Annotated in this window: 32 protein-coding genes, 3 tRNA genes, 2 pseudogenes and 1 riboswitch; of the genes and pseudogenes, 14 read left to right on the top strand and 23 right to left on the bottom strand. The window is 39.3% G+C overall.

What is annotated here, in order from left to right:
- Nucleotides 1–45: 45 nt before the first annotated feature.
- The 4 genes from HMPREF9007_RS14270 to nspC all read right to left on the bottom strand — a co-directional run bounded on the left by HMPREF9007_RS14270 (nucleotide 46) and on the right by nspC (nucleotide 1,600).
- Nucleotides 46–129, bottom strand: a tRNA-Leu gene (locus HMPREF9007_RS14270).
- Between the two features lie 24 nt (nucleotides 130–153).
- Nucleotides 154–235, bottom strand: a tRNA-Leu gene (locus HMPREF9007_RS14275).
- Nucleotides 236–269: 34 nt separating this feature from the next.
- Nucleotides 270–342, bottom strand: a tRNA-Gly gene (locus HMPREF9007_RS14280).
- A gap of 118 nt (nucleotides 343–460) precedes the next feature.
- Nucleotides 461–1,600, bottom strand: coding sequence for a carboxynorspermidine decarboxylase (gene nspC / locus HMPREF9007_RS14285; protein ID WP_008761352.1), 1,140 nt, complete (start codon nucleotides 1,598–1,600; stop codon nucleotides 461–463).
- Nucleotides 1,601–1,776: 176 nt separating this feature from the next.
- On the opposite strand from nspC, the gene HMPREF9007_RS14290 reads away from it, so the two are divergent.
- Complete coding sequence (locus HMPREF9007_RS14290) at nucleotides 1,777–2,331, top strand: NAD(P)H-dependent oxidoreductase (RefSeq protein ID WP_008761351.1); 555 nt, start codon at nucleotides 1,777–1,779, stop codon at nucleotides 2,329–2,331.
- Between the two features lie 90 nt (nucleotides 2,332–2,421).
- Here HMPREF9007_RS14290 and HMPREF9007_RS14295 read toward each other — a convergent pair whose 3' ends face one another.
- The 10 genes from HMPREF9007_RS14295 to HMPREF9007_RS14340 form a co-directional block, all read right to left on the bottom strand.
- Nucleotides 2,422–5,667 (bottom strand): efflux RND transporter permease subunit, encoded by a 3,246-nt coding sequence (locus HMPREF9007_RS14295; RefSeq protein ID WP_008761350.1) that lies wholly within the window; start codon nucleotides 5,665–5,667, stop codon nucleotides 2,422–2,424.
- Nucleotides 5,668–5,698: 31 nt separating this feature from the next.
- The gene (locus HMPREF9007_RS14300) at nucleotides 5,699–7,198 is read right to left on the bottom strand and encodes a TolC family protein (protein WP_008761349.1); all 1,500 of its coding nucleotides are present in this window, start codon (nucleotides 7,196–7,198) and stop codon (nucleotides 5,699–5,701) included.
- Nucleotides 7,195–10,302: an efflux RND transporter permease subunit gene (locus HMPREF9007_RS14305; protein WP_008761348.1), complete on the bottom strand. Its 3,108-nt coding sequence runs from the start codon at nucleotides 10,300–10,302 to the stop codon at nucleotides 7,195–7,197. Before HMPREF9007_RS14305 ends, HMPREF9007_RS14300 begins: the two co-directional genes overlap by 4 nt.
- Before the next feature lie 26 nt (nucleotides 10,303–10,328).
- Nucleotides 10,329–11,417 carry an efflux RND transporter periplasmic adaptor subunit gene (locus HMPREF9007_RS14310; RefSeq protein WP_008761347.1) on the bottom strand — a complete coding sequence of 363 codons (1,089 nt, stop codon included), beginning with the start codon at nucleotides 11,415–11,417 and terminating at the stop codon, nucleotides 10,329–10,331.
- Between the two features lie 141 nt (nucleotides 11,418–11,558).
- Entirely contained in the window at nucleotides 11,559–13,175 is a 1,617-nt protein-coding gene (locus HMPREF9007_RS14315) for an O-antigen ligase family protein (RefSeq protein WP_008761346.1), read from the bottom strand.
- Between the two features lie 9 nt (nucleotides 13,176–13,184).
- The gene (gene lepB, locus HMPREF9007_RS14320) at nucleotides 13,185–14,060 is read right to left on the bottom strand and encodes a signal peptidase I (protein WP_032850353.1); all 876 of its coding nucleotides are present in this window, start codon (nucleotides 14,058–14,060) and stop codon (nucleotides 13,185–13,187) included.
- A complete protein-coding gene (locus HMPREF9007_RS14325; protein WP_008761344.1) occupies nucleotides 14,053–15,933 on the bottom strand; it encodes a DUF5127 domain-containing protein in 1,881 nt (626 codons plus the stop codon). The genes lepB and HMPREF9007_RS14325 overlap by 8 nt, the downstream gene beginning before the upstream one ends.
- A complete protein-coding gene (locus HMPREF9007_RS14330; protein WP_008761343.1) occupies nucleotides 15,924–17,855 on the bottom strand; it encodes a hypothetical protein in 1,932 nt (643 codons plus the stop codon). Before HMPREF9007_RS14330 ends, HMPREF9007_RS14325 begins: the two co-directional genes overlap by 10 nt.
- Nucleotides 17,856–18,564: 709 nt before the next feature.
- Nucleotides 18,565–19,446 carry a DUF1573 domain-containing protein gene (locus HMPREF9007_RS14335; protein ID WP_008761342.1) on the bottom strand — a complete coding sequence of 294 codons (882 nt, stop codon included), beginning with the start codon at nucleotides 19,444–19,446 and terminating at the stop codon, nucleotides 18,565–18,567.
- Nucleotides 19,447–19,454: 8 nt separating this feature from the next.
- Nucleotides 19,455–20,363: a 6-bladed beta-propeller gene (locus HMPREF9007_RS14340; protein ID WP_008761341.1), complete on the bottom strand. Its 909-nt coding sequence runs from the start codon at nucleotides 20,361–20,363 to the stop codon at nucleotides 19,455–19,457.
- A 517-nt stretch (nucleotides 20,364–20,880) separates the two neighbouring features.
- Here HMPREF9007_RS14340 and HMPREF9007_RS14345 point away from each other — a divergent pair.
- From HMPREF9007_RS14345 to HMPREF9007_RS14360, 4 genes and pseudogenes are all read left to right on the top strand, one after another.
- Nucleotides 20,881–21,808 (top strand): annotated as a pseudogene (locus tag HMPREF9007_RS14345) (IS1595 family transposase).
- Between the two features lie 99 nt (nucleotides 21,809–21,907).
- The gene (locus HMPREF9007_RS14350) at nucleotides 21,908–23,185 is read left to right on the top strand and encodes a hypothetical protein (protein ID WP_277754657.1); all 1,278 of its coding nucleotides are present in this window, start codon (nucleotides 21,908–21,910) and stop codon (nucleotides 23,183–23,185) included.
- A 66-nt stretch (nucleotides 23,186–23,251) separates the two neighbouring features.
- Nucleotides 23,252–23,434 (top strand): hypothetical protein, encoded by a 183-nt coding sequence (locus HMPREF9007_RS14355; protein WP_008761339.1) that lies wholly within the window; start codon nucleotides 23,252–23,254, stop codon nucleotides 23,432–23,434.
- Between the two features lie 58 nt (nucleotides 23,435–23,492).
- Nucleotides 23,493–24,710: an IS256 family transposase gene (locus tag HMPREF9007_RS14360; RefSeq protein WP_008761338.1), complete on the top strand. Its 1,218-nt coding sequence runs from the start codon at nucleotides 23,493–23,495 to the stop codon at nucleotides 24,708–24,710.
- A gap of 189 nt (nucleotides 24,711–24,899) precedes the next feature.
- Here the strand turns inward: HMPREF9007_RS14360 and HMPREF9007_RS0124965 are convergent, their stop codons facing one another.
- The 7 genes from HMPREF9007_RS0124965 to HMPREF9007_RS14380 form a co-directional block, all read right to left on the bottom strand.
- Nucleotides 24,900–25,124, bottom strand: a complete 225-nt coding sequence (locus HMPREF9007_RS0124965; protein WP_008761337.1) for a hypothetical protein — start codon at nucleotides 25,122–25,124, stop codon at nucleotides 24,900–24,902.
- 197 nt (nucleotides 25,125–25,321) lie between these two features.
- Nucleotides 25,322–25,588 carry a 6-bladed beta-propeller gene (locus HMPREF9007_RS0124960; protein WP_277754667.1) on the bottom strand — a complete coding sequence of 89 codons (267 nt, stop codon included), beginning with the start codon at nucleotides 25,586–25,588 and terminating at the stop codon, nucleotides 25,322–25,324.
- 70 nt (nucleotides 25,589–25,658) lie between these two features.
- The gene (locus HMPREF9007_RS14365) at nucleotides 25,659–26,624 is read right to left on the bottom strand and encodes a hypothetical protein (RefSeq protein ID WP_277754656.1); all 966 of its coding nucleotides are present in this window, start codon (nucleotides 26,622–26,624) and stop codon (nucleotides 25,659–25,661) included.
- A gap of 55 nt (nucleotides 26,625–26,679) precedes the next feature.
- The gene (locus HMPREF9007_RS14370; RefSeq protein ID WP_032850349.1) at nucleotides 26,680–26,991 is read right to left on the bottom strand and encodes an NVEALA domain-containing protein; all 312 of its coding nucleotides are present in this window, start codon (nucleotides 26,989–26,991) and stop codon (nucleotides 26,680–26,682) included.
- 395 nt (nucleotides 26,992–27,386) lie between these two features.
- Nucleotides 27,387–28,442: a BF3164 family lipoprotein gene (locus tag HMPREF9007_RS14375; protein WP_008761334.1), complete on the bottom strand. Its 1,056-nt coding sequence runs from the start codon at nucleotides 28,440–28,442 to the stop codon at nucleotides 27,387–27,389.
- Entirely contained in the window at nucleotides 28,426–28,659 is a 234-nt protein-coding gene (locus tag HMPREF9007_RS26115) for an NVEALA domain-containing protein (protein WP_128567824.1), read from the bottom strand. Before HMPREF9007_RS26115 ends, HMPREF9007_RS14375 begins: the two co-directional genes overlap by 17 nt.
- 160 nt (nucleotides 28,660–28,819) lie before the next feature.
- Entirely contained in the window at nucleotides 28,820–29,962 is a 1,143-nt protein-coding gene (locus HMPREF9007_RS14380) for a hypothetical protein (RefSeq protein ID WP_008761333.1), read from the bottom strand.
- 481 nt (nucleotides 29,963–30,443) lie between these two features.
- Between HMPREF9007_RS14380 and HMPREF9007_RS14385 the strand changes: the two genes are divergently transcribed.
- The 3 genes from HMPREF9007_RS14385 (at nucleotide 30,444) to HMPREF9007_RS14390 (ending at nucleotide 32,825) form a co-directional block, all read left to right on the top strand.
- Nucleotides 30,444–31,595: an ATP-binding protein gene (locus tag HMPREF9007_RS14385; RefSeq protein WP_008761332.1), complete on the top strand. Its 1,152-nt coding sequence runs from the start codon at nucleotides 30,444–30,446 to the stop codon at nucleotides 31,593–31,595.
- Nucleotides 31,596–31,773: 178 nt separating this feature from the next.
- A complete protein-coding gene (locus tag HMPREF9007_RS27655) occupies nucleotides 31,774–32,025 on the top strand; it encodes a hypothetical protein (protein WP_277754655.1) in 252 nt (83 codons plus the stop codon).
- Nucleotides 31,953–32,825, top strand: coding sequence for a TolB-like 6-bladed beta-propeller domain-containing protein (locus HMPREF9007_RS14390; protein WP_277754666.1), 873 nt, complete (start codon nucleotides 31,953–31,955; stop codon nucleotides 32,823–32,825). The genes HMPREF9007_RS27655 and HMPREF9007_RS14390 overlap by 73 nt, the downstream gene beginning before the upstream one ends.
- Nucleotides 32,826–32,914: 89 nt before the next feature.
- On the opposite strand, the gene HMPREF9007_RS14395 is transcribed toward HMPREF9007_RS14390, so the two are convergent.
- Both HMPREF9007_RS14395 and HMPREF9007_RS14400 read right to left on the bottom strand, forming a co-directional pair.
- On the bottom strand, nucleotides 32,915–33,610 hold the full coding sequence (locus tag HMPREF9007_RS14395; protein WP_008761331.1) for a hypothetical protein: 696 nt from the start codon (nucleotides 33,608–33,610) through the stop codon (nucleotides 32,915–32,917).
- 23 nt (nucleotides 33,611–33,633) lie between these two features.
- Complete coding sequence (locus tag HMPREF9007_RS14400) at nucleotides 33,634–36,000, bottom strand: UvrD-helicase domain-containing protein (RefSeq protein WP_008761330.1); 2,367 nt, start codon at nucleotides 35,998–36,000, stop codon at nucleotides 33,634–33,636.
- Nucleotides 36,001–36,147: 147 nt separating this feature from the next.
- Here HMPREF9007_RS14400 and HMPREF9007_RS14405 point away from each other — a divergent pair, with 147 nt between their 5' ends.
- The 6 genes and pseudogenes from HMPREF9007_RS14405 to HMPREF9007_RS14430 all read left to right on the top strand — a co-directional run bounded on the left by HMPREF9007_RS14405 (nucleotide 36,148) and on the right by HMPREF9007_RS14430 (nucleotide 42,556).
- On the top strand, nucleotides 36,148–37,890 hold the full coding sequence (locus HMPREF9007_RS14405) for an RHS repeat protein (protein ID WP_008761329.1): 1,743 nt from the start codon (nucleotides 36,148–36,150) through the stop codon (nucleotides 37,888–37,890).
- Nucleotides 37,891–37,966: 76 nt separating this feature from the next.
- On the top strand, nucleotides 37,967–38,584 hold the full coding sequence (locus HMPREF9007_RS14410; protein ID WP_008761328.1) for a superoxide dismutase: 618 nt from the start codon (nucleotides 37,967–37,969) through the stop codon (nucleotides 38,582–38,584).
- 155 nt (nucleotides 38,585–38,739) lie between these two features.
- A pseudogene (locus HMPREF9007_RS14415) lies at nucleotides 38,740–40,723 on the top strand (HAMP domain-containing sensor histidine kinase).
- 56 nt (nucleotides 40,724–40,779) lie between these two features.
- Nucleotides 40,780–40,874, top strand: a riboswitch (TPP riboswitch).
- A gap of 61 nt (nucleotides 40,875–40,935) precedes the next feature.
- Nucleotides 40,936–41,136, top strand: coding sequence for a sulfur carrier protein ThiS (thiS, locus tag HMPREF9007_RS14420; RefSeq protein ID WP_008761327.1), 201 nt, complete (start codon nucleotides 40,936–40,938; stop codon nucleotides 41,134–41,136).
- 4 nt (nucleotides 41,137–41,140) lie between these two features.
- On the top strand, nucleotides 41,141–41,770 hold the full coding sequence (locus HMPREF9007_RS14425; protein ID WP_008761326.1) for a thiamine phosphate synthase: 630 nt from the start codon (nucleotides 41,141–41,143) through the stop codon (nucleotides 41,768–41,770).
- A gap of 12 nt (nucleotides 41,771–41,782) precedes the next feature.
- Nucleotides 41,783–42,556: a thiazole synthase gene (locus HMPREF9007_RS14430; protein ID WP_008761325.1), complete on the top strand. Its 774-nt coding sequence runs from the start codon at nucleotides 41,783–41,785 to the stop codon at nucleotides 42,554–42,556.
- Nucleotides 42,557–42,566 lie beyond the last annotated feature (10 nt).

Genomic DNA, 42,566 nt, shown 5'->3' with positions numbered 1-42,566 from the left:
ATGCTCTACCAACTGAGCTATTTCCGCAAATAACTTTAATGACTGTGAAGAGAAGGAGACTCGAACTCCCACGACATAACTGTCACTACCCCCTCAAAGTAGCGCGTCTACCAATTCCGCCACCTCTCCAGAATTTTAAAGTTAAAATCTTTGTGCCCAGAACAGGACTCGAACCTGCATGCCTCTCGACACACGCACCTGAAACGTGCGCGTCTACCAATTCCGCCACCTGGGCAAAGATTATATTTCCAACATTTCAAAGAAACATGAGCGGAAAACGAGACTCGAACTCGCGACCCTAACCTTGGCAAGGTTATGCTCTACCAACTGAGCTATTTCCGCATTTTTTCGTTTGCGGTTGCAAAGGTAGGGATTTTCCGTAATTCTGCAAACATTCTGCATCTTTTTTTCACAAGAATCTGCACACTTTGTTTCCGCAAACAAACAATTGTTTTGATTATCAACTCATTCGGTCCCGATAGTCTTCATAAGAAAATTGCTTGTATATTTCCGCTTTCCCTTCTTTTGTCCACAAAGCGATGGCGGGATGATGGATTCCGTTAAACATATTTGTCTTGACCATAGTATAGTGAATCATATCTTCGAACACAATCCGCTCTCCGATCTGCAACTCATGATCGAAACTCCATAATCCCATATAATCACCACTCAAACAAGAATTACCTCCCAAACGATAAATAAATTCTCCTTCATTCCCCATCTCCGCACCACGAACGGCAGGCTGATAAGGCATTTCCAGACAATCGGGCATGTGGCAGGTGAAACTCACATTCAGAATAGCCGTCTTGATACCGCGACTCTCAACGATATCTACCACTTCCGAAGTCAGGACTCCTGTCTGCCATGTAAAAGCAGAACCGGGTTCAAGGATGATCTGCAAATGAGGATATCGTGCTTTCAGGTCTTGCAATAATTTAATCAGATGTTCTGTATCATAATCTTTTCGGGTCATCAGATGCCCGCCTCCCAGATTCAGCCATTTAATTTGCGGGAACCAGCGGGAGAATTTCTCTTCCAGATGCTGCAAAGTACGTTCCAGCTCGAAAGAAGAAGATTCGCAGTGACAATGACAATGGAAACCTTCGATTCCTTTGGGCAAGGTATCCGGTAATAAGTCGGCGGTCATTCCGAAACGGGTACCGGGTGCGCACGGATTATAAAGTTCTGTTTCTACTTCCGAATATTCGGGATTCACACGGATACCGCAGGAGATTCCGCTTCCTTCGGCCACTGTCATCGGATAGAAACGACGGAACTGTGCCATTGAATTAAAAGTGATGTGGCTGCTGCAACGCATGATTTCCGGAAAATCCTGTTCCGTATACGCAGGAGAATAAGTATGGGCTTTACTTCCAAATTCTTCCAATGCCAGACGCGCTTCATACACAGAACTTGCTGTGGAATGCTCCACGTATTCGCGGAATATCGGAAATGAACGCCACATGGCGAATGACTTGAAGGCGAGAATAATCTCTACTCCTGCCCTGTCGGCTACGCTTTTTATCAGACACAGGTTCTTTCGCAAGAGTTCTTCCTCCATAATATAGCAAGGAGAAGGAAATTGGGTGAAATCTATCATATATAAATTTATTATCTAAAATAACGCCTTACGGACGTGCCTGCAAAAATACAAATTCAAAAGCAAAGAGAGATTCTTTTATTTTTAATTAAGATATTGAGTTTCGAAAACTTTTTCTTATTTTTAGACCTTTATATTATAGATGTAGTTGTTTCATCCTAAATACCCGATTGATTATGAATAAAGATTTAAGAAAAGTGGTGATTCTCCTGGCGCATCCCAATATGAAGGAATCACAAGCAAACAAAGCACTGATTGATGCTGTGAGTGATATTGAAGGCGTAGCAGTATTCAATCTTTACGACCAGCAAGGCGCTTCTTTTGATGTTGACGAATGGAGCAAAATCATTTCCGATGCTTCCGCCCTCATTTATCAATTTCCCTTTCATTGGATGGCTGCGCCATCATTGCTCAAAAAATGGCAGGACGAAGTATTCACCTTCCTTTCCAAGACTCCGGCAGTAGCCGGGAAACCATTGACAGTAGTAACCACCACAGGTTCCGAATATGAAGCATACCGTAGCGGAGGCAGAAACCGCTTCACAGTGGATGAGCTTTTACGTCCTTATCAGGTTAGTGCCATTCATTCGGGGATGTCGTGGCAAACGCCTGTTGTTGTTTACGGAATGGGAACCGCAGATGCGGGAAAGAACATCGCTGAGGGAGCCAACTTGTATAAGCAACGGGTAGAAATGCTGATCGGCAGCAGCAATGCAGGAAATAACTGGTGAATTATCTCCTATACCTTATTTCGATTAGCTATTAGCAAAAACAAATTAGCTATTAGCTAATCGAAATATGCTAATAGCTAATTTATTTCTTCAAGGCTTCTTCACCATCATCTTCTTTTTATTCAAAGTCAGTACCGGCAAGAAAATAAACACGCCGATCACGGACATTACCAATCCACCGATAGTACCTGCAGCCAAAGGAAACCAGAAACCTTCTTTCTCTGCTCCCACCATAAAGGGGATAAAGCCAAGGATGGTAGAAACAACCGTCAGAAAAATGGGGATCACTTTCGTATTCCATGCCTTCACGTAAGCACGAAGAGGAGAAAGGCAGGGAAAGCGTTTTCGAATCGCATTGTACTCATTTAAAATATAAATACTGGCATTCACTGTGATACCGCAGAGCAGAATGAACGAAGCGAAACCACCCTGGTCAAAGTTCAACTTGAACCAGTAGAACGTCAGAAACACACCGATATAAGAGATCGGAATGACAAAGATGATCGCTAACGGCTGTTTCAACGAATTGAACAGAATGCTTGTAATAAAGAAAATGATAGCAATCACAATCAGGAGCAAGCGATACTGTTTGTTGGCACCTCCACCCCATGACCAGTTATTACTTTCCGCTTCCGCCTTATATCCCATCGGGAGAAGTTCATTAAACTCTTCCAGGTCTTTTTTCAGCAACTTATTTCCCTGTTCCGACGCACCGATATACTCATATTGCAGGCATAAGCGGTATTGTTGATTCTCCTTCGCCACTTCCTGCGGCATCTGTCCCTTCTCTACCTTAGCCAGTTCCGCCAGTTTATACTCTTTATCGCCTACACGGAAAGGATAATACTGCATGGCCCATATATCCCGCTGATCCGACTGGCGGGAAGAGAGTTTGATTTTTTCCGTTCCATCTTCGGTAACAACGGAACCGATTTCCTGATTCCGCCCATATATGGGACGAATAGCAGCAAACAGTTCTCCGGCTCCGATCCCCGCTCCGATCATCCGTTGTTTATCCAGCTCAAAATAAAACTCCTGATAATCATCCTTCCACCACGAGAAATTGGAACCGACCGTAACTTCCCTGATACGGCGATGAGACAATAAGACCTCTTTCAGTTTTGTAGCCCAGCTATAAAGTTCATCATAATTATATCCGTACATTTTCACCCGGAATGATCCCGCGTTCTCGCGTACACTATTACTGAATCCCTGATCCTGTAATCCATAGATACTCCAATCTCCTCCCCCCAACTGGAGAGCTTTACTGATCATGTTAGCTTTCAGCGTATATGGGAACCCGCTTTTCTGATTTTCCTTTGTGAAACGAATGCTGATAGATGCCCTGCGGGCGCTTTCTACCGATGTCTGAAACTGCTTGATCTCCTTGAACTCGCTCAGATAAGTTTCCATTCGCTTGATCAGTGTATTCATCTGTTCAAGCGTACTGCCGTTCGGTAAATTGGCGTTGGCATAAAGCACCACCTCCTCATTCCGGGTAAAGTAGCTCCCTTCATACACCTTTTGCACAAACAGCCTCAGACTTCCTCCCAACGCTTTATCCACTATCGGTTTCACCTTTTCCTTATAGGTAGGAGTCCCCAGTGTCTTATTATAAATCTCTGCCCATTTGCCATCCCCATCCATCTTTTCCGGCAACAGAAAGACCGGTAATCCGAATGCCAGCAACAGCAACAGACAAACCGCTACTCTCCAGCGGCAAAGCCTCTGTATCAGCCACCTGTAGAAATGACTGAAATAGACCGGCCCCCTTCGCATCTTCGAACGCAGCCATCCTAAGAAACGGGTATTCCCCATTTTCCATTTTCTCTTCACTCCGGTCAGAGAAGACTTCCTGCGTCGTTTCAACCCGATTTTGTCAATCAAAGAAGGTACAAAGAACAGAGCAACCAATAATGAAACTCCCAGATTAATCATCACCACTGCGGCAAAATCCTGCAGATTCAGACGAATCCTCTCGTCCAGAAAGAAGATGATGACCAACGCTCCCATTGTTGTCAGTGTAGCCGCCAATACAGACATGAACGCCTTCCGGTTTTTACATCGAAGATAATGATCACTCATCACAATCGTATTATCAATCACCAGGTTCAGTGAAACCGTGATACCCGCCAAAGAATATAACTGCATTTCCAGTCCGAAGACATAGTAAAAGATAACGGCTATTGCCATATTCACGGTCAGACTGGTGACAATCAAAAACAGATATTTGGGGCTGAAAGTAATCAGCAGTACAAACAAGAGCAGGATAGCCACCGTCACTCCCGTACGCAAATAAATCTTGTTCAGCTCGTCATGTATAAACTCTGTAGTATCATAACTGGTATGAATCTCGTATCCCGCCGGAAGCGACAGCCTGATATCATCCATACACGCCTGTACTTTTTTGCTCAGTTCCAGCTGATTAGCTGCCTCTTCAGCGACAACAGACAGATAAATCGAATTCAACCCATTGATCCGGTAATAACTCTGAGGCTGCTCTTCCATACGGACGACCTTCACCAGTTCGTCCAAGCGGATGATTCTCCCATCCTTCACTTTCACCTGTATCTGCCCGGCGTCAAACTCCCGGTTATCATGTTCGGGCATCAGCACCAACCGAATCCACTCCTTGCCCGAAGCCGCCTGTTCCACATCATAAGTCCCCAGAAACTCTTTCTGATAATGCAGACCGACTGCCTGACTAATTTCATCCGTACTCACCCCCAACGCACGCAACTGCTCATAATCATACTCCAGACGCCATTCCATCGGTGTGGCTCCGCTGACGTTTATCTTATAGATTCCCGGAAGCTGCGCAAGGCGTGTCTTTATATGTTCCTCCGCATACTTCTGAATCAGACTGGGAGTGGCAGGCGCATTAATCGTGAATGCGATAAAAGGTCCCTGACTTTTCTGCTCCGGACTTGCCATCTGAATGTACGGGTAACTAACTCCCGCCGGCAATTCCGGCCAAGTCTGACGAATGATGGTCGAAGCCTCAAAACGTGCGACAGCCGCATCTGCATGCTTGTCCAGACTCACATTTATACTTCCCCAGCCATTGCCGGAAGTCGAAGATATGCTTTGTATTCCCTTAACACGGGCAAGCATCGCCTCCAGTTTGCTGGTAGCCGTCATCTCCACGACACGCGCCGAAGTCCCTCCCATGCCGAACCACACAGAAAATCCGGGTAAGGTCCGTGACGGATTCAGCTTCACCGGCAGCAACGGAACAAGTGCCAGCCCGACCAACGCCACGCTGATAAAAGCGACAATGAGCGTAAAAGCGGAAGCCTTTGATGACTTCTTAATTTCAGAACCTATATCTTGCATGATTCATTTGTCTATATCTCAAAAGAAATTACTATCTGATCAGTCTCCCTCCATTAAAGTCGAAACGATCCGAAAGAGAAAGCTTCGTAGCAAAATCGAATAAAGTCAGACGACGTATTTTATAATAATTCAGCCAGTAGTTCTGCAAGGCAGAAATGTAGTTGCGCTGCGCCTCCTGCTGCCTGTTGAGCGAAAGCGTCAGACTATTAATATCCGCTTTACCGATAATAAAACGTTGCCTTGTCTCATTATAAGCCAGTATCGCCAGGTCCAGCGCTTCTTCCGCACTGGCAATCAACTGCTGCTGGATATTAAAATCACTCACCGTCATGATTACTTCCTCCTCAATACTGATCTCATCCTGACGTGCCGAAATCTTCACTACATTCAGATTATTCCGTGCCATGTTGTATTTGCCCTTACGAACGCCCCAGTCCAGCAGCGGAATCGATACGCTGACCGCTACCAAGTCCTGCTGCATCGGTTTATGATACACATCTCCGAAGTTTTCCGCCACCTGGTTGAAACCGATACTGGCATTCACGCTGGCATTGAAACGGGATTCCTTCTTTGTTCTGTCCACATTCCGCTCCGCTTCCAGTACATTCTGCTTCAGTTCCAGCAACTGCGGATTATTGCTCCTTCCCCATCTCAAAGCCTCATCCACCGGAATCTCCATCATACTTGGGCGTGAAGGAAGCTCCAGTTCGATCTGGGTATTCTTATCCAGATTCAGAAAAGATGCCAGTGAGAACATTGCCCGTTTCAAGGCGCTTGCCCTATTCTGCAATGTATTCTGTGCATTCACTTTATCCAGCTTTAAAGTCAGCAGGTCCGCCTGTGAAATAGCGGCGATCCGGTGCCGTTGCTGTCCGATGCGGTACAAAGTATCCGTAGATGCGAGGTTCTCCTTTGCCAGTTTGTATTCCGCCTGCGCCATCGCCAGCGAAAAGAAATAATTCGTCGCCGTTTCCGAAACCTTTTCCACATTATAAAGAAATTCCTTTTTCACACGCTCGTATTTCAGCGGTTCGATCTTCCGGTCCCATTTGAAAGGATTATACCCGACCAGGCTCTGCGAATAACCGAGCCGTATCGGGACGCTGGTAAACTGCGTCGCACTATTATCCCCGAAATTACGCATATAGGCAAGGTTCGACTCCAGATAGAACGTACCTCCGGTCAGGTCCAGATTTTGACGGACACTTAATCCTCCATAGGCATAATATGACTGTTGCGTACGGTAGACATCCAGGTCCTGTCCCGAATCATAACGTTTCGTGATATCCCGGTTATATTGTGCCGGGGTAAGGTCCATTGTCAGACTCGGCAAACGGTTTGCCCGGTACGTCCGGTATTCCCAATAACCGGACAGATACATATTTTGTGTGCGGAATGACTCCAGCGAACTGTCGTTAGCTAAAGCGATAGTCTGGTTCAAGTCCAGCACCAGACGTTTCTGGGCATATACTGAAGAGAAACATATCCCCGATGCTGCCATCAATACAAAAAGAACGGATGATTTCTTCATAATTCAACATGTTTTTCATTTGGTTTGTGATTCCCGCTTTTTCCCCGATAGATAAACCAGTAAAGCAGCGGTATGATAAAGAGGCTGACCGCCGTACCGATGGACATCGTGCCTATCATGGCGATAGACAACGGCTTTTGCAGTTCCGATCCCATATCCGAGGAGAACAGCAACGGCACCATGGCAAAGATGGTCGTCAGCGAAGTCATGATAATCGGACGCAGACGCCTGCGGCCTGCTTCATGAATAGCTTCCAGCAAAGGAACGCCTGCCTTGCGCAGTTCATTGATCGCATCCAGTTTCAGGATAGAGTCATTGATTACAATACCACAGGTCACAATCAGACCGATGGCAGACATCAGATTCAGCGTATGCCCGCATATCCAGAGCAAGAGTAAAGCAAATGCCACATCAATCGGGATTTCCGCCAGTACCAGCAACGGCTGCAGAAAACTCTCGAACTGTGCGGCAAGAATGAAATACATCAGCAGCAGTGAGATCAACAGGATCACGACCAGTTCATCCAGCATCTCCTTGTTGGAGAAGATACTGCCGGAGAAGCCCGTATCCCAGTCCCCTGTTTCCTCCGCCACCTGTTTCACTTCACGCATCAGCCGGTTCGCATCCTGCACGCCGTAAAAGTCGAACGGGACATACTCGCCATTACGTCCGGAAGTAATACTTTTCAAGTCTTCGGCGGGAGCTACGTTGATCAATTCCCGAAGCGGGATAAAATCGACATTCCCACGGTTGTCCGGTTGCGTCTGCACCAGTGTTTCCTGCAACACCTCGTTCACAGTCTTTTCATCCCCGGCAATGTTGATCGGCAAATATTGCTGATAAGAGTGCAGCATCGTCACACTGTTTTCCCGGAAAGCCGTTTTCAGTACCCGATACAGTTCGTTGTAGGAAACACGGTAGAGCAAGAGTTTCTCTTTACTGATACTCAGATTCAACTGGTTTTCGAAGGCGATACCTGTCGGATTGATTCCGGTTTTTCGTCCCAGTTCCTGTTCCACGCTGCGGATTGCTTCCGCTTTGGGGGCTTCCGCTTTATTACGGGTGTAAAATTCCGCCACCACATCCGGTTCACCCGTCACAAAGAGTTTCTCAAAGACCGTTTCCGGCGGAGAGAAAGAGATGACAGAGAGTGGATAACGTTCCTTCAGTTTCCGGTATACCGTCTGTTCCAAAGGAGCAATAGCGTCGGAAGTCTCCGTACGGAAATAAAGTTCCGCTTCGGAAGAAGACAGTTCCCGTTCCCGATTGAGGATGAAGTCCTGTCTGCCGATAGAGGCTGTTTGCTCCAGTACTTCATCTTTCAGTTCCTTGAAAAGTTCATCCACCCGTCGTTTGTTTTCATCCACATGGATATTCTCATTCCATTCTATCCGGGCGATCAGTTCATTCTCCTCGATATCGGGCATCCGTTCTTTGTCTATAAAGAAAAAGAAGAATATGCAAAGCGGAATGGAAATCACACAGAACAGTACACTGAACGTTTTATGGCGGAATACCCAGTCGACACCCGCATCATAGAATCGGTCTAGCGTGTGGTCCTTGATCGGGTTATTAATTTTGAATGAAAGCCACTTCCATTTCCGGGTGCGGACACCTGTCCGGTAAACCAGCAGATAAAGTACGGGAAGCAGCATGATACCGGTGAGATAAGACACCATTAGTCCTACAGTGACAGAAAAAGCCTGATCAAAGAAAATAGCGCCTGCAATACCGCTCATAAAAATCAGTGGGGCAAAGACAGCAATAGTCGTCAGAGAAGAACTCAGCATGGGGGTGACCACTTCACTGGTTCCCGTCACACAGGCACGGCGCAAGGAGTATCCCCGTTCACGGTATTGCGATATATTCTCGGTCACAATAATCGAACTGTCAATCATCATTCCCAATGCCAGGATCAATCCGGCAAGTGAAATGATATTGAGAGACATATTGCAAAGGTAGAAAAAGACAAAGCTGATCACGATGGACACCACCATACTGAGTCCAATGACCAGCGGAGACTTTACATCTCCCAGAAACAGAACCGCTACCAGACAAATAAAGAGAAAACCAAGGGAGAGATTCTGTTGCAGATTAGAGATGGTGTAATCCAGCAGTTCCGTCTGATTACGGCTGATGCTGAAATCGATCTCCGGGTATACTAACTGAAAATAGGTCATCGTGCCTACCAGCGCCTGCTTCATCTTATCCATGTTCTCATCCGCCTGTTTGATGACGGCAAGGCTCACCGCCCGTTTGCCATTGGATAGGGATACTCCTTTTTCCTTTACAGGTACGACGCTTACTTTGCAGAAGTCTTTTAACTGTACGATGCGGTCATCCTTACGCAGATAAATATTTTCCACATCCTCCGCCGTACGCAGCAATGTCGAGAATTTAATATTGTATTCATAATACCCGTCTCGCACTGTCATGCTGCCCGGTTCCACATTATTAGAAGATAAAGCCGATTCGATATCTCCAATGGAGAGTCCCATCATGGCGAGCTTGTCCTTGTCGGGCACTATTTGTACCTGCCGTTCCAAAATTCCGGTCACATCCACCATGGCAACTTCTTCAAGCTGCTCTATCCTGCGCTTAATGACAGACTCGGCAAACTCACACAATTCAAGGAAGGAGTGCTGTTCCGTAGCTCCGTAAGCACTGTCATTCTTCAGTGTCAGATTCAGATAGAATACAGGAATATCCGTTGCACTCGCTTTGATTACCTTCGGGCGTTCCGCTTCTTTCGGAAGATAGTTCATGGCGGCATCTATCTTCTCATTTACCTCGATAAAGGCAAGGTCCGTATTCGTTCCATATTCAAATGACAAGCGGATAATGCCCGCCCCGTCTCTCGATTCACTATGGATATCCTTCAGGGTAGAGACCTGAATCAACTGCCCCCGCAAAGGTTTGACAATCGTGTTTTCCAATTCCCGGGCAGAGGTATTGGCAGACGCCACCTGTACCGTAATCTCAGGAATAGCGATATTGGGAAGCAGCGATATAGGTAGCGTAGAGTACGTCACCAGTCCGATGATGAAACAGGCGGTAAAGGCCATCAATACGGCAATAGGGCGCTGAATTAAGAATTTTATCATAGATTCATTATTTAATTCTTAATTCTTCATTTAACATAGACTTCCGCCTCATGCGCCAGATTCAGATTTCCGGTGACAATCACCGTATCTCCTTCCAGTAGACCATCCTCAATGCCTTTCTGCGACTTGTCGGAGACGACACATTCTGTCGCATTCTCCAGTCCCGTATTCACATAATTCCACATTGCCTTGCCGTCTTTCAGGGTAAATACCACTTGTTTGCCGGAACGCAATACAACGGCACTCTTCGGAATAACCAGCCGCTCTCCCAGCGAACGGCGGACACTTACCCTTACATTCATTCCGCTGAACAGTTTTCCTCCCGCATTTACCAATGCTTTCACTTTCACCATGCCGTTGGCATCCACCAATGGATTTATCTCTGATACACTGCCTTCAAACGCATCTCCTCCGGCATAAGGAGTAATTACCACTTTATCTCCCATCCTGATAAAAGCAAGTTCATTTTCCAGTACCGTGAAATCAGCTTCCATTCCTTTGGAATCGATAATAGTACAGAATGCTTCAGCAGTATTTGCCGGATTATAAGGCTTCGAAAATAAATTGGCTACCACACCGTCAAAAGGAGCAATCAACGTAGCATGCTCCATCTCTCTTTTCGCCAGTTCATACTGGGATTTCGACTGTTCATACCCGCTTTTTACTTTGGCGATTTTCATTGTTTCGGCAGGGACTTTACTAAAGTCGTCAGGAGAATATCCCTGCCCGATCAGTACGTCTTTCAATTCCAGTTCGGCTTTCAGTAAAGCATCTTCCGACTGGGATAATTTCTGTTCCAAGCGGAATTTATCCAAATCAGCCAGTTTCTGCCCTTTCTGTACACGGTCACCATTCTTCACATAGATATGAGCGATGACTTCACCGGTTTCAAAACGCAGATCGGCTTTGCCACGGGCACTGATTTTGCCGTTACTCACCAGTTCGTGATGAAAATCACGCTTCTTCAATATCTGAACAGCTACTTCATTCTTCGTATCCGGAAGGACTGTGGAGACGCCTTTCTCCGATTCATCTGCAGTATTCTTCTTGTCGGAACAAGAGAGCGTCATCATACATGCAAGGCACAATAAAATCCATGTAGAATTATTTTTCATCGTATTTATTGGTTTGTTTATTCTAAATTATCTCACATATAATATCTCATATATTGTATGTAAGTTTGCATCATGTTTGCCAAATTTAGACAAAAATATCTATTAATCAAGTTTGTACAGTTATTTTTTTTCTTCACCCATTTATTTTAGCAGTTTCACTTCTTCTCTCATCTCCCTTATTGCAGTCGATTGTACCTTTGGTTCCTTCGTCAATACAATCTGAACCGCCTGTTTTAATTTCTCCGGGTGTTGATATTCCGGTTCCGCATAAAGCTTTGCCAACAAGTAATATGGATAAATTCGTCCCGGAAGCCGATGAGTAGATCGTATGAAATACTCTTCAGCCTTTTCATATTTTCCTATAGCCTGATAATTCTTTCCTATTATATTCAGAATCATAGGATCACAACTATGTGCCATTGCCTCTTTCAAAATTGCTGTAGAACTATTATATTCTTTCAACTTATGTAAAGAATGTCCATATTCAAACAAAAATGCTCCCCTATCATTCAATTCCGGATAAATTTTCTCATACCCTTCTTTAGCTAAACGAAATGCGCCTATATTATAGTGCATTTTATACCTAAACCATTCTTCACAAGCATTATACTGATTATATTTCCAATAGTAACTTCCCAATAAAGCAATCATTATAATAAAGAACAATATTTGTAACCGTGAAGAACCCACTACACAAGCAGCCAATAAAAAATAGAATGCTATAGCAAATCCGGGTATTTGCATTGGATAAGATGAAAATGCAAATACTAAAACAGAAATCAAACCAGCGCATGCACTTAGTCTTTTCTCTGTTATTCCTATCCAAAGGCAAAAAACAATAATCAATAACACAACCAATAAAAATAAGGCTCCATATTCTACAGCTATTTGCAGATATTCATTAAAAGCGTATTCAGGACTTCCAGCTACTAATTCTTCTGTAGATGTAAACTCTTTTTGGGAGAAATATTTTTCCTGAGCCATTCCATAAGCCGATGCAAAGTTTCCAGTACCATGCCCAAGGAGAGGTTTTTCCACAATAGCCATAACACTCACTTTCCAAATTAACAGACGTCCATTAGCCGAATCTACTTTTAATTGAAAAAGAGCATAACCAACTATTATCAATACCATTCCCCCGGCAATAATAGCCGGAAATACTCTTTTCTTATATTTTCTACCTATCTTCCTTAAACTAGTTCCCCATGAACGATATGTAGCATATACCCATATCCCAGAAATCGCAACAGCCATCCATGCCGAACGACTCATACCTGCCGGTAAAACACAAAGAATTAATAGCAAGACTCCCAAAGCCATACAATATTTACCTTGCTCGATCCAAGTACGTTTCTTCACCTTTTTTAGATTCAACCATTCACTCAAACAAATAGGAAATACCATTGCTAAGTATCCGGAATAAGGCCCCGGATTGTAGAAAGAACCTGTTAGCGCATATAATGAATGATTGGATACAGTTAAACCATATATTTGTCTTAACCCCCAAACAGCCTCAGCCCCACCTAAAATAATAAGAGACCAAACGACTGATAAATAAAATATATTTTTCTTACAATCTAAGCACAAAGACATAAGAGTACATATCACAAAGACAATAGACATATGCCCCAAATATAGCTTCTGATATGCCATATCTCCGACCGCAATAGTATAAGATGAAACAGTCACAACACTTAAAAGTGCAATGACTCCAAACAGCATTAATAAATGAACGATATATTTATTCTGTAATAACATCTTCTATCTTTATTTGATCTGCATTAAAATCCGTTCCCAACGTATCTGATCGGTATATTTTTCTTTTGAGTTCCAAATACGGGTAGCTTTACCTACAATATATTCTTCCGGCAGCATCCCCCAATATCTGGAATCCTGCGAATTCGCCATATTATCCCCCGATACAAAATAATAGTTCTTTTCAAAACGATACTGATGAATAAGACTATCACCAATAAACACCTGTCCCTGTTTTAGTTCTATTTTTTTCTTTTGCTCCCATGCGATCAGTTGTCTGTATAAAAGATAAGTAGTATGGTTCATTATTACAATCTGATCCTTTTGTGGTATGGGCAATGGCCCGAACTCTCGAATATTCCATCCTAGGCTTTGATCATAAGGAAATGTTCCTACTACGATTCCTTGTTTTTCCGGTTGCTGTAGTCCGGCAAGATATTGCTGAGCTTCATAATTTCCCAACTGTTCGCAACATCCACGCACTTTATAAAATCCTCCTCTGATTTCCAATGTATCCCCAGGCAAAGCTACACAACGTTTCACATAATACTGCATTACGTTCATCCGGATGCTATCCCACCGATTCATCTGATAAGGAAAATTAAAAACCAGTACATCATTCCTTTTTAAATGCCCCAATCCCGGCATCCGGTAAATAGTAACATCTTTGTTATCCAAAGCAGCAAACACATTAAACAATCTGGCTCCTTTTATCATTTTATTAACCAATATTCTATCTCCATCTTTAAGTGCAGGTCCCATAGAATCTGATGGAATTTTAAACGATGTGAAACAGAATAACTGAACCAAGAACAAAATTACTATCATGCAGAATATCATGAATATTAAATTCTCTATTATTGCTAGAAATTTCTTCACTTTATTCATATGCATCCTTTAGTTGAATCAATTTATAATAAGCCATCAATCCCAGCACACATTTCACACGTTTGTCATTTGCATCTAATAACTCAATAGAAGGAAGAACTTCACCTTTCATCTTTTCTTCCAGATAATTTGCCCACAAACACAAATGACTCCAATGCAATTCAGCATAACTGAAATCTTGTTCTGCCTCCACAATAGCAACCATCATCATCAACATATTTGCAGCAGCCACTTCAGCACAATTATCCACTTTTATTTGTTTGCTTGCAACCGGATATAATCCAATATCGTAAGGCGGATATTTTCTTTTCCAATGTTCATCTTCACAATATTCAAATATTGGATTTAATAAACTTTTCATCCAATCAACACGATTAAAAAATAACAAAGCAGGAAAATTCCTATAAGCATCTCTAACATTACCCAAAGTATCTCCGAAGCAGAATGACTTATTATCCGAAGATAACACAAACCTATGGGAAGAAATAAAATTACGATATGAAGGAAGAATCTGTTCTGCAAATGTCTTATCGCCCACTTGAAATGCTTTATTATTCCACAGATTATCCAATTTATTACATTCTTCCTTAAGTTTCTGATACCTGTTTCCGACAGCCTTCATTAATTCTTTAACCTCTCCTTTTCCATTGTCATTCCAAAGAGGTTGTAAAAGCTCACCAACATAATGTATCCTCTGCCCTTCTCCGTATCCTATTAACAATATGCCTTTATTTCCATTTTCTGCACACAACTTTTGAGACAGAACAACATGACTATCATCGCATGAAAACGATGTTCCATCCGCCGTCATACCTAAATTTAAACTATCAGACTTGACAAACCGCCACTCTTGTTCAACCCAACTATCAATCTTCCTCCTACCAAACATCCATTCCATATCCACATCGAACAAAATTTCCACTGTATGCTCCTTTTTATCTTCTGCATGAACTTGATAGGAAAGGAAACCGACAGGCCATCCTGTCATATTCCACTTCTCTGACAAAGAAGGTGAAACAAAATCAATCTGAAGTTCTACATCCCCACATTGAAATACATAATGAGTTTGAGTAGCTTGTACATCTATTTGCTTCAATAGGGCCATATCTGCTTCACTATAAGTTTTATTTTCAATATACAGACCAAAATCTAACAACGCAGGGCCTCCTGTGTTACGTCCATAAGCTGCCAAAACATTTGTTCCATTACCAATATGAGCAATAGCTTCATCTGTTAAACGTCCACATTTCGTTTGATATGTTATTCCTTTTTCAAATAAGAAATCTCCATTCCAAAAAAGTTTTATCTGATCATCGCAAATATAACAGACGTAAATTTTATGCCCTTCCAAAGCATCTTTATTATCAATCTTAATATGCCTGCGGACATATATATTTTCCGCCCCCCAAGCGGTACGAATTTTAGAATTTCCTTTTACAGGTCCAAAAGCAGCATTTCCTTCTTCCCAAAAAGAATCATCATATTCCTTTTGCTCCCACCCTTTTCCAGGAAACAAATAAGAATATTTCCCCGACCAACTGACACTGTCATTTGCAAGAGAAGCTATAGGGGATATACGTAAAGAATCTCCTCCCATAAAACGATAGGTCCTACCATCCACCTGCAAAATCCCTGTCACTGGAAATATCTTTCCAGACTTCAATCGTAGGTAATGTTTATTCAATGTATCTCCTGCCATTTTTATAGAGAATTCCGGCGTAATGGCCAGTAACGTATGCTCATCAGGAATAATGGCAATAGAAGATACAACCTCCTTCTTCGAATGGAAACAAGCAGATAGCAAGACAATTATTCCTAATAAGATGATTGTCTTCCACAACACAACTAGTTTAATTTTAAGTCTTATTTCCATAGTTGCTCTCCTTTTTCATAAACAAAGACTCTCTCATCTACGCCGCGCGTATGGTTACGTAAGAACAAAAGTGCATTCTGGGGAATCCCTCTGTATACTAATGAATCAACTGTAGCTTTAACTCTTCCGGCGGATTTCCAATATCGGTCACAATAATACAACTCGTAGATATCACCAGGACGAATATAATTATCCCTGTTGCGCGGAGTATATACAATACGGTCTATCTGCACCTTTCTACCCAAATCAAGTCCTGCCCATCCCCCGGAAAATTTAAAATAATCAAAAGAAGTCCACGTTTTTCCATCAAACACATTTGTATATTCATGCGTCCCATCATGTTGATAGCATCCGGGAGTCCCTATAATTTTCCCAGACAATGGAAGAGTATCATTTTTTTCATAAAATGCGACTTCAGCCACATTACATAATCCTCCGGGAGGACCTACATATCTGATATAACGATATTCTTTATTTGAAGAACTTCTTACTGTCGTATTCAAACGATCAGGTTTACACTGTATGATAAACAAGGTATCACTTACTGCAAAATTCGATTGATTACTGCTTTCAAAAACACCCCCTATCATTCGGTCACGGAACATATTCTCTCCGTCTATATTACATTTAGCATACAATACCACGTCTTGTGTATCTCCTTCGACAGAGAAATAATGCTGCTCATTCTTCTGTTTATCCACATAAAAAGGATCAGTCAAAAAGTTCAAAGTACCATTCTCATAAGTAGCCACCCTCATAAGCGTACCATTTCGAACATTTCGAAAAGCCAGATGCAGTGCGTCATATTCAGTCCAATCAATGGGTATCCAGTTATCTCTATTAGCAACACATAAATAAGCTATTCTCCCATTACTTTTATTCTTATAAAGTTTTTCCAATGGAATAACCAGTTCCTTTTCAAAAGAGTAAGCATATTCATAAGTAACATCCTTAAATTTCGGTAAACTCCAAAATGGATATACCTTTTCATCATATTGCGCCATTCGCTCATATAATTCTTTGTTTATATCAAAAGCATATCTATACACTTTGGGACTATCATCCCAACGATACCACCAGTTTTGGCGAAGCATGCTCAAATTCTCCGGGAAATTAGCCATATATGTTTCGCCATATTTATTCCATGTTACCAACCAAAAATGCCCGGCATTAACATAGCTACGTACAGGAACAAAATCAATAGCACAAGGAATTCCCAAAGCCCGAAATAGATATACCGCAAAGTCAGTCACTTCACGACACGTTCCTGATAAGTATTGTACATACTCAGGTCCGATATGCCCAAAAGAATAAGGAGTCGTTGAAGTATAATAATGCCACTTATCAGGCAATTTATTTATTAAATAATTAGCAGCTACAACCGGATCTTCGATATCTAACGAATCAGATATCCTTAATGAATCCAACAGCTTATTATATTTCTCATAATACATTTCACGCCAATAGTCTAAAGACTCATCACCGATACGATAAGGCAATATATACTTACAAAACATATTGTATGATATGTTCTTTCCCCAAGGTTGTTCACGCCAAACTTTAAAAGCCCATTCTATATTATTACATAAATAAGCAGAATCGACTTCCAGCAAATCATATTTTTTATCTAACTGTTCAATTGGACCAAATGCTTTTTTTACGGAATCTACTACTTCTTCAGGAGTTTTTCCATGACTGTCCTTCAGCCATGCATAATACCCTTTGTATTTTTCCAATTGTTCTCCATCTGTATAAGAGTGATATGGCATATTTTCTATTAAAAAACATGCAGCCTTATATTTCAGGCTATCAGTAGCATCCTGCTGATAATAATAAAGTACTTTCTCAAGCTCTGTACGATTACCTTTTGCCATACGCAAAGCAAGTTCCAAAGAAGATATGGGCCCTTCCTTGAAAAACATATTGTTTACGATTAACCATCCCAATCCTAAAAATCAATATCATCGTAACAACACTTTGAATATACTTCCAACACTTTACCATATATCTTCTACACTACTCATTTCACATTTCCAATTATACTCAACCAAAAAAGTACATCCTTTGTATAGTAATGTACCACAATCGTTTTGTTAAAGTTAGTCCAAACAATCGACCTTTTATTTAAATCCTATAGCCTAATCTCTACTATATTAGTTGGTTACTTGAATTACATAAGATACAGCTTAAAGTTATATTACATTGCTACTAACCATAGCCTTTCTCACATTAGAAATTATAAACTCAACTCCTATCTAAGATCCGTAACGCATAATTAGATATAGGAAAGTTCTCCATTAAGCATTTCCGCAATAGAATCACCATGTTTACCGCAAGAAGATAAATATCGAAAACTATGATATTGGAATCAATACCCATAATAATCAGGTCCATGTAAATCTATTGTAATGACTTTATCTCCTTCTATTCGTATTCTAAACATATAACTAAATGAAATAGTAGCAAGTAGTAGTATCTCTCTTTTTAGTTCTTTCACCTACAAAAAAAATTATAATAAAATCATTTTCACTGTTTTTACTTATTATGATAAAACACAAAGAATAATAGACAGGATACTAACTTTATTTTCAAAAGATATCATTTTTATAGTTAGTAATTTCTATTGCATCATTACTTTACTTCTCCATTAATTCGCAAAATAATTGGAGAAGATTTTACATTACAATAAACAGCGACAGTTTTTCTAAAGTACCCTTTATTTTCAGGTATTATCTGCACTACAATTTCTGTTTTTTCATTTGCTTCTATAGGCTTTTTACTCCATTCCGGGATAGTACAACCACATGATGAATCGACATTCGTTAGCACCAAAGGGACGTTACCCGTATTTTGAAGATAAAATTTAACTACATTTATTTCACCCAACTTCAATTCTCTCAACTCTAATATTTGTTCTTCTATTTCTATTGACGTCATTGGAATCTTACTACTTGACTCAACTAAATTGGCTTTCTCTTCTCCTTTTATTATCTGTTTATACAACTCCCAATTTGAGGAGTTATTTACAGGATTCCCTATAAGAACAACCTTATTGTTCTTGTCTAATAAAAATGTCTGAAACCTACTATCGGCTGAGAAATTATTAAGTTTATTAAGTTTGTTATCAACGTCAATATATGAAGGATACCTAAAATTATTCTTTTTAAAAAGAGCCTGTATATCTTCAAAACTCTTAGGTTGAAAGTAAAATAGAAAACTGACTAAATCTCCCATTTCATCTTCAACCTCCTCAATTAGTCTATTCCATTTGTATAATTGCGACTTACATCCCATACAACCTATAGAATCTATGTAAACTAATATCTTATAAGAAGCTAAATTCGATGATACATATGTAGTATCTTTATCTATAGACATACATAAAACATCCTTTGGGAAAATTATTTCTTTACCATTCCACTTTTCTACTATATTTCTCATTTCAACAGGCGAGGTATTACTCATGCATGAATAAAACATCACTAAAACTAACGTTATTAATATATTTTTCATGTTTATCGCTAATTATCTTTAAATTCATGCAAAATTAAGAATGGGTTATCTTCTTCAGCATTATAATCTCTAATCTGCTCAATCATTCCGGATGGATAATTGATTGCTTCCATCTTATTCTCAGCTATTTTATCCTTAAACATCTGTATCGTCTTATTATTCCAAATTTGAATTACAAAATTTCCAGAACTTGAAATGAATGAAGAAAGGTCAGGATTACAAGATTGTGTATAATTACTAATTAATACACCCTCATTTTCTTTTTTATCCCATAAAACAGCATTTGACAAATCCTTTTCCGCTATAAAATCATACAAAATATATCTCTTGTTCTCAAAATAGTTAACTATGCCAGTATTATATTTTTTCTTTTCTGCAATTCTCACAATAGTCTTTCCATAATTATATTCATCCTTCTCCAACTCTCCCTGTAATTCATATGGACTTATATTTTCTTTACTTTTTGCAATTATATAAGGGGCTATTGTATCATTTCTAAAGGAAAAAATAGTATCCGTAAATAAAGCACCAAAATGGAACTCTCCATCAATATAAGTAAAAGGATGTGTGCCAATATTAACCATAAAGTGGTTTGTATATTCTCCTGAATATCGCCTTAAATATTCCATAATAGAATAATCTTTTTTATTCACAACAAAATACATATTATTACCTTCCCAATTTGTGCCTGAATAACAAAATAAATTATTTCCTATCACCTTTGTTTTTGTAACAAGATTTAAATGCAAATTATTGTGTCTAATTTTATCAATAAAAACTCCCTCTTTATCATACTGAATTATTGTAGAACTTAACCCATCAACTATATTAATTAGACCTTTTTCCTCATCAATAAAAAACGAACTAATATTTAAATATTCTTCCGGACCTTCTCCTCTCGCCCCTATTTTATTCAAAGGTAACTATATACAATCTTACAGCTTAACTCTTGTTAAAATATAAAATATTTTTATTGTAGAATAAGTTTTTATATAGATATATAATTAAAAAAGAAGTTAGGGGATTTTGAGGGCAAAAACAAATTAATCAATGTACTCTATTCTGTAGAGTACTATCCACGCTAAACCTTTGTCAGTCATTTGTGGATATTCAGCTATTTTGTACTCAATATATTTTCTTTTCATAAAAATGCACATTTATTAATTGATGTGGTGTAATGTGATTTTTGGAAAGTGAAAATCCTCCTAACTTCTTATTTTGCAAACATACGAAATTTATAAAAGTAATCAATCATTTTAGTAAAGATAAGTAACCTCCATTAACTCCCCTTTGACAACTTTGACAATTAATCACATTCCCCTTACATACCTTTGTATTATTAAGACTTAAATATCTAATAATCAATTAATTATAATATTTAAATCTATTGATTTATAAATAAAATATTAATAATAAAAATGCAAAGGAGGAAATATGATTGATGTATCTAAATTTAACTCTCTAATTGAATTACTTGAAGCTTTTCCAGATGAAGAATCTTGTATCGTTTACTTAGAAAAATTACGTTGGAGAAATGGCAAAGTCAAATCTCCATTTGAATAAAAAATCGAAAGTCTATTATTTACCTAATCATAGGTATATGTGCAAGAATACTCAGAAAATATTCAATGTTAAAGTAGGAACAATATTTCATGGTACTAAATTACCACTAAAAAAATGGTTCATGGCAATATGGTTAGTATTAGCTCATAAAAAAGGTATATCCTCATTACAGTTGTCAAGAGATTTGAAGATAACTCAGAAAACAGCTTGGTATATATTACAAAAGATAAGAACTTATTTTATTTGTAGAAATAGAGGTAGGCTTAGTGGTGAAGTTGAATGCGATGAAACTTTTGTCGGTGGCAAAAATAAAAATAGACATTGGGATAAAAAGGTAAAAAACGCTCAAGGTAGAAGCTTTAAAGATAAAACTCCTGTTTTTGGAATGTTGCAAAGAAAAGGAGATGCTATCACCCGAGTTGTAGAAAATACATCTCAAAAAGAATTGACTCCCAAAATATTAGAATTTGTAAAAAGAGACTATACTGTATTATATACAGATGAATGGTTAGGATATAATGCAGTAGATAAGATGTTTTATCATTATAGTGTAGACCATGGTAAAGGTAAATATGTTGATGGAAGAATTTATACCAATACAATTGAAGGATTTTGGTCTATATTCAAAAGAGGTATTATAGGTATCTATCACCATATAAGCAAAAAGCATCTACAATTATATGCTAATGAATTTACCTTTAGATACAATACAAGAAAAATAAAGGATTCGAGTAAATTCAAATTACTATTGCGTAACTCCTATTTTAAAATAACTTATCTCGATATTATAGCTGCATAAATTTTATGCAAATCGTTTTTTGTAAATTTAACATCTTTGTATTGTTTGTAATTATTATATTTGAACCCTATTATGTATAATTTAAATTTTATGTATGTTATGAAGAAACTATTATTGATACTATTCACTATTTTATTATGCTTTAATGCATTTAGTCAAAATTCAACTTATACTTATGAAAAATATGGTGTTATTAATCAATATACCAATAATATGGTATTAGAAGTTAATGATATTTTAAGATTTTCCAAACATAAATTGAAAAATGAAAATTGTTTTATTATTAATATCAATGATTTATCTTCTTCTAGTAAAAAATCTACTGGATTTATTTTAACTATAGCTTTAAAAGGTTATGATGAATTGAATGAACAGTATGTTTATATTGGTGATGCTATTGAAGCTATAAATGAGTTAGTTTATATAGGGAAATGCTTAGTTAAATCTAAGAATAAATTGGATATATATCTTAATAATCAAGGTTATAATTATGAAGAAATTTATTATAACAATGACTTATCCTTTAGTGTGAATTTTTATAATATGAGAACAGACGAAAAAGGATATATACCACAAATACCAAATAAATTTATAAGAATATATCCAATAAGAAATAAAACCGAGCAAGAAAAAAGGGAAAAGGCTTTAAAAGAAAAGCAAAAACAGGAATATGAAAAAAGAGAAATTGAAGAAATTAAATTAATCTTAGATGAAGTAAATATTGAGAAAAAAATTTCAAATATAAAAAATGATATGATAAAATCTTATCTACAAAAAACAAAGGATATAATATTAAATACTCCAATAGAACAATTAATTGAAGAGAATAAAGTGAAGAAGAAAAATGCTTTTTTAAATTATAATTTTGAATTACGCATAGATAGCAATAAAAATGTAAATATCTTTAAAGATAAATGTAGTTATGAATTTCCCTATTATAATTATAATAGAAATAAACCATTCGGTGATTATAAAGAGAAAAAGTTAAGCACTTTTGAACTTTCACTTAAAGATAAATGTAGGAATAAATATTATCTAAATAATTTTAATTGTTGCAAGATTGGCAATAATATATTTATAGAAGATTGTGGGTTTTCTTATAAATTCATATTTGAAACAGATATAATTGGAGTAAAGGCAAAAGGAGATAATCTTAAATATTATTCAAATGAAAATAGAATATCCCAATTTGAAGAAGTACATGATTGGTGTTCCAAAAATATTACACAAAATGGATTTTATTTTATTCATTATATTCTTATAGATGGAGAATTGGTTTGTAGAACTTTAGATTTAAATAAAACCCAAAAGAAAAATTTAAAGCAATATTTGAAAATAGGTCTATTATATAAATTGAACAATTATATAAACAATTAACACCCATTCACATCTCTTTATTAGACTTTGCATAAGGGATTTTTACCTTTGTAGAAAAAGAAAAATATGAAAAGAAAAGAAGTAAAAGAAAATACTAATAAGTATTTAACTAATGAAGAGGTAAGAAAAGTCTTAAATCATCATAATTGGACTAAAGAACAAAGTTTTGAATATCTCAAAAGTATTGGAGGAGAGGAGGAAGCTAAAAGTCTTATTGATGAATTATATCCTCAAAAAGAGAAGAATTAATCCTTCTCTTTTTGAGGGCGTAATCTGAACTCTGTCCCCAAACAATTATCTTTGTATTATGGATAGAAACAGTGAAGAGTATCAGCAGATGCGTGACAAAGCGTTATCTCAACTGCGTAGTGGCGAATCGCTCACGGGCAAAGACGGAGCCTTTGGTCCGTTGCTAAAAGAGTTTTTAGAGGCCGCTTTAGATGGCGAGATGTCCTCCCACCTTGATGATTCAGAGCGTCTTAAAGGCAATAAGCGGAATGGTCGTGGCAGCAAACGTGTCAAAACCATGGCCGGCGAGATTGATATCGTGACTCCTCAAGATCGTCACAGCAGCTTTAGTCCTGAGATCCTTAAAAAGCGCGAGACGATTCTTGCGGACAACATGTCTTCCAAGATTATCAGTCTGTATGGTATGGGTTTGAGCCTTAGGGATATTTCCTCCCATATCGAGGAGATGTATGATGTTGAGATCTCCCACAACACCCTAAGTGAGATTATTGAACGCATAGTTCCCAAGGTGAAGGAGTGGCAAAGCCGCCCCCTGGAATCAATGTATACCATTGTGTGGCTTGACGCAATGCACTACAAGGTGAAGGATGGTGGTCGTACCGAAAGTCGAGCTGTCTATAATGTTCTGGCAGTCAATAAAGATGGCCATAAAGAACTGATAGGCATGTATGTATCAGAAAGCGAAGGGGCTAATTTCTGGCTGAGTGTCTTGACCGACCTGAAAGCACGTGGCATGAAAGATGTTCTGATCGCTTGCATTGACAATCTCACGGGATTTGCTGAAGCAATCAGCACTATTTTTCCTGAGGTAATCATCCAGAACTGCGTCATACATCAGATTCGCAATTCATTGAAATACATAGCCTCAAAAGATCAAAAAGAGTTTATGGCAGATTTGAAAACAGTCTATCAAGCCCCTAATAAAGATTTAGCAGAGCTCAACCTTGATAAACTACAAGATAAATGGGGTAAAAAATACCCTGTTGTCTTGGAATCATGGCGACGAAACTGGGATAATCTATCGGCCTATTTTGCTTATGATGAGCATATCCGAAGACTGATTTACACAACTAACGCCGTCGAGGGCTTCCACCGTCAAGTACGAAAGGTGACCAAAACCAAGGGTGTCTTTCCCAATGACATGGCATTGATGAAGTTGATCTACCTGGCTGTGATGAACATCTCCAAGAAATGGACGCAACCGCTCCAGAATTGGGCGTTAACTGCCGGGCAACTACGAATCAAGTTTGGAGAGAGAATGCCTCTGGCGATATAACCCATTTCCCCTTTTTTGCTTTTCAAACGCAAAGAAAAGGTAGTTCCCGGATGTGAGCAAGGGTATATAAACGGCTCATTCTTCGCCGCCCTTGCACACATCCAAAAACTACCTTAAGAAGCATTTGTAAATCCAAAAAGAAAAAATTATATTTGTTGTGATTTAAAAGAAATAGAAACCAGACAGAGTTTAAATTACACTCCCCTCTTTTTGATATTTTTTATTTTGTTGCTTTCTGAAAATATTCTCAAAAAGTCGTTGCTTTAAAACTTCTTGAGGTTCTGTTTCATTAAGCCAAATACCATCAATATTTTTTAAGATAACTTTATACGCTATATCTTTACATTTAGTACATTGATAATATTCTGGATATTCTACTATGAATCCATAATGGGTACAAGTTTGTTTTTCCATAAAAATGTTATTAATTTTATTATGCTGCAAATATACGTAATATTCTCCAATTACAAAATAAATATTTATCAAATTCTATTATGTATAGCATGTTGATTATTAATATAATAGATTTAATTATTCAATAAAAATATTATTATATTTGATTTGAAAATTTATAACTTTTAAGAGGTTTTAAGCTGTAAGATTGTATATAATTACCTATTCAAATAATTACCAGCTAAATCAAAAACATACAGATTCGAACGATATGAATACTTGTCTAAAATATAAAATCTATTATCATATAGCTCTATTTGAATAATACCTCCAATTAAGTTTTCATCTAAAGCCTCTAATTTAACAATCTTACTTGATTTAAAATACTTAGTATCTCCATACTTTATGGACTGAATTTTAGGCAAATGCTCAATTTCTATCACAAAATCTGTACTTTCATTCTTTGAATTCGATACGTCACACATATAAAAACATGAAGAGAATAACATTACCAACATATATATATATATATATATTTCTCATAGTCTGCACAAATTATTTATTGCCCATTTTTAGTCGCTCAAGGCTATTATTTTCTTTATTAAAAGCATAAATGTTCGATTTATAGACACAAAATGAAGTATAAGATTTACCTGGTAATTTATATATATTAGACACATACATATTAGGTTCTAACTCTACTTCTATTATTGTATTTCTTGTGTAATTTTCTCCAAGTTTTGCACATAACAAATATATAGTATTTCTGTATATATACGCATCTTCTATCATCACATAATAGGAACTATCATCCAAAATTTGAGATTCGATGAAATGAATATTAGCCATAACCATTGGAACATCCGAAAAATCGAATGCATGCAAAAGCGTATTAGTTCCCAATTCATATTTTTCAATAATTGGTTGATTATCCGAAATGGCGTAATAGTATTTCTTATCATACAATAGATAACGAATGTTTCTATTACGATTCTCGTTAGCTGTAGAAAAGTGAAAATTTTCACCTATAAAAACTACATTTGTGTCATTTAATAGTGCTTTTTCAGGAACAACCATTATACAATTCTGTTCTGTCACATAAGACACATAAAAGTGATTCTTATCTACAAAGAAACGCGTACCTGATGCACCCATGAGTTGAGTTATATGTCCATGTTTACTCTTTAAAGACAGACTTTGTATTCCCCTTACATTTGCATCCATCACATAAACAGAGTCTCCATCAACATAGATACTGACAGGAATAATAGAACTACTACTATGATTAGAATCAGCAAAATCAATAGCTGAGCCAACCAAATGAGTATCCATTTTAATGACTTTACCTAATGCCCCATCCAACATATATAAAGTGTCATTATATATCTGCAACTGTTTAATATCTCTCAAAAATGTGGAATCGACCAAAGTTCTAACGTCTCTATCAATTACACATAATTTTTCTTGACTAGGGTTGCAAGATATTAACAATAAGAGCACGAATAAGAGTAAAATTTTCATATAATATTCCATTTTAATTTGCATAATGGAATATTCCATTATGCAAATTTTTGTTTTATCCACAGGTATATTTTTTTCCTTCACACTTAATCCATTGAGTCTGTAAAATTCCTTCTGTTCCAGAAGTACAATCACCAGTACTACTAGAGCATTCGACTGTTTTTATCAGTCTTCCATAAGCATTATAGCAATTTATACTTACTGAACAAGAGACAACATCTGCCTCTTGACTATTCGCAAGTGCTTCTATATTAGCTAATGAAATATTCGATAAACTTTCAATATTTCCAGAACCATCTTTGATATTAATTATAGCGATTGCAACAACTGCTATCGTCATTATGCCACATAATATTTTATTCTTCATGTTGTTTATTTTATTATATTAACACTTTAAGATTACATTCATACAGCAAACTATAAAACATTTATAATTTTCATACTAAATCAATGCATAAGCCACCATCCTTTCTTTTACATAGGAAGAAATAGACACAACAATCATTCTTCTCCCTAGAAAATCGACTTTTACCCTCCTTCTTTCCATTAGTTATCATTTCTATTCATTAATCCATCACAAACTCTCATTTCTGTATTTATCCTTTCAACAGAATAGCAATGTATATTTGCACTAAATCATTATTCTTTTTTATTTTTGTCCACCTCCTTTTTATAAGAATTGAGGAGTAAGTGAATTCAATAATCCAGCAAAATTAAAGTTCATCATCTAGTTCCTTTCTAATCATATTAATTATCTCATACTCAATCAAACCGATACTTTACAATTGGCTGATCATTATTTATGTCTGTCGCTATAATGGTTTTAGTAACTTCATCCACCCAAATACCATATACATAATGATCAAGCACATACTTACATAACGGTTCTCCTTTCAAACTGAATACATAGATGTACTTTCCTCCATCCGGAAGAGAACCATTATGCCTTGCAATCTCTTTAAATGTAGTCCCATGAAACACTGTATAAATGGCATTATCTGTTACTTGTACATCACTAAAGCCCATAATTCCTGAAGGTATTCCATATCCTTCAAATACTTTAAACTTTGGTTCCCCATTTTCACCAATACGAATAACTTCCGTGCTATCTTTAAAATTATAGACTTCAAGTACTTCACCTAGTTGAGTCACCATTGCTAATACACCGTTATGAGAATTATAATCAATAAAACTACGCCATGCCTGTGCCAATGCCGGACGAGCTTTTTGTAACGCTTGATTATTAATCGATGGGATAGCACCTATCTTTTTTACAAGTTTCCCATCATCATTAAGCCAACATAATCGGTTTTCGCCTGAATAATCAGGAATTATAAAGGTAGTATCATTATATATGGCAAAATCAAGTGGTCTTAAAATATCTTCATCCAATGTCACCGCTTCGTCACGGAGAAGTGAATCACCAGATGAAGAAAAACCTAACCGTGTTAATTCTCTTTTATTAGCATCTAAATTCCATACTTTATGATTGTAAAAACGAACATTATCCATTGATAGCATTCCAGTTGGTGAATCACCGCGCCTCCCAAAAGAGGATAAATATTGAAAGCCAGGATATTTGAACAAATGAGCATAATAATCGATGCCATGCAAATCCATTACAATGGCTTTATCTCCTTCAACTCGTATCCGGAATGGACAACGAAATAAGGCAGTATCAAGCTCTATCACCTCTCCCTTTAGCTTTTTCTCTTGTGGAAATTCTAAATAAGGAAGCACATTTTCTACATATTCCTTATGATTTGTTCCACAAGAGATTAAAATAAAGAGAAGGAGAAGGCTAATAAAGATCTTCAAGACTATACCCTCCAAAAATATACTCGACCTTTCTATGAGATACAGGACAATCTAAAGTCCCTTTTCCTATACAACGAGTAATGTCAGAATGCTCACCAGCAGCTAATGCTTCTACATTATACAAAAGCAATTCGCTATGCCCATTTCTATGAGAAGAAAAGTATTTAGTAGACAAAACTGCTACTAGGCATAAGAGAAGAAAAATTATTTTTTTCATACTACTTTTATGTTAAAGATTAATTCTGTGAACAAAAGTAGTAGTGAAAGGCTAAATAAGCAAAGAATATCGCTGACCAATCCTAACCTAGCATTATTTTTTATCTGGCAAAATCAAATAATAATTCAAAATAGTGCCATTTCATCGATAGTTTTAACTTTTACACTAAATTGGAAAGCTTCTCTGGAATAATCAGTTGATATGTACCACTTTTATTTATTATACTAAATGAAGGATCTATTTTTCTAAGCACCGAGCGCAAACGTCCAATCGCTGTATGCATTCGTTCACCATAACCTGAATAATTAGGCCATAATTTCTCATTGATAAAATCTTCCTCTAAAATGTATCCATTATCTTTTTGTTGAATAAACAACTCTAAAAGCAAACTAGATTGAGCTTGAATTTTCTGCTTGACATCATTTATCTCTATTATATTTTGATCTGCATAAAATATTATATTTTCACCTAATAAGTAAGAACGTAAGGGAATATTCTCCACCCTCTGCACTTCTTTTATTATTTGCTTTTCTACAGGAATCTCCTTTATAATTTCCACAGGAACTTCTTTAACAACCTCCACTGGCACTTCTTTAACAATCTCTACTATTTCTTTAGTATGCAATAAATGTATCTTACAACGAAGAATAATTAAAGACTTATAAAATCCATATCCTAAAATTACATATAATAGTAAATACAACAACGTCTCCTTATATATCATACTCCACACAGAGTAATATAAATAACCTATCACTTTTATCTCATAAACATAGCCTATATAAAAAGTGAAAACTACATTTGCAGAATTGCCGTACTCGTCCTGACTCTTATTCTGTAATTTTACATTGCCATCATTATCCATTAATGAAATACACAAAGCTGATTTGAAGCTAATATCTGATTTATTTAATTGTCCATCCCATATAATATTTAAAGAGTCAGGGTGAAGAGGCTTCTTAGAAAAAGCGAAAGTATGCAAAGCACGTAAATTTCCATCATTCGTAATATTCATCTGTTTTTTCTCATTATCTAATATACAGTAATGTCTTCCTGTCTCATCTTCCCAATAGACCGTGTCCGAAACATCAGCTCTTACAGCATCTGTTTTTAAATTAAATGAGATTTCATCTTTTAAATTTCGATTTTTTAATTCCTGATCCACTGCTTTTACAAAAGTCTCTCTCGCCTTCTCCTTAAGCTCTGTTATTTTGAAATCATAAGTATATTTGCATGCAAGGAAGAATAGAATTCCACCGATAGTAACTATAACAGATAACAAAATTACGCTTTTAGGTCTCATTTTATTTTACTTTATGTTGTTTTGTACTACAAAGATAACATATTTCACTACAATCTAAACTTTATACTTTAAAAAAGATATAACTTAATAGAAGAAAAGCCACTTTGTAGTCAGACAAATATTCACAATATAAATGTTGTAGCATCAAAACTCTTATTTTTTAAACTATACTTATATAAATATTTTACTATTTAATAAAAATGAAAATAGGATTTCACAAACTATTGATTATCAATAGTATACAAATCACCATTTTTCCTTTAAAACCAAAAGGGTGTTCCTTTAAAACCAACGACCCGTTTCTTTAAAACCAACGGGCATTTGGTTTTAAAGAAACGGACCATATTAAAGCAAAAAGAATAAGTTTGTTAACAATATTCAATATCCGATAAGCATAAAACAAGACTAGATACTTTATTAACATTATTCGATTTGCATAATTCTATTCAAATAACTACTTTTACGGAAAATTGAAACAGGTATGACTAAAGAAATTAACCCATTTATAGTAACTGGAAAAATAGAACCCGAGTACTTCTGCGATCGCGTGAAAGAATCAGAGAGGCTGGTTAAATCATTAACCAATGGCAATAACCTTGTCATTATCTCACCCAGAAGAATGGGTAAAACGGGACTAATCCGTTTCTGTTATGAGAAACCTGAAATAAAAGAAGATTATTATACTTTCTTCATTGACATACTCCATACATCAAGCTTAAGAGAATTCACTTATCTGCTTGGCAAAGAAATTTATGAAACACTATTGCCCCGCAGTAAGAAAATGGCAAGCCTGTTTATCCACACACTTAAATCGATCAATGGTAAATTCGGATTTGACCCGCTGACCAATCTACCTACCTTCAATCTGGAACTGGGGGATATTGATCGACCCGAATATACACTGGAAGAAATATTTCAATGTCTGATAGCAGCAGACAAACCTTGTATCGTTGCCATCGACGAGTTTCAACAAATTGCTAAATATCCCGAGAAAAATATAGAAGCATTACTACGCACACACATACAGAAAATAGAAAACAGCAACTTCATCTTTGCCGGAAGTGAACGGCATATGATGCAGGAAATGTTTCTATCTTCATCCCGTCCATTCTACCACAGTGCCGATATTTTGGAACTGAAAGCCATTGCACCGGAAATCTATATACCATTTATCGCAGACCATTTCCAAAAAAGAAAACGGCATATTGAAATCGAAAATATAGAAAAAGTATATCGGCTATTCAAAGGACATACCTTTTATATTCAAAAAACATTCAATGAAGCTTTTGCAGATACACCGAAAGGGAAAGAATGTACACTGGAAATTATCAAAACAGCTATAGATAACCTTATTGCATATAATGATACAATCTTTCGGGAAATCTTATCTAATATTCCCGAAAAGCAAAAGGAATTGCTTTATGCCATTGCCAAAGTAGGTGAAGCAGAAAACGTCACATCAGCGAAATTTATCAAACGATACAGTCTGACATCGGCAAGCTCTGTACAGTCTGCAACTAAAAAACTGCTTGAAAAAGATATTATTACAGAAATCAATAAAGTATATTCGGTTACCGACAAGTTTTTTGCCATGTGGATCAATACTATTTATGGCAATAAATATACCCTTTAGTAAAGATGCAATTACAATTACCATCAAATAAATTACAAAGTTAACACAATATATGGTAATTACCGAATGCCAATTATATTATTATGTTCTCACTATAAATATTTTAGCCCTATTTCTCTTCAATATCCTTGTTTTTCAAAACACATACGTTATCTTTGTAGTTATAGTACAAAACAAAATGAAGCAAAACAAAATGAAATCTAAAAACATCATTCTATTGTTTACTTTGGCATTGCCATTGTTCAGTTGTAGTGAATCACAAAAAAGAGTATCCTTTAGCGAAAGCACAACTGCTAAATCTACCGCTTTGAAGGAAGCCTTTATCTCCATTCCAATGGATATAAAAAGAAAGGAGATATCTTATATGCCGGTGATTTTAAAGGAGACAGCCTTTTATACTGCTATAGTCTTAGTGAACAACGCTTTGTAAATCAAATGCTACCACAAGGACAAGGACCTGATGAATTTTTAAGCCCTGTCGAATTCTTTCTGTCTGATTCGTCTGCCTTCATACACAATCGATGGCACTTCACAGCGCAAAACTATATATTCAACACGAAAGACTTTTCCATCCAGCGACAAGGAGAGTTGATACACCTGCCCATGAGCATTGACAGAGTCTATCCGATAAGCGAATCACGCTTTATAGCGTCCGGTGTTTTTGAAGATTGCAGATTCCTTATTTTAGATAATGACGGCAATGTTATATCCAAATGCGGCGACTTCCCGAACTATCAAAGTAGAGAAGAAAACATACCCAATACGGCTAAAGGTATGTTTCATCAATCACAATTCGGTTACAACACCGACCGGAAACGTCTGGCATGTGCTACCAGTAATGTACTTGAGCTATGGGACTATAAGCCGGAAACATTAACGCTCCATAAAAGACTATTGTTAGCACCCTATCATTATCAGTTCAATTCAAGCCCAGACGGTGTGTATGCGGAAAGTGATAATCCTGATGCCGAACTGGGAGCACGAGGCATTGCCGTTTCCAATAACTATGTTTATGTACTGTATAACCCAAACACCAATCGGATGCACGAAGAACAAAAAGAAACTCTAAACAGCGAGATTTGGGTTTTCGACTGGGAAGGAAAACCGATACGTAAAATTTTGACAGATACTCATATAGAATGCTTCTGTGTAGATGAAACCGATACTTCATTTTATTGTGTAATGACTGCACCGGACTATTGTATTGGGATAGTGTCACCATCCCATTAACATAGTGACAGTATGTGCCAAGGATAGTGTCACTATCCCGAGCACATACTGTCACTATAACAAATCGAATATTTTGAGCTATTCTTATCCTAGTCCGCCCGCTGTGTAGGCAGTGTAAACTCCTGAGAATCACAGATTACCCCATTCTCATCGGACACCGCTACGCGGAAAGTCACTTCACCATCTTTCAGCTTACTTCCGGCATAGACCGTAGCCGTATAGCGGATACCCTCACCTGGAAGAATTTCTTCTATCATTACAGTAGGAGAAATGCCGATATGTTTCACTTTCCCGACCGTCTCTACAATAGGAACCACGTCATAAACCGGATTTCGTCCTTCATTCATGATTTCAAAGATGATCTTGCTGCTTTCTCCCCCGTCTATCGCATGATTGCGGTTATCGTCAATAAAGCGAATCTTGCGCAGTTTCAACTGAGTCAGTTGCTGCTGAGTCTGCGTCCGAGGTTTAAACTTAGAGTGAGACTGCCCCTGTCTGACTTCCGGAACGTAAGCATATTCCTCTATCGGGTCCGGCTTCGGAGCAGTCAGCGCATTCCCTATCGCTGCACCGGCAATGGTGCCAACAATATTTCCAATGGCAGAGCCGCGATATCCGCCCCTCCAGCCACGATTATTATCTCCGATAAGTCCGCCTATCGAACTTCCCAGACTTCCCCCAATTGCAGCACCACCTACAATTGCTCCGGGATTTCCCATACGTCCCGATGCACATCCGCTCAACATCAGAGCAGAAAGCAGAATTACAGTTAGTTGTTTCCTCATGATCATCTCTAATTTTACTATGATTACTCTATCACTTTAAAACGTGCAAAACGCAACAATAGTTGCTTGTCCCCTGCATTTTTAAAATGAATCGTTGCTTTTGCATTATCACCCGTTCCTTCTACCCTGATCACTTCACCCAAGCCGAAACGTTCATGTTCTATCATCTGCCCCGCCTGTACTCCTGTTACAGATGCCGAACCGGCTGAAGCCGACCGTGTACTGCTTCCACTCACCGCACTGACCTTCTTCAGATTCTTCGGCACACTGGGTGCAATCACCTGAGTCTTCGGACGTTCACGATCGGAAAATTTAGTACCATAAGGCGTTCGTGTAGGAGATGCCGTACGCGTAAATCCACCTCCGATCTCCCTGCGGAAACGCCCCGCACCTTCGTCTACCGACCGACTGACTCCCGCCTCATGCGGCAACCGCAAATAATTCACATCGATATCCCGCAAGAAACGGCTGGGACTTCCAAACTCCATCTTTCCATAACGGAAACGGGTCTTGGCAAAAGAAATATAACAATGTTCTTCGGCACGGGTAATGGCCACGTAGAACAAACGACGCTCCTCTTCCAGAGCACGGGGAGAATCGCCCACCATACCACTAGGGAAAAGGTTTTCTTCCAGCCCCACTACGAATACGTTTTTAAACTCCAGCCCCTTGGCCGAATGAACGGTCATCAACGTTATCTTTTCTCCATCATCCGCTTTGTCCGAGTCCTGATCAGTAAGCAAGGCAATCTCCGAAAGGAAATCTGTCAGAGAAATATTCGGGTTGCCTTCTTCCTGCCGCAACGCGCAGAAATCATTCATACCATTCACCAATTCCTCAATGTTTTCCTTACGGCTCAGATTCTCCGGCGAAGTATCCTGACAGACATCATTGATGATGCCGGACCGGCGGATAATATCCGTTCCTATCTCATACGCGCTCTTGTCTGCCTGATCGGTCATAAAGCCTTCTATCAGTTCACGGAAACCTTGCAGTTTGGTGTGCGTACCTTTATTGATATTCAGCCCGTAGCTCAATGGTTCGCAAAGCGCCGCCCAAAGACTGACACCATTTTCAGTGGCAGCTGAGATGATTTTTCCAACCGTCGTATCACCGATGCCACGGGCAGGATAATTAATGATTCGCTTGAATGCCTCTTCATCATTCGGGTTCACTACCAAGCGGAAGTAAGCAATGACGTCCTTAATCTCCTTACGCTGGTAGAATGAAAGTCCGCCATAGATTTTATAGGGCATACTTCGTTTCCGAAGAGCCTCCTCGAAAACACGGCTCTGCGCATTCGTACGGTATAATATGGCAAAATCGGCATAGCCGTAACTATGTTCCCGACGCAGTTCAGCTATCTTATTGGCTACGATATCCCCTTCTTCCACATCGCTGTAAGCCTGAAAAACGCCAATCGGTTCGCCCCGTTCTTTTTCAGAGAATACTTCTTTCCGAATCTGACGTTCATTCTTTTCGATCAGACTGTTGGCAGCACAGACGATGGTTTGTGTAGAACGATAATTCTGCTCCAGTTTAAAGACTTTCGTGTTGGGATAAACCTTCGTGAAATAAAGGATATTATCAATATCCGCTCCACGGAAAGAGTAAATACTCTGCGCATCATCGCCTACCACACAAACACGCTGATTTTCTTTCGTCAACTGGAGTACGATGCTATGCTGGGCATAATTCGTATCCTGATACTCGTCCACCAGCACATAACGGAACTGCTCCCTATAACGGGCCAGCACTTCTGGAAAGTCGCGGAACAGAATATACGTATACACCAGCAGATCATCGAAATCCATAGCTCCCGCCTGACGGCATCTTTCCCAGTAACGGGTATATATTTCACGGACAGCAGGCACTTTGGCTGCCATATCTCCTTCATACGCTTCTTTGTTGGCGGCATATCCCGTAGGAGAAACCAAATGGTTTTTGGCACTCGAAATGCGGGCCTGCACCATCCCCGGCTTATATGTCTTTTCGTCCAGTCCCATCTCCTTGATGATGGAACGGATCAGACTTTTACTATCCGCCGAATCATAAATGGTAAATTGGGAAGTGAATCCGATATACTTTGCTTCGGCACGGAGAATACGGGAAAAGACAGAATGGAAGGTACCCATCCACAAATAACGTGCCCGCTCCATGCCCACCTGACGGGCTATACGATCTTTCATCTCACGCGCCGCCTTATTGGTAAAGGTCAGTGCGAGGATGTTCCACGGTTGATAGCCGTTTTCCAGCAGATAGGCAATTTTATAAGTCAACACACGTGTCTTTCCCGAACCTGCACCGGCTATCACCAGCGAAGGCCCGTCGTTATAAGTCACTGCTGCACACTGACTCTCATTTAATTCCTCTATATAGTTGGTATTCATAACAGCATTATAAAAACAATGAGGATTTTTAACAAACCCTTGGCGTTCAAATTTGTTTCAATACGACAAAAGTATAACATTCATTTGACAATGAAGATATTTTTATGATTTTTCATCACTAACTATTTAACCTAATCACTCAAAGCAATGAAAAAGAGTATATTTTTATCATTTATTTTATGTTTATGCCTTGTCGCCTGCATACCACAGCAAGCAATGGCACAAAAGCAAAGCCGCATGGAAAAGCTGCTGAGGTATCTGAACGACAATGACGCCGACAAATGGCAGAAGAACAGGGAAAAACTGGATGACGAAACAAAGGCGTACTATGCCGAAGATTTATCATTGATGGACGTCCTCAACGACCTGTGGAACGGACAGAGCGAACAGGCAGCCACCCTCTATTTCGGCTGCTACGAGAAAGCCGCCCAAAATAACTTCCCCAGTATCTGTGAAGGGGAAAAGATTCCGCTTTCTCAGATACGGGACAAGGCAGACCAGTCCATTATCAACCTGCTGGAGGCCTCGAAAGATAAAATTCCTTTCAGCCGGGCACTGCTGGACAGCATTCACGCCACCGAATATCCGGTTGACTCCGCCATGCTGCAACGGCTGCAGAACATCCGCGAGGTGGCGCTGCTGGAAGGAATGCTCAAAGCCCCCACTCCCATCATCTACCAGACTTACGTCAAGGAGTATCCCAACGGAAAATTTATCGCACAAGTCAACGCCTCCGAAAACGTACGGCTCTACCAACTAGTGAAGACCACCCCGACTCCTGCAAACTTCAAAGCCTTCTTTGAAGACCCCGAAATGCAGAAGTATTATCAAGACAGAGGTCCGCGCCCCTATCTTGCCGAGGTCCGTACCTTATATGATGATTTCCTTTTCCAACGTATCGACAGCCTGAAAAAAGAAGGAAATGCCACCGCCATCCGGCAGATCATCGATGATTATAAGAATACACCATATCTGGCCACCGGTGCACGGACTCACCTGAACGATCTTGAATATCTCAGTGAAAAGGCAGACTTCGAGCTTCTGAAACCGGCAATAGTCAACTCCGAATCGCTCGGTTTATTGCAGGAATTCCTCAAAACACACAAGTATAAGGAATTTCGTGACCAGGCAAAAAATTTGCGTGCTCCATTTATCCTGCAAGCCATTGTTTCCACCCCGACTACCGTGAAATATTACACTCAAGGACGATTGATAAAGTGCTGCGAAACCGACAGCACCGGCAATATTACGACCAGCTACACCTACAATGACAAGGGGCAGCTTACCACCACATTATCCGTGACTGAAAAGAACGGGCAACCCATCAACGAGGTGCAAACCAGCAGGCTGTACGACCCGCAAGGCCACTGCATCTTCGAAGTGAAAACTAATCCGAAAACCAAAACGGACTTTTACCGCCGTGCACGCCGCATCGGTATTGACGGTAGCATCGAAAGCGATTCTCTAAAATACATGGACGGCAGATATACCGTCAGCAGCTACAACAAGCAGGGATTACTGACGGAAACCAAAGAGTACAACAAGAACGGGGAAATGGAGGGATATACAGTCAACAAATATGATGACAAAGGCAGAATGACCGAATCTCAGCATCAGAATATGCTCTTTGTCAATTCGCCCAACCAGATTCTCTCGCAAAAAGAACTGTATGAATATGATAAATACGGATACCTCACCCGCATCGTCTACCAACGTATCTTCGGCAACAGCCAGAAGACGTCCGGCTGCCTGACCTGCCTGTACGACGAGTACGGAAACCGGATCGACGGTGACTCCTATTACGAATATGACAATACGGGACAATGGATATGCCGCACCAGCTATGACAACCCGCAGCAAGTGGAACGTATACAGTACATTTATAAATAAAAATAAAATACCGTGAACCTTTTGCGAACTATGGCTGTTATTATAGTATAACAAAACCATTTAAAGTTTTGACAATATGAATACTATATTAATGTCTTTAATAATTATGACCATGACTTACGAAATGCCTAAACTTCCTTACGCAAACAATGCGCTGGAACCTGTAATCAGTCAGCAAACGATAGATTTCCATTACGGAAAACATCTGCAAACATATGTAAATAATCTGAATAGCCTTGTGCCCGGAACAGAATATGAAGGCAAAACGGTAGAAGAAATCGTTGCCACCGCTCCCGATGGAGCTATCTTCAACAACGCCGGCCAAGTGCTGAATCACAATTTATATTTCCTCCAATTCGCTCCGAAACCTTCGAAAAAGGAACCGGCAGGCAAACTGGGAGAAGCCATCAAACGTGATTTCGGCAGCTTTGAAAACTTCAAGAAAGAATTCAATGCAGCAGCAGTCGGATTGTTCGGTTCAGGATGGGCCTGGCTGTCAGTAGACAAGAACGGTAAACTGCATATCACCAAAGAAGGAAACGGCAGTAACCCTGTACGCGCCGGACTGAAACCACTTCTGGGTTTTGATGTGTGGGAACACTCCTACTACCTGGACTACCAGAACCGCCGTGCCGACCACGTAAACGCCCTGTGGAACATCATCGACTGGGATGTGGTAGAAAAACGAATGTAACCGGACTCATTAAAATTAAGCTAAACTATACTATTGAAAAGGTCGTTGTGAATTTCACAGCGGCCTTTTTTCTAGCATAAAAAACTAAACCATCTATTGTATTTCAAAGGCATAATTTGTATTTTTGCAATAGCCGAAAATCAAAACAGACAATTATGACACTTCAGCTAAAAAATAAAAAATGGCGCATTGTCTACGTTATTTCCTTTCTTTTATTCTCCTTTACAGGCAATGCGGCTATTCCGGAAGAACCGGAAGAGGAGATTCTTTTCGTGACGTCCTATAATTCCGATACTAAATATACCTACGATAATATCAACACGTTCGTAGAAACGTACCGCCAACTGGGTGGCAAGTATTCCACCATCGTAGAAAACATGAATGTTACCGACCTCAATCAATCCAGAAAATGGAAAAAAAGACTTACCAACATTCTGGACAAACATCCGAACGCCAAGCTGGTTATCCTGCTGGGTGGCGAAGCGTGGAGCAGTTTCCTGCACCTCGAAGACGAGAAGTACAGACAACTGCCCGTATTTTGCGCTATGGCATCGCGCAACGGCATCCGTATTCCGGAAGACTCTATTGATATACGGACTTATGAACCTCAGAGTATCGACTTAACGGAAAGAATGAACAAATACAATATAATATACTGTAACACATATGAATATGATATCGATAAGGACATAGAAATGATGCGAAGCTTTTATCCGGATATGGAGCATTTAGTGTTCATCTCGGACAACACCTACAATGGACTTGCCGAACAAGCGTGGGTAAAAAAGAATATGAAACGCTATCCAGAAATATCGACGACCTATATTGACGGCCGTATCCACACCCTTGATGCTGCCGCCAAACAACTACGCGATGTCCCCAAAAATTCGGTTGCACTACTGGGTATCTGGAGAATTGACAATCGGGGCATAACGTATATGAACAACTCTGTATATGCTTTCTCCAAAGCGAATCCAGAGTTGCCTGTTTTCAGCCTGACTGCTACCGCCATCGGTTATTGGGCAATCGGAGGATATATCCCCCCAATACGACGGAATAGGGAGAAGCATGGGAGAACAGGCTTATCAATTTCTGGACAAGGGGAAAAACAATGTCGGCCACATTCATTTGTTGCCCAACAGATACAAATTTGATGCCAACAAACTGCATGAATGGGGATTTCAGGACAAGAAACTACCTTTCAATTCACTTATCATTAACCAACAGGTGCCTTTCTTTCAGGCATATCGGACGGAAGTGCAATTCATCCTGTTTACCTTCCTTGTACTGATAGGCGGACTGTTTATCTCACTGTATTATTATTACCGGACAAAAATCTTAAAGAATCACCTTGAGAAGACTACAGCCCAACTAAGGGAAGATAAAAAGAAACTGGAATTATCGGAAATTGCACTACGTCATGCCAAAGAGCGTGCCGAAGAAGCCAATCAACTGAAAAGTGCCTTCGTATCAAATATGAGCCACGAAATACGGACACCGCTGAACGCCATTGTCGGCTTTTCCAGCCTGCTGATCGATACCGTGGAAACAACGGACGAGCAGAAGGAATATGCGGATATCATCCAGACTAATTCCGAATTGTTATTGCAACTGATCAGTGATGTACTGGATGTATCACGTCTGGAATCAGGCAAACTGCTGTTCAAGTATGAATGGTGCGAACTGGTAAATCATTGCCAGAACATGATCACACTGACCAGAAAGAACCGGACAAGAGATATAGATGTCAGGCTTCAGATGCCGAAAGAGCCTTATATGCTCTATACCGATCCGCTACGTTTGCAGCAGGTTATCATCAACTTACTGAACAATGCGTTGAAGTTTACTCCCGACGGCGGAAGTATCACGCTGAATTATGAAATAGATGAAGAAGACCAGTGTATGCTGTTCTCTGTGACCGATACAGGCTCGGGCATCCCCGAAGACAAGCAGGAACTGGTATTCCAGCGTTTTGAGAAGCTCAACGAATTTGTGCAGGGAACAGGCTTGGGACTGGCAATCTGCAAACTGACCATACAACGCATGGGAGGCGATATCTGGATTGACAAGAATTATAAGAACGGAGCACGGTTTGTCTTTTCTCATCCTATCAAAAAACGGGAATCGGAAGAAAAATGAAAAAAAAACCGGATAATTTGATGAATCTTTGTTTCTTTTTCGCTTACTTTGCTCCCGTAAAGACAAAGGGGTGCCCCAAAGAGGGGCTGAGATTATACCCTAGGAACCTGAGGCAGTTAGCACTGACGTAGGGATTGTGTTTCTTTCTTATCGCCTTTCTATATAAGCACGCTCTTTGTATTTACTTTCAACTTATTAATACTGATAGGACAATGAAAGTACAAGTTAACAACAAAGAGGTGGAAATGATTCCTGCTTCTACCCTTACACAACTGGCTGCCCAACTGGAACTTCCGGCACAAGGCATCGCTATTGCCGTAAACAACAAAATGATTCCACGTTCCGAATGGGAAAAATTCGCATTACAGGAGAATGATAACCTCGTGGTCATCAAAGCGGCTTGTGGAGGGTAAAAGTATGGTCAGTCTACAATTTATCACCCACCAGACCGATCGGTATACATATTTCGAATCGGCACTCATGGCACTTGAAGGAGGATGTAAGTGGATTCAGCTACGCATGAAGGAAGCTCCGTGTGAAGAGGTGGAAGCTGTTGCCCTCCAACTAAAGCCTCTCTGTAAAGAAAAAGAAGCGATCTTACTTCTGGATGATCACGTCGAACTTGCCAAAAAGCTGGAAGTGGACGGAGTGCATCTGGGCAAAAAAGACATGCCGATAGATCAGGCACGACAATTACTTGGAGAAGCATTTATTATCGGAGGTACGGCAAATACATTCGAAGATGTCGTACAGCACTACCGTGCCGGAGCGGATTACCTCGGCATCGGTCCTTTCCGGTTTACCACTACAAAGAAAAACCTGAGTCCTGTTCTGGGACTGGAAGGTTATGCCGCTATTTTATCTCAGATGAAGGAAGCGAATATCGAACTGCCGGTAGTAGCCATCGGAGGAATCACCTGTGAGGATATACCCGCCATACTCGAAACCGGAGTGAACGGAATAGCACTTTCCGGAACGATTCTTCGGGCGGAGGATCCGGCAGCGGAAACACGAAAGATTTTGAACATGAAATGTATAATCAAATAAAATAATTGAAAAGTGGAAAAGTTAGTAATTGCAGGCCGTGAGTTCGACTCCCGCCTTTTTCTGGGTACAGGAAAATTCAATTCCAATGAAGTAATGGAACAAGCCATTCTGACATCGGGCACTGAAATGGTAACCGTAGCAATGAAGCGCATCGACATGGATGACAAAGAAGACGACATGCTGAAACATATTATTCATCCGAATATCCAGTTGCTACCCAACACATCGGGAGTACGCGATGCGGAAGAAGCTGTTTTCGCCGCACAGATGGCACGTGAAGCTTTTGGTACCAACTGGCTGAAACTGGAAATCCATCCGGATCCGCGCTATCTGCTCCCCGACTCTATCGAAACCCTGAAGGCTACAGAACAGCTTGTTAAACTGGGCTTCATCGTATTACCTTATTGCCAGGCCGACCCTGTGCTCTGCAAACGACTGGAAGAAGCCGGTGCCGCTACCGTAATGCCGCTAGGCGCTCCCATCGGAACTAACAAAGGACTGCAAACCAAAGAATTCCTGCAGATTATTATCGAACAGGCCGGTATCCCCGTTGTCGTAGATGCCGGAATCGGTGCACCGAGCCACGCTGCCGAAGCAATGGAACTGGGAGCTTCTGCCGTACTGGTAAATACCGCCATCGCCGTAGCAGGCAATCCGGTAGAAATGGCGTTGGCCTTCAAAGCCGCCACCGAAGCCGGAAGACGGGCATACGAAGTAGGACTGGGTCTGCAGGCTGATAACTTTATAGCAGAAGCAAGTTCACCTTTAACTGCATTTTTGGAATAAGTAATAGGTG

The organism is Bacteroides sp. 1_1_14 (assembly GCF_000162515.1).
In the GTDB taxonomy this organism is placed as follows: Bacteria; Bacteroidota; Bacteroidia; order Bacteroidales; family Bacteroidaceae; genus Bacteroides; species Bacteroides thetaiotaomicron.
This window is presented reverse-complemented; position numbering and strand designations above follow the sequence as displayed.

Coding starts and splice junctions, on each gene's coding strand:
- HMPREF9007_RS14330 (WP_008761343.1), bottom strand. CDS start 17,855: ATGTTTTTCAAGGAAGGGCCCATATCTTCTTTGGAACTTGCTTTGCGT.
- HMPREF9007_RS26115 (WP_128567824.1), bottom strand. CDS start 28,659: ATGAAAAAAATAATTTTTCTTCTCTTATGCCTAGTAGCAGTTTTGTCT.
- HMPREF9007_RS14310 (WP_008761347.1), bottom strand. CDS start 11,417: ATGAAAAATAATTCTACATGGATTTTATTGTGCCTTGCATGTATGATG.
- nspC (WP_008761352.1), bottom strand. CDS start 1,600: ATGATAGATTTCACCCAATTTCCTTCTCCTTGCTATATTATGGAGGAA.
- HMPREF9007_RS14370 (WP_032850349.1), bottom strand. CDS start 26,991: ATGAAGAATAAAATATTATGTGGCATAATGACGATAGCAGTTGTTGCA.
- HMPREF9007_RS14400 (WP_008761330.1), bottom strand. CDS start 36,000: ATGAATACCAACTATATAGAGGAATTAAATGAGAGTCAGTGTGCAGCA.
- HMPREF9007_RS14335 (WP_008761342.1), bottom strand. CDS start 19,446: ATGAAAAATATATTAATAACGTTAGTTTTAGTGATGTTTTATTCATGC.
- HMPREF9007_RS14360 (WP_008761338.1), top strand. CDS start 23,493: ATGGATAGAAACAGTGAAGAGTATCAGCAGATGCGTGACAAAGCGTTA.
- HMPREF9007_RS14315 (WP_008761346.1), bottom strand. CDS start 13,175: ATGTTATTACAGAATAAATATATCGTTCATTTATTAATGCTGTTTGGA.
- HMPREF9007_RS14380 (WP_008761333.1), bottom strand. CDS start 29,962: ATGAGACCTAAAAGCGTAATTTTGTTATCTGTTATAGTTACTATCGGT.
- HMPREF9007_RS14405 (WP_008761329.1), top strand. CDS start 36,148: ATGAAAAAGAGTATATTTTTATCATTTATTTTATGTTTATGCCTTGTC.
- HMPREF9007_RS0124965 (WP_008761337.1), bottom strand. CDS start 25,124: ATGGAAAAACAAACTTGTACCCATTATGGATTCATAGTAGAATATCCA.
- HMPREF9007_RS14350 (WP_277754657.1), top strand. CDS start 21,908: ATGAAGAAACTATTATTGATACTATTCACTATTTTATTATGCTTTAAT.
- HMPREF9007_RS14300 (WP_008761349.1), bottom strand. CDS start 7,198: ATGAAGAAATCATCCGTTCTTTTTGTATTGATGGCAGCATCGGGGATA.
- HMPREF9007_RS14385 (WP_008761332.1), top strand. CDS start 30,444: ATGACTAAAGAAATTAACCCATTTATAGTAACTGGAAAAATAGAACCC.
- HMPREF9007_RS14410 (WP_008761328.1), top strand. CDS start 37,967: ATGAATACTATATTAATGTCTTTAATAATTATGACCATGACTTACGAA.
- HMPREF9007_RS14325 (WP_008761344.1), bottom strand. CDS start 15,933: ATGGAAATAAGACTTAAAATTAAACTAGTTGTGTTGTGGAAGACAATC.
- HMPREF9007_RS14395 (WP_008761331.1), bottom strand. CDS start 33,610: ATGAGGAAACAACTAACTGTAATTCTGCTTTCTGCTCTGATGTTGAGC.
- HMPREF9007_RS0124960 (WP_277754667.1), bottom strand. CDS start 25,588: ATGTGTGACGTATCGAATTCAAAGAATGAAAGTACAGATTTTGTGATA.
- HMPREF9007_RS14425 (WP_008761326.1), top strand. CDS start 41,141: ATGGTCAGTCTACAATTTATCACCCACCAGACCGATCGGTATACATAT.
- HMPREF9007_RS27655 (WP_277754655.1), top strand. CDS start 31,774: ATGAAGCAAAACAAAATGAAATCTAAAAACATCATTCTATTGTTTACT.
- thiS (WP_008761327.1), top strand. CDS start 40,936: ATGAAAGTACAAGTTAACAACAAAGAGGTGGAAATGATTCCTGCTTCT.
- HMPREF9007_RS14305 (WP_008761348.1), bottom strand. CDS start 10,302: ATGATAAAATTCTTAATTCAGCGCCCTATTGCCGTATTGATGGCCTTT.
- HMPREF9007_RS14295 (WP_008761350.1), bottom strand. CDS start 5,667: ATGCAAGATATAGGTTCTGAAATTAAGAAGTCATCAAAGGCTTCCGCT.
- lepB (WP_032850353.1), bottom strand. CDS start 14,060: ATGAATAAAGTGAAGAAATTTCTAGCAATAATAGAGAATTTAATATTC.
- HMPREF9007_RS14355 (WP_008761339.1), top strand. CDS start 23,252: ATGAAAAGAAAAGAAGTAAAAGAAAATACTAATAAGTATTTAACTAAT.
- HMPREF9007_RS14365 (WP_277754656.1), bottom strand. CDS start 26,624: ATGAAAATTTTACTCTTATTCGTGCTCTTATTGTTAATATCTTGCAAC.
- HMPREF9007_RS14290 (WP_008761351.1), top strand. CDS start 1,777: ATGAATAAAGATTTAAGAAAAGTGGTGATTCTCCTGGCGCATCCCAAT.